The sequence below is a fragment of the Umezawaea beigongshangensis genome (assembly GCF_016464305.1).
Classification (GTDB): domain Bacteria; phylum Actinomycetota; class Actinomycetes; order Mycobacteriales; family Pseudonocardiaceae; genus Umezawaea_A; species Umezawaea_A beigongshangensis.
Window position 1 is genome coordinate 1 of the sequence record NZ_JAEIOJ010000021.1, and the last position, 47,630, is coordinate 47,630.

Below are 47,630 nucleotides of genomic sequence, written 5' to 3' on the forward strand. Positions count from 1 at the left end.
TCTGCCGCGCTCCGCTTGCCTAACCGACGCCCTCCGGGCGTCTACTCGCGCTCGCGAAACCCTTGCTCCGCAAGAGTTTCGCTCACCGTCACCATCCATAGTGGAGACTATACCGAAAAACCCGTTGGTACACAACATAGTTATCACTGTCCTAACAAGACTTGTGATGGTGCATCAAAAAACGAAGATCACAAGCACTTATGTTCGCGCTCCGCGCGACAGCAACGCCTTGCGATACAACAATAACCGGTGCAATTTTACTGCACAATGCGAATACGAGTAATGCTAGACCTGTTGCGACACAACGACAAGTCCGCTCCGCGCACCCCAAACATCACGCCACACAGCATCTGCTACGAGCATGGGCTCTGCGCACCCGCACGAGGCACTCCCCGCCTCCGGCGGACACACCACCCGACCCCACACCCAGCACCAAGCCCACCACGACACGCGCTCAAGCGGTCCTGACCAGGCAAAGTCACGTCCCCCTGCTCGAGGCAACCGAACTCACGCCACAGCACCGGCGTCCACGAGCCGCGACAGAGACGACAACGGACGAGAGCCCCTCAGCACACCCCCACCGGCTCCGCCGGTACACCAACCCCAGAAACCCCGAAACCGCCCCCAGCGGCGCGCTGAGAGGGTCAGCCGGACGGCGGCTGGTGACAGTGGCTGTCGATGGCGGCAGCGATGTCGGACAGCGCCAGCACCCGCTCGACATCACCGGTGGTGATCGAAGCACCCGGCATCCCGAAGAACGCCGAGGTCGTCTCATCCTGCGCGAAGACCGTGCCACCACAACACGCCACCGCACGGACACCCACCTGCGCGCCGGTGCCGCGCCCGGTGAGCACCACCGCCAGCGCACGCGGCCCGCACGCCACCACCAGAGTGGCCAGCAACAGATCCGCCGAGGGACGCACCGCGGACAGCGCACCGGTGTCCAGCAACCAGACCCGGGCGCTGGAAGCCACGACCAGATGATGAGCCTCAGGTGCCACCAACACCGCCGCGGGCAGCTCGTCGCCGGCAGCGCGGCGCGGCCGGCCAGGACCTCCGCCAGGGGACAGGTCGGTTCTGCGGCGATCTTGCCGCCTCTGTTGCTCCACTAGTCGAATCGCCGACCCGATCCGAGCCGTCCCCTCACTCCATCCCACCGTCGGATGAGGTTGGAAAGGGCTCCCCGCTGCAAACGTTCGGTGGTGAGAAAATGTCAGAACTTCGCCCACCACCGAACTGTTCACTTTTACCGAAAACTCTTTTACCACTCCAATTTCGAGGGCGAAACAGGTGTCAACTCATGCGGGAGCGAACGTGACCACCGAGGAATTGATCTTAATTTTTAAGCGTCAACTCAACGACGATAAACCCTCATCATCACTACGACGGAAATGACGCCCACCGCAGCGGCCACCGCAAATGCCCAGGATCGATCAATCCCCAGCAGGTAAGCAATCCAACTTGCGATGAACCCGAGCAGTACCAGAGATATTACTGCCCATGCCTGCGACTTGCCACGACGCACGTCGTTTCCTTTCTCTGTCCCGCGTCACCAGAATGCGACGACACCGAAACCAAAACCCAATCCGACGGCACCCCCGTAGAAAGCGCCTGTTGCGGCACCAGCGAGACAGGTTCCTGCGGTGACGATGGCACATCCGATGATTCCACCGACAACTGCGACGACGGCGATGGTGTCTGCGATGGTTCCGAGATCCGACCTGAATTCCTCGACGCTGTAGGCGCCGGTGGGGTCGCTGCGGTTGATGGGGTCGCCTTGCGCGTAGGCGTAGGGGTTGGTTTCTTGGCCGGTGGGGTCGGGTGCGGTGAAGCGGGCGTGGGTGGTGTTGTAGTAGCGGTGGCAGAGGGTGTAGACGCCGTCCTTGAGCTGGTAGCCGCCGAGCCAGCGGAAGGGGTTGACCTCCGCGGCTGCTCCGGTGGCGGTGGTGGCGCCGTAGGGGATGTCGGGGTGCGATGCGCTCTGCTCACCTGCCCTGCGCGGTCTTGGTCGTATGCGACGGTCTGATCGGTTCCGGCTCGAGGCCGTCGAGTTGTCGTTGCACCCGCCCGGCGTCGGTGCTGCGGCCTTGTTCCCGGTACAGCTGCAGGGCTTCCTGCCATGCCGCGCGGGCGTGCTCGTGCTGTCCGAGGGCGGTGTGGGGATGACCGAGGTTGTCCAGGGTGTTGGCGCTCTCCCAGGCGTCGCCCAGGGCGCGGTAGAGGGCCAGTGCCTGGCGGTAGTGCTCGATGGCCTGGTGGTGCTCGCCGGTGTGCTGAGCGATGAGCCCGAGGGTGTCGAGGGTGTCTGCTTCGCCGTCGGGAGCGTGGTGGTGGCGGTACAGGGCGAGGGCTGCGTGGCAGTGCTCGCGGGCGGTGTCGAACTCGCCCAGGCGCGTGGCGCACCAGCCCACCGCGTTGAGCGAGTCGGCCTCCCACACCGGATGCTCGAGGCTGCGGTGCAGGGCGAGAGCGTGCTGTGCGTGGCCCAAGGCTCGTCGGTTCTCGCCGCGTTGCGACCAGGCGAACGCGAGCGCCTCGTGGGCGTGCGCCTGCTGTGCGGGGTCGTGTCGGCGCGCGGCCAGGTCCAGGGCCCGGGTCAGGTGCTCGGTGGCTTCCTCGTGCAGGCCCAGCCGGGAGCAGGCGTGGCCCAGCAGCCGGTGGGTGCGACTGCCGGCAGCGGGGTCGGGCAGGTGGGCAGCGGCGTCCAGCGCCAGCAGCCACACCGCGAGCGCGTCGCGCAGGTGCGCGCCGCGCTGGTGGAAGGTGTCCAGTGTCCAGGCCAGGTGCCACACGACGTGGTGGCGGCCGCGGGCGACCGCGGCGCGCTGGGCGGCCAGCAGGGTGGCGTGCTCGGCCCGCAGCCACGCCGTCGCCGCCGCGGCGTCGGGCAGCGGGAGCGGATGCACACCGGGCGCGGGCGGCTGCGGGTGCAGGAGTTGGTGGTGGGGTGCCAGCAGGCGGTTGGCTGTATGAGCGGTGTGCAGATGAAAGTCCAGTACCCGTGTCAGGGCCGTCTCCCGCACGCCGTGGGGTAGATCATCGGCGGTGCTGGCGGCGTAGTCGCGGACCAGGTCGTGCATCGCGTAACGACCCGCCGGCTGCCGCTGGAGCAGAGATGCCTCCTCCAGCGCCGACAGTGCTTTGCGGGTGGAGGCCGAGGGCAGGCCGGTGAGGGCGGTCGCGGCGGGCAGGGTGGTGTCAGGGCCGGGGGTGATGCCCAGCAGTGCGAACACGGTGCGCTGGGTGTCGGTGAGGTGGCGCAGCGACCAGGACAGCACGGCGGGCAGGCTCGCGGCGGGGTCGGTGTCGTGCTCGAGCATCTGCAGTCCCAGCTCCCGCAGTTCGCCGGCGGTCTCTGCCAGTGCGATGTCAGGGCGGGTGGCGGCATTGCGGGCGGTGATCGACAGAGCCAGCGGGTGGCCTCCGCACAGCTCGAGCAGTTCCTCGGCGGCGTCGGGCTGGTCGGTGACGCGGTCGGCACCCGGGCGTGCGACCAGGTGAGCGTGGGCCTCGTCGCGGGTGAGGACGTCCAGGGACAGGTGGCGGGCGCCGTGCCGGTCGATCAGGGAGGCCAGCCGGTGGCGGCTGGTGATCAGCACGGTGCAGGTCGGGCTGCCCGGCAGCAGCGGAACGACCTGCTCGCTGGTGGCTGCGTTGTCCAGCACCACCAGCATCCGCCGTCCGGCGAGCAGGCTGCGGTACAGTGCGGCCTGCGCGTGCAGCCCGGTGGGGATGCGGCCGGGGTCGACGCCGAGGGCGTCGAGGAATCCGCGCACCGCCGCCCCCGATGCCACCGGCGCCTCTGCGGGGCTGAATCCGTGCAGGTCCACGAACAGCTGCCCGTCGGGGAAGCGGTCCAGGTGGCGGTGCGCCCACGCCAGCGCCAGCCAGGTCTTGCCGATCCCGCCAGCCCCGCCGATCGCCGAGACCACCACCGTGCCGGAGGTCTCCGCCACACTCTCGTCCAGCAGCGCCAGCTCGGCGGCACGACCGGTCAGCACCGGGGACGCGGGCAGTTGGGCGGGCGTGGCTGTCGCACCCCGCGACCGATCACCCGTTCCCGAGGCGACCTGCAGGAAGCGGTCGCGGTCGGTGTCGGTGAGGCCGAAGGCGTCGGCGAGCAGGCGCACCGTCGCCGCCCTCGGTGCGGCGATCCGCCCGGTCTCGATCTTACCGATGCTGCGCAGGCCGAGGCCGGTCCTGGCCGCGAGTTCTTCCTGGGTCAACGACGAGCGTCGTCGCCACTCGCGCACGAGGTCACCGAACATCGGGATCCCCGCTACGACTGTGACACCACGTCCTGCTGGCCCGGCGCCGTGGGCGTCGTGACCGCGGGGAACGGCACACCGGTGCGGCAAGTGCCAGTGAAGTGCCGGTCGAGGTCCTGGCAACCGTCCAGGCGGTGCGCGACCGTGGACACGTCGCACCCGCCACCACAACGTCGTCGACAGGACGATGGGACCAGGGAAGAACTGCGAAGGTGGTCACTGGATTGATTTCACACCCGCGGATCCGGGCGCCTGTATTCCACCGCACGTGTGTTCCCCCGTCGCACATCCTGTACCCGAGGGTCTTTGTACCGCTTTGCAGCGGGACGGGTCCACGTCTTCGTGTCTTGCGGTGGTCAGGTCGCAGGCCTGGTGACTCGGGTCGGCTCGACGATGGCGGTGACGACGTGTCGACAGATGACGAGCCGTTGGAGTTCATCGCTGTGAGGAACTGTGTGGCGTCACCGGCAGCGACCGCGCCGCTGGGCGGTTCAGCGACGATCAGCCGGTCGCTGCGCACGCGGATCCGGCGCCGGGGCGAACGCATCGACAGCGACCGCCCCCGGCGCCGAGGGCGTCACCTCGCCGGTGTCCGCCGCATCGCAGCGGAGGGCGAGCCCCGAGAACATCGCCCGCTGGCGGTGCACGACTGCGACTCGAACACCGCGCACGCCAGCCCGGCGCAGCAGTCGTTCGGCGTTCACGACCTCCGCCGACGCCGTGCGGAACACCTGCTGGGCCCGGCCGGTGACAACGGCGCTCGCAACCCGCTGCCCGTCCTGGTTCACAGCACGACTCCGGCGTCTCGCCAGTTCCCGTCACCACGGCCGACGGGGGCCGGTGGTCGTTGGACGTGGCGCCGCTGAGCAGGACCAGCGGCGTGCTCACAAGCGGACCGAACACGGCACGGGCTTTGTCCGGAAGTTGTTGTCCGGCGTTTCTCGCTCGGGCGGTTGACAACCCGTGCCCGCTACATCTGGTGTCCGCTCATCACCAGTGCGGAAAATCGCTGCAGCGCACTGCTCACAACGTTGTCACCGTCGAAGCGCACTTGAACCGAAGTCCACGAAAACTGTTGGAGGAGTCTTCATGACATCTGCTACGAGGGCGGCTCGTACCGAGATCGCGATGGGCGTGATGCGCATCGCCTGCGACAGGGGGTTCAGCAGTTCGGGTTGTTGCGCAACTGGTACCACGTGTCGGGACCGACCACGCCGTCGACGGTGATGCCGGAGCAGCGCTGGTACCACCTGACGGCCGCGTCGACCTTCGTACCGAACTCGCCGTCCACCTGCAGTTCGGGCGTGTAGTACCCGATGTTGATCAGGCACTGGATCTCGCGGACAGCGTTACCGACGTCGCCGCGCCGGAAAGTCACCGTGCCGTCGTAGTAGCCACAGCGGTACGCCTGGGCCGCCACCTCCTTGCTCTGGGCGGTCTCGGGGGTCGTGGCGGGTGCGGCGGTCGCTTGCCCGGCGAGTCCCAGGAGTGCGGTGCCCGTCAGGAGCAGAGCTGAAACAACTGTCCTCATGTCGATCCTTCGCTGTAGGTGGATGTCGGTTGACATCCGCTGATTCGGTGCACCGATGCGGTTCTCACTTCTTCTGCGCACCGGTCCGGCAATCGTGGCCGAGGACTCACACGACTTCGTGGTCGTTCGACAACGTTCGAACCCCGCAGGATCACTGCTCTGATCGGGTGTTCGAGCGCACGACGCCGCATCTGCAGTCCGCTGTGCGTGTCCGGCCCGGGGAGGCCGGGTGACTCCGCAGTACGAACGTCGATGTCACAGAGGGGCTTGTGCCGAGCTTGCGCGTCCACTTCACCGGTGCGGATTTGGGACGTACGAGGGTGAAGATGGAGATGGACCCGATGTGGGAAGTGGTCAGCAGTGTCCAGCTGCTCCAGCACGGAGGCGGCCGGGCGTACTTCGACCGGTGGCGAAGACAGGTGCGAGAGGTGGCCGCACGCAGCAACCACGTGCGGGCGGCTGTCGGCGCACTGGCCGAGGTGGCGCCGCACGCGGCCTATTTCCCCGACTTCCTCACTCCAGCGATGGACGTACCCGATCTGGACACCGGTATCGACGTCGTGCTGTCCACCTCACGGGCTCGGCTGGCGGAGGAGATCGGCTGGCTTCGGCGTGCGGCCCGCTCCTCCGCCTGGCTGGACGACATGGGTCGCGGTGACATCGGCGCACTGCGACAACTGCGGTGGGCGTTGCGCGTCTACGCCCGTGAGGTGATCGAAGCGCACCTGCCCGTCGTCGAAGAGGCCCTTCGCGCGGAACGCGCTGAACTCATCCACACCTACCTGCAGCACGGGCCGGACGGCCTGCTGGCCGGCTTCGAACCGCTGATGCGGTGGGAGCCGCCGGTGCTGACCGTCTGGGACTACCCGGTAGAGCGCGACCTGCACCTCGGCGGCCGCGGTCTGCTGCTGGTTCCGTGCTACTTCGCCCTGTGCCACCCCGTGGCCCTGGCGGACCCGGCGATGCGCCCGGTTCTGGTGCTCCCCCTGCGGCCGGAGTCCCGACTCCATCGGGAACGCCGCGGGGACCTGAACGCGCTGCTCGGTCACACCAGAGCCGCCATCCTGCACTCGACAGTGACTGGCAGCACCACCTCGGCGTTGGCACAGCGGAACAACGTCACCCCGGCCACCGTCAGCCACCACATCGGGATCCTGCGCAACACAGGCCTGATCAGCACACACCAACGCGCACACCGCGTCACCCACCTCATCACGCCCCTCGGTCTGCGCCTGCTGAACGAGAACCCGCTCGTCGCCTCCCACCGGATCGACAAGACCGCGACCAAGTGACCCGGAAGCGCTGAGCGCGGACACCCCCGAGCGGTCGCGCACCTGTGCCGAGCAGCCGCCAGCCACGCGCCCGCCGACGCGGCAAGTGCGGCCTCGGCGGGTCGGAGGTGTGCAGTGGAGCGTGGACGTGGCCGAGCAGATCCTGCGCCAGGCGCTGACCGGCGGCTCGGTGTTCCTGCGCGCGCTGATCGACCAGGGCAGCACCGCCACCGCCCCGCGGCTGCTGGAGCCCACCGGCGAGCCGAGGCTCAATCACATGACCCTGCCCCTCAACACCGCCGCCCGCCAGGTCCCGGGCGAGCGTCACAGCCCCGACGGTGAGCGGCTGCGCATCGCCATCCCGCGCCCCGACCCCGCCGCGCGCGCTCCACGCGTGTGCACGACTACACCCTGCCCACCGAGCCGATCGAGATCCTGGACGCCGCACTGCACCGGATCGTCCGCTGACCAGTGGATGTCACGTCCCCCTCCGGGTGGGAGACGAACGGCGGGCACCGACCGAACGTCGGCGTCGACGAGCACGCGGCGGCGCGGGCGGCCGGGACGTCGGAGGGGGGCGAGGGCCACGAGGAGCGGGTGGCCGAGCGGATCGACGCCTCGGCTCGGACGCGGCGGTTGGCCGGCGCGCTGGCCGGACTGGACGCCGGTTACCGGGACGTGCTGCTGCTGACCAGCTGGGCGGGGCTGGACTCCAACGAGGTGGCCCAGGCGCTGGGCATCCCGGTCAGCACGGTCCGTTCCCGCCTGCACCGGGCTCGTACCCGGTTGCGTGCCCACGAGACGAACACCGAGAAGGCGAGGAACGGCGATGAGTGACCACGACTTCGACCACACCTGGACGGAGGACGAGCTGGACTTCGCGCTGGCGGAGTTCAACGCCGGCGTCCGCGCCGACGAGCCGGCGCTGGCGCGCGCACGGGCGGCGCTGATGGACGGCGCCGAGCAGCACGCCGATCGGCACGGGAGGACGAGCGGGGCCGCCCGGTGGGAGGCCGTCCCACCGGGCGTGAGTTCGGTGGAGGAGGCCCGGTCGAGCCGGGCCGGGCCACGAGGACCGCGACCACGCCGGTCGGGGTGGTCGGGGCGGCGGTCGCTGCTCGGAGCGGTGGCGGTGGGTGTGCTGGTGGCGGGCGGGCTGGTCGCGCAGACCGTCTCCTTCGGCGGCTCGCCGCCGTCGGCGTCCGCGGAGGCGGCGGCCACCCTGGACCGGGCGGCGGCCGGGGTGATCGGCGAGGCCGACGAGCCGGTCGGACCCGGCCGGCACCGCTACGTGGCCACCAGGGCCTGGTGGATGGCCTCGTCGACCGCCGGGGACGGCCGGCGGTTCGCCCGGCTGGCGGAGAACCTGCTGCAGACCTGGGTCCCGGCCGACCCGGCCGGGGAGTGGTTGCTGCGCCGGGACGTGACCGGCGACCAGCAGTGGGTGCTCGGCACCGAGCAGGAGGCGCGGGCAGCCGGTGTGGCCACCACCAGCACCTGGCCGCAGGGCGGCTGGCCCGAGGGGGAGCAACGCGCCCGCTGCGGCGACTTCTTCGTCGAACCCGACCAGCAGTGCCACAGGCCCGGTGATTGGCTGCACCCCACGGCCGAGTGGCAGGCGGGTCTGCCCACCGACCCCGACGAGCTGTTGAAGCGCCTGGAGGACGACCTTCCCCCCGACGACGAGGCCCGCACCGAGGTGCGGATGCTGGACCACGCCGCCACCGCGCTGCGCAGCGGCCTGATCGACGGGCACGTGCAGGCCAACCTCTACCGGGCGCTGGCGAAGCTCCCCGGTCTTCAGGTCACCGACCGGCAGGCCGACCTCGACGGCCGCATCGGCACCGCACTGGGCGTGGACGACGGCCACGTGCGCCAGGAGATCATCGTCGACCCGGACACCGGCCGGTTCATCGGCGAACGCAGGGTCGCCACCCGCGCCGTCGACGGTTTCCCGGCGGGGACCGTCACGACCTTCACCTCCGTCCAGACCGGTGTCACCGACACCACCGGCGTCGAGCCCACCCCCTGACGGGCCACCCGGCGGGCAGCCGGGGTCCGTGCGCCACCGCAAGGTGCACGGACCCCGGTCCGCCGCGGCGGACCGCATCACCGCACCACACTCACCGATCGGAGTCGACCGTGCGCCTCATCGCGCTCACAGCCCTGCTCGCCGCCCTGAGCGGGTACCCGACTACCTCTGCGGCCGCCGCGCCGCCGGAGCGGGCCGCCTTCGCGGCCGTCGAACAACCGACCGTGCTGGACCACGCCGGTCTCGGACCGATCAGGATCGGCACGACGTTCACCGAGGCTCGGGCCACCGGCCTGATCGGCGCCCCGCACAGCTCCACCCCCGGCCCGTGCGCCTTCTACGGCCTGAACCTGCCGCTGCGGGGCGCGGTGGTGTTCGACCAGAGCGACAAGGCCGTGTCGATCATCATCACGCGCGGCCCCGGCACCACCGAAGGGCTGAGCAACGGCCACGAACCGTCCCGCGTGCCCGAGTTCTACCCGTCGGCCGTGCCCGACGCCCACGGCTACAAGATCGCGCTCGACACGGGCAACGAGTACTCCGCCTACTCCGTCGACGGCACGGTCATCGCGCGGTCGATCAGCGGTGGCTCCTGCACCGCGTACGGGGTACGCCTCCGACAGCCGGCGACGGAGCCGGCTGTCGAGAGGGCGTCGGCGACGACGTCCACCGGTCCGTACCTGCGCCAGTTGTGACACCGTTCGATCGGACTGACAGAGGAGAGGTGCGCATCGCGTGTTCGACCAGATCCGGCAGGCGGCCGGAGCGGCACTCGGGTTCCTCTCCGACCCGCTCATCGCGGGCGGTGTGTGCGTCGGCTCCGCGGCACTGGGCCTCACCGCACGGCTCGCGGCGCGGCGGTTCGGGTGGCGACCGGTACCGGCTGTGCTGGCGGGGCTCTTCCTCGGCCTGGTGCTGGGTGTGACGTTCTCCCGCACCACCTCCAACCACACCGCTCAGCCCGGCGTGACTCAGGTGGACCAGGGATTCTGCTACGTCGACGGGTTCTCGCTGCACGGCGCCAACGAGCTGCTCAACGCGGTGCTGTTCATGCCGTTGGTGCTCTGCGCGGTCGCGGCCACCCACCGTCCCGTCGCGGTGTTCGGCGCGGCGGCGGCGCTGAGCGCGGTGATCGAGCTGGGACAGCCGCTGCTGAACCGCGGTCTGTGCGAAACACAGGACTTCCTCAACAACACCGCAGGCTCCCTGATCGCCACCGGCGTCGTGGCCGGACTGCTGGCGCTGCGCAAACGCCGCGCCCTGTCCTCGACATCAGCATGACCGGTCCCGCAGTACCGCGGGACCGTGCGCCGATTCGACGACGGCGACGCACCGGCACGCGGTCGGATCGGCCATCACGCTCTCCTTGCGCTGACGAAGTGGTCCGACGCGCTCAACCCGCCGGTGCCCGAGGGACCGTTCGCGTCGGTGGACGAGCAGAAAAAGCGGGCAGAGGAGCCCGAGGACCAGGACTGACCGGAGCCGAGCCCGCGGAGTGAGGTTCCCCCGCCAGGGGGCTGGGTCTGGCGCGTGGGGATGAGTTGCTGGCCGTCAGCCGCGACGGTGACCGCTTCCACTCTCTGCTCTGTGGCGCCGCAGCGCGACGGAGCTGCGGCGCGGGTGGTTCTGCGAGGGGATCTGCTCACACAGCGGATCAGGCCCTGGTGGATGGTGATGAGGTGGTTGTCGTGCAAGCGCTCCTGGCCCGGTGGCACGTTGCCCCGGTGCAGCACAGAGGTCAGTGCGCTCCCGCCGGGGGCGGTCGGTGGGTGAGGAACAACCGCCGCTCGCGCGCGCACCAGTGCGGCCGAGGCGGACCGGGTGGATCGGGGGTGTGCAGCGGCCTCTGGAACTCACCGACGAATCGCGGTTCGATCACACGACCCCGACCATCACAGGTCACGTCCTCTGTCGTGTGAGCGGCACGCCCCGATCTTCGGTACCGCCCGGGATCGAAGATCGTCCGGGAAGCAGCTCATCCTCGGGGACCGCTGACCGGGGGCAGGCCCTGTTCGGGCCTGGCGGCGCGGTTGGCGCGACGGGACAGGTCTGCGAACGCGGCGCGCAGCTCCGGTGGGGAGACCACGTCGATCTCGGTGTCGAAACGGGCCAGCGCCGCAGCGAGCGCGGCCCAGGACCAGGACCCCGTCGTCAGCCTGGTCCGGGTGGCCCCGAGCGGCTCGACGACGCCGTCACCGGCGAACGGCGCCACCTCCGCCACCGGCAGGTCCAGAACCACCTCGCCGCGGCACGGCCAGGTGTTCGCGCTCTCCGAACCCTTGAAGCGGGCCGCCAGGAAGGCGGCCACGTCGCCGCCCGGCACTTCACGGGGGACGAACCGCGGTCCGGTCGGGACACGCGGTGTCATCCGGTCGGCACGGTAGGTCCGCCAGTCGCCGCGGTCGGGGTCCCAGCCGAGGACGTACCAGCGTCCGGCCCGCACCACCAGGTGGTGGGGCTGCACCCGGCGAGGCGGGGGCGGCTCGGCATCGTCGGGGCTTCCCGCGGAGCGGTAGTCGAACCGCAGTTCCTCTCGCGCGCGGACCGCGGCGCTCAGCGCGAGCAGGACCACGGTGTCGACCTGGGGATCGGTGCCGTGCCCGGCCGCGTTGATCTCGAGGGCGTCGACGCGCTGCCGCAGCCGTGTCGGCAGGACCTGCCGCACGGTGGCCAGGGCCCGCGCGGCAGCCTCCTCGATGCCCGCGCCCGTCCCGACGGCGATCCGCAGGGCCACGGCGAGCGCGACCGCCTGCTCCTCGTCGAACAGCAGTGGTGGCATCTGACTGCCCGCTTCGAGCCGGTAGCCGCCATCGGGGCCCTTGACCGCGTGGACGGGATAACCCAACTCGCGCAGCCGGTCGACGTCGCGGCGCACGGTCCGCTCGCTGACGCCCAGCCGCTCGGCGAGCAGGCCGCCCGGCCAGTCGCGGCGGGCCTGCAGCATGGACAGCAGCGACAGCAGCCGGCTGGAGGTCGTTGTCGAGGAAGCGATCGGCATGTCGTCACCGTGCCACAAGTAGCGGACGTTCTCTGACCGGTACTGCTGACATCGTGGTTCTCGTAGCCGGAAGCCTCCGGCACCAGGAACCACTCGTGAAGGACCAGAACACCATGTCGCTCAACGCTGTCGCCCACCTGAACTTCCGCGGTCAGGCCCGCGAAGCCCTGGAGTTCTACCGGTCGGTGTTCGGCGGGCAGCTCACCGTCGCCACCTACGCCGACTTCGGGATGCCCGCCGAGCTGCCCGGCGCCGCCCACGTCGTGTTCGGCCAGGTCGTCGCCGACAACGGTTTCCGCGTCATGGCCTACGACGTGCCCGGCGAGCACACGCCGGCTGTTGCGGGCGCACCCACCACGCGTCGCGAGAACGGCACCACGATCACCGAGGAGCCGTTCTTCCTGTCCGTCCGCGGCGAGAGCATCGAGGAGGTCACCCCCGTGTGGGAGGGCCTCGCCGAGGGCGCGACCGTGATCGAGGCGTTCGGCCCCGCCCCGTGGGCGCCCGCCTTCGGGATGCTCGCCGACCGCTTCGGCGTCACCTGGATCGTCGACGTCGCGGCCGAGCACGCCCGGGCCCGGCCGCACTCCTCCACACCGCAGGAGAATCCCGTGCTCACCCGCCCGCTCGGCCGGACCGGCATCCAGATCAGTGCCTACACCCTGGGCACGATGATGTTCGGCCCGTACGGAAACCCCGATCCCGACGACTGCGTCCGCATCGTCCACCGCGCTCTCGACGGCGGCATCAACGTCATCGACACCGCTGACGTCTACGGCGGCGACGGCGAATCCGAGAAGATCGTCGGGAAGGCCCTGCGCGGTCGCCGCGACGACGTCGTCCTGGCCACGAAGTTCAACGGCCCGATGGGACCCGGCCCCAACCATCGCGGCAGCTCCCGCCGGTGGATCATCTCCGCCGTCGAAGGATCACTGCGCCGTCTGGGCGTCGACCACATCGACCTCTACCAGGTCCACCACCCCGAACCCGGCACCGACGTCGAGGAGACCCTCGGCGCGCTGACCGACCTGCTGCGCGCGGGCAAGGTGCGCGCGATCGGCCACTCCAACCTGCCCGCGTCGGACATCGTCGAAGCCCAGTGGGTGGCCGAACGGCGCGGACTGGCCCGCTTCCGGTCCGAGCAACCGCACTACTCGATCCTCAACCGCGGGATCGAACGCGAGGTCCTGCCCGTCTGCGAGCGCTACGGGCTGGGTGTGCTGGTGTGGAGCCCGCTGGCGATGGGTCTGCTCGCCGGTCGCCTTCGCAAGGGCAACGCGGAAACGGCGACGGCGGGCCGCCTGCACTGGGCACGTCAGCACATGACCGACGAACGCAAGCTCGACGCCGTCGAAGCGCTCGCCCGGATCGCCGACCAGGCCGGACTGTCGCTGCCCCACCTCGCCCTGGCGTTCGTGACCACTCACCCCGCGGTCACCTCGGCGATCATCGGCCCACGCACGCCCGAACAGCTCGAGGACCTGCTCGCGGGAGCCGGCACGCTCCTCGACGACGACCTGCTGGACCGCATCGACGAGATCGTGCCGCCGGGAACCGACGTCGGACCGGTCGACATCGCCCACGTCCCGCCCGCGCTCGCGCAGCCGGCGCTCCGGCGGCGTGCTACCTGAAGTCCGGTACCCGCGACCCCGGCGACGACCCCGCGTCACGACTTCGAACCGGAGGCACGGGAAATCGCTTCGCCGCTCGGAAGACCGTCCCGTGGCGACATCATCGTCGCGGGACGCCACACCCACAGAAGGACGAACCGTGTTCTCCGTCTTCACCCAGATCAACTGGATCGCCGTTGTCGTGTCCACGGTCGTGCTCGCCGGCACGGGCGCCGCGTACTTCGTGTTCGCCGATCCCCAGCAGTACGCCCGCGCCCTCGGCCGCGAGAACGCCCCGGCCCCGCAACGGCGCACCGTCGACGCGGTCGGGCCGCTCGTGTGCACCTTCATCAACGTACTCACCAGCGCGGTGCTGGTCGCCGCGCTGGGCATCACCTCCGTCGGTGACGCGCTCGTGTTCGGTGTGATCGTCGGAATCGGCTACCTCGTCGCGATGACCTTCAACATCGCGATCAACCCCAACTTCCCGCACCCGCTGCGCTACGGCCTCCTCAACGCCCCCTACTTCCTCTTCGGCAGTGTTCTCACCAGCCTCGCCCTGGTCCTGATCTGACATCGCCCCGCGGCGACCAGGCGTTGTCATCAGGCCCGGTGGCGGGAAAGAAGTCGTACGGAGAGGGGCACCTGCCGCGGTGCTGGCCGCGGACCGGCGCAGAACGAGCCGCGGAAGGAGCCCCTCCCCCCGGTGCGGCGGCACCGGGGGGAGGTGAGGTGATCGGTTCTCGGGCGGCTCTGCGTCGGCGCGAGCCGCGAGGTGGTCGGTGGCCGTCGTGCACAGCCCGCGCAGCACCGCTTCGCAGTCGCTGCCAGCGCGACGACCCGCCCCGAGGGGCTCCTCGGCGTGGTGAGCGAAGTGGTGACGGTCCAGGTGATGCGGACTTCGCCGTGAGAGGTGGACCGCTCGTAGTCGCGCACGTTCCCCGATCACTGGAAAGGCCTTCCCCACGTGGGCCCGGCGCTCTCGCCGATCGCTCAGCGCCGACACAGACGAACTGAAAAAAGGGTCGGAACATCAGCTGAGCGCTTGACCCCCGGTCGCCAGCCCCTCCTGACCGGCCGCCCACGAAGCCAGCAGGACCAGACCGTCCGCGGCCGCCGTGCCGGCGGGCGCGGTGTAGACGGTCAGGAGAAGGCCGGGTTCGGCGGCCAGTTCCATCGACTCGACGTCCACGTGCTGCAGAACTACGAGGTCACCGCCGGACAAGAAGCCTCGGTGCATGGTCAACGCCGCTCACGCGGCCCAGCGCGCACCGGGCGAGCGGGCCAGCGCCGCGCTCCCACTGCACTCGTCCAGGCCGTCCCACTCCTCGTCCTCGCTGGTCGAGCCCCACCGAACGGGCTCGCTGTGGCCCGGGTTTCACGAGCGGCGACCGCAGCGCCAGGAGCCGGAGCACGATCCGTGGTGGTCCTGTGTGCTGGGCTCAGCATGGAGATCCGCGCTGTCGACCGGGTTCGCTCAGCTGTCGATGTCCTCGGCGGGTGAGTCGCCCTGCTCCTCAGGTGCGTCCGTCCGCAGGGAGCAGTCACCGGCCTGGTGGGCGTCAAGGCCGCTGAGGATCTTCCGGGTGATGGCGTCGACGGCCGACTGCCCGTCCTGACCCAGGAGCTCGAAGAAAAGTGACTGGACAGCTCGGATGTGCGCGGGGGCGGCCGCGGCGATGAGAGCGAAGCCCTCTTCGGTCAGGACGGCGTCGGGGTAGCGGGTGTGTGCCGAGGTCACGCGGCTGATCAGGCCGCGCTTACCGGTCCGGGCCAGCTGGTGGGACAGGCGGCTCGGCTCCCAGCCGGTGCTCTCGGCGAGGGTGGCTACCGGCAAACGGTGTCCGGGGGCTTCGGAGAGGCGCGCGAGCAGCTCGTACTCGGGTACCGACATGCCGCACTCGCGCTGGAGATGCTGGCGCAGGTGGCGGTCGAGTTCTCGGACCATCCGCAGGTAGCCCCGCCACGTGTCCTGCTGGGTGTCGTCGAGCGAGGTGTCAGCCGTCATGGTGATCAGTCTACAAGCGGGATTGACACGTCAAGCAGATCTTGTCTACCGTCTAGCTTGACACATCAATCTAGAGAAGTGGGCCAACGATGGGCGAGAAGCGCATCATCACCGTGCTGGGTGCGACGGGAAGTCAGGGCGGCAGCGTCGTGCGCGCGATCGCGGCTGATCCCACCGGTGGGTTCGTCGCCCGCGCGGTGACCCGGAACAAGGGGAAGGCCGAGGAACTCCTCGCCTCGGGGGTCGAGGTCGTCGAGGCTGACCTGGACGACGAGGCAAGCCTGCGTCGTGCTTTCGACGGCGCCCACGGTGCGTTCGTGGTGACGAACTGGTGGGAGCCGCCGACCGCGGATTCGGTCTGGACCTCCCGGACCGAACGTGAACGAGGACAGGCCGGGAACGCAGCCCGCGCGGCCGCCGCGACCGGCCTGCGGCACGTCATCTGGTCCACGCTGGCCGACACTCGGCCCTACCTGCCGGACGCTCCCCGCCAGGAAGCCGACTACACCGTGCCGCACGCCGACGGCAAGGCCGAGGCGAACGCGTTCTTCCTCGACGCGGGCGTCCCCACCACCTTCGTCACCGCACCGATGTACTACGAGTCCCTGTTCACCTTCAACGCCCCGCGGCGCGCTGAAGACGGCACCATCGTGCTGGCGATGCCGATCGGCTCCGCCCAGGTGGTCAGTGGCACCGTCGAAGACGTCGGTCGCACCGTGTACGCGATCTTCGGCAGGGGCGACACCCTCGTTGGCCGCACGGTGCCCATCGCGAGTGACCTGTGCGCCGGAGAGGACTTCGCCGCCGGAATTGCCGAGGCGCTCGGCGAACCCGTGCGCTACGTCCCCGTCGACCCGGCCGCACTGGCCCACTCGGGCATGCCCGACTCCGGCGAACTGGCCAACATGTTCCAGTACTTCATCAATGCCGAGAAGGACCTGACGCAGATCGACTTCGACTGGCTGCGGGACCTCAACCCGGGCCTACAGCCGTTCAGCACCTGGGCGTCCGCCAACCGGGACCGCTTCCGGGCACTGAGCCTGTGACATCCGAGGAATATCCGTGAAGAGCCCCGGTGCGGATCTCTACGCACAGCGGGAGCACGCCCGTCGTCGGCTGCGACCGCGGCGCGCGGTGACTGCTGGTAGCAGTCACGTGGGGCCAGGAGACACCACCTCCTGACCGGCCGACGCGGTGAGCGTCTCCACCAGTCCCACGAGATGGTCCTGTGGGGTGGTGGACGCGTTCAGAGCAGAGCGATGGACAAGCACACGGAGCCCCTGGTGGCGGGCGCTGATCTCGACGACCGCGATCCCACCAGGGGCTTCTGCGCCTTCCCGCCACCGCCACGTGCACCCCTGTTGCCCCTGGGCAACTGTTGCTCGGGAGGTGGGAAAGGGCTGCGTGTTGAGCAGCGCCTCCTCCCCCGCGGCCAAGAGCACGTGGCCGTGCACCACGGGCACCGGCCCGGCCCGCACCGTTCGACCTGCCCCGCACCTGCGCGGGGTCCGGCAGCGTCGACACCGTCCGCGACGAAGTCCTCGACCACGCCCGAAGACCGTCGAAGTCGGCGTGGAGCTGCACCGGTGAGGCGGCGGATTCCACGGACTCGACGTCATGGCCCCCGACACGGCCATCGCTCGGGCGGCCGTCGCCCTCGGACACGACTTCCTCGAACGCCCGCTCGCGTGAACCGGGCACCCGGCGATCCGGACCGCGAGGTGGTGCTGCAGCACCACGGGCAGCCGGGCGCGTACTGCTGCCCGTCGGCGGGCCGGGCGACAGTGGCCGCGAATCACCAGCCGGTTGAGACACTGCTCGAACAGGTACCGGGTGGCGCCGTGCGGTTCGACGCCGTGAAACCCGCGCGGGCCGCGGCGGTGGCGGTGGCGAAGTCGGAGGCCACGCGGACCACCTCGTCGGTGCGCAGGGCATGCGGCGTCGGAGGTCGAACTGACCGGCGCCGCGCCGCGCCGCGTCGTGGTCTGCGATGTGCGCCGCGAGGAGCCTCCGCGTGCTGGTCGCAGGAGAATGCGGCCATGAGCAACGGGGGAAGACGTGCCGCGGTGGCGGCGCTGATCGGGCTTGCGGGAAGCCCCGATCACCGCGACAGGGCCGACGCGGGCCGCGGCCTGGCCAGTTTCGCCGAGATGCCGGAGGCCCGGGAGCCGCTGCTGGGACTCGTGCTCGATGCCGGTGACACGTTCGTCACCCGCATGACGGCGCAGGCGTTGCTCAGACGTCAGGACTCGGCCGGGCTTGCCGTGGTGGCCTCTGCTCTGGCCACCGCTGACCTCGACCAGGTCGACTGGATCCACACCGCGGTGCTCGACGTGTTCGGGGTGATCGACCGAGAGCGGGACGCCGCTGTGCGGAAGTGCGAGGCGCTGGAACGCGATGCCGATGAGCGGACGCGCCACGGCGCGAGCCAGTTGACCGCCGTGCTCACCGAGATCACCCCGCTCCTGCACGCCACGCGGAACCACTGATCATCCGACGAGGTGCCGGTGATCGTGCCGCACTGCCAGGCGACGCAGCCGCCGGAGGTACCGGCCGCAGAACCGGCACCACGACGACGGGTGCCGCGCCGTCCCTCCGCTGTGGCAGAACCGAGCGGTGCGGTGCCGACCACCGCTGATCGCGGTGTGACCCGGGGTTGCAGCGGGCCCTGCGGGCCGGCGATGCGATCCGGACGACTCGTTCGGGAGGGGTACCTGGTGGGTCGGAACCAGACAGGGCCCACCAGCCCCTTTCACACGGCGGAGTCGGCGACGAGTCCAACGCCCACCCGGCCGACTCGATCGAGGTCGTGCGCGAGTTCGGGTGACCGGGTGGGCGGCGTGCTCGACTCGAGACCGCCGCTCCGGAGAAGGCACGTCCTCGCGGGTGCGGCCCTGCAGCGCGACGGGATCGGCAGCGGTTCACCGATGGGCGACCGTGGCCGGGCACCCGCTGAGCAGGGGGCGCACGTGCCGGTGCAGAGGTTCGAGGAGGTCGGGGTGTTCGGCGGCGCGGTGGATCAGGGCGGCGGCGCCGGTGGGGCGCACTGCGCACATCACCGCACCACTCCGTCGAGGTGGGCGTGTTCACCGCGGCGGAATCGGCGGCGTTCCTGCAGGCCCGGCTGGCCCTGGACCCGACGCTGGCCTCCGGTGCGGAGGAGTTGGCCGCCGATCTGGGGCACTTGCCCCTGGCCCTGGCGCAGGCGGCCGCCTACCTCACCGACCGCGAGCTGTCCTGCGCGGCTTACCGTCGCCGCTTCGCCGATCGGCGGCGCACTCTGGCAGAGCTGAGCACCGCTTCGCAGTCGCTGCCAGCGCGATGACCCGCCCCGAGGGACTCGTCGGCGTGGTGAGCGAAGTGGTGACGGTCCAGGTGATGCGGACGTCGCCGTGAGAGGTGGACCGCTCGTAGTCGCGCACGTTCCCCGATCACTGGAAAGGCCTTCCCCACGTGGGCCCGGCGCTCTCGCCGATCGCTCAGCGCCGACACAGACGAACTGAAAAAAGGGTCGGAACATCAGCTGAGCGCTTGACCCCCGGTCGCCAGCCCCTCCTGACCGGCCGCCCACGAAGCCAGCAGGACCAGACCGTCCGCGGCCGCCGTGCCGGCGGGCGCGGTGTAGACGGTCAGGAGAAGGCCGGGTTCGGCGGCCAGTTCCATCGACTCGACGTCCAGGTCGAGCTGGCCCACTACCGGATGGTGCACACGCTTGCGTCCGGACCGGTGGAGCCGAACGTCCTGAGATGCCCACCGCTGCCGAAACAGTTCACTGCGTGTTGACAACTCACCGACCAGGGCGATCAGCTCCTCGTCGTGCGGATTGCGACCGGCTTCCATGCGCAGCTTCGCGGCCACATCGCAGGCGATCCTGTCATAGTCGACGAAGAACGTTTTCGCCGCCTCGGGATCTAGATACACGAACCGCGCGGTGTTCGCAGGCCGTCGCGTGTCGGCCAGCACCGGTGAATACAGCGCGCGGGCAAGTTGATTCGTGGCCAGCACGTCATAACGGCCGTTGCAGATCCACGCCGGTGCGTCGGTGATGGCGTCGAGCACCTGCTGAAGCGCCGGACGCACCGTCACGGCGGGGCGCAGGCGGCGTGGAGCGCCGGGCGCCCTGGACTGCCGCGCGAGGTGGAACAGGTGATCGCGCTCGGCCTCGTCGAGTTGCAAGGCGGAGGCCAGCGCGTCGAGCACCCCGTCGGAGGCACCGGTGAGGCTGCCGCGCTCCATACGCACGTAGTAGTCGACCGACACCCCTGCTAGTAGAGCCACCTCTTCGCGACGCAGACCTGTGACCCGGCGGTTGCCGCCGTAGGCGGGCAGTCCGGCCCGCTCGGGCGTGATCCGCGCGCGACGCGAGCTCAGGAATTCCTTGATCTCAGTGCGCAGGTCGATCGTGGCCACCCCTTCACCATAGGTCCTGTTCGCAGGCGAAGGGAGTTACTGCTGGCATCCCCCGTCGAGACCCGACTCGGAGCAGTTCACGAGGGCCTCTCGGCCGCTGGCAAAGCCTCGCGCCGACGCTCAGGTACCCGATGCGGTCGTGGCGGTGCCGCCGTCGACCGGGACGACGGCGCCCGTCAGGTACGACCCGGCCCGGCTAGCGAGGAAGACGGCGACACCCGCCATGTCGTCGTCGCGGCCGAGCCTGCGCAGAGGGGCCTTCGCCGCGATCGTGTCGCCGATGGCGTCGATCGTGGCCGCCATCATCTGCGACGGGAACACTCCCGGGGCTACCGCGTTCACCGTGATGTGCTGTGGACCCAGTTCCCTGGCAAGCACCCTGGTGAGTTGATGGAGTGCCGCTTTGCTGCTGGCGTAGGAGTAGTTGGGCGCCTCGGCGACGTGGATGGCGGCGATACTGCCGATGTTGATGATCCGCGCGGGATCATCGGCGGCGCCCGCCCTGCGCAGTGCGGGCAGCAGCGCCTGCACCAGCCAGAACGGCGACTTGAGGTTGAGGTCGATCACTGCGTCCCACGCCTCGGCCGGAAACGTCTCCAGCGGCTCGCGCCACATCGCTCCCGCGTTGTTGACGAGGACGTCCAGGCGTTCAGAGTCGGCCTTGACCAGATCAGCCAGGCGCCGGCACTCGTCGTACCTGGACAGATCAGCGGGGATTGCTCGAACGTCGCCGAATTCGGACAGCAGACGCTGCGCCTCCGCGCACGCGTCTGCCTTGCGTGAGCTGACGACGACGCGGGCGCCCGCCTGCAGAAGGCCGCGCGCGATCATCATCCCAATGCCCCTGGTGCCGCCAGTGACAAGTGCGTACTTCCCACTCAGATCGAAAAGATCCGCGTGAGTGGTGAACCGGTTGTCCGCCATTGGTCTTCGTCCATTCTACCGTGGAGAGCACGTGCCGACACAGTCGCGCGTCCGGTGCAGCCGAATCACACTGATGGGGGGTGAAGCTGCCGCTCGTGTTCGTGAAGTGTTGTCAGCGCTTTTGTTCAGGTTCCCGGGACGGATTCTCGGGCGGCCGCCGGGCGCGCCTCACGTGGATCCTCATCTTCCTCCGTGCAACCGGGAGCCGACTCGAAAAGGGTGACAGGCGTCCTGGACGTCTGGGAGACCCTGGTGGTACAGGTACTGCGAGAGCCTCCCTCCAGCGAACCTCTTCCATCGCGGTCGGCGGCGGTTCTCCACGTGGGATCGCCGACACCCCGGGTCGAGACGTCTGCACGGCCGAGTCGCTCCCGTGGCACCTGCGTCGATCCGAACCGGAGACCCCCACCGCGCCGTCGCCGAACTCGTCCCCTCCTCGACGACGTCGAACGACTCCTCGGCCCGACACACACCCACAGCCGAACCGTCCGCTCCAGCCCGGAGCACTGGAAGAAACGTCTGCCCCGACCTCCGAAGCCGCCACCGTCCAGCGGTGCCCCGCACCAGACGCATTCGTCCTGGGCGCAGCGGCCTTTCCCGACCGGGCTGGCCGTACTCGGTCGACGAGGAGACGCAGGCGTTCCTGACCGGCCCGGCCCACCCCGGCGGCTCCTGACCCGGACCCGGTTGTCGGTGCCCGCCCCTGTCCTGCCCGATCATGAACGACAGGCAACTGGTGCTGCAGCCGCGCGGCGGCCCGACGCACAACGGCCCGGTCAACTTCGACCACTCCGTCCGCCGCGACGAACTCATCGCCGATTGGCTCCTCGGTTGCAACCGCGCCGGTGAGCTCCCAGCGCCACCGAGCAGGTCGTACCCGCCTGCGCGCCGGTGCCGCGCCCGGTGAGCACCACCGCCAGCGCACGCGGCCCGCACGTCACCGCCAGGGTGGCCAGCAGCAGATCCGCCGACGGACGCGCCGGAGACAGCGCACCGGAGTCCGGCAACCCGATCCGGGTGCTGGGAGCCACGATCAGGTGATGGGCCTCGGGTGCCACCAGCACCGTCCCCGCGGCCAGCTCGTCGTCGTCGGCGGCGGCGCGCACCCGCAGCGCGGTGCGGCCGGCCAGGATCTCGCCAGATGGCTGGTCCGGTCCGGGCTCTGGTGCAACGCCACCAGCACCGCTGCGGGCAGATCCGCTCGTAGCGGCGCCAACACCCGGGTCAGGGCATCCAGGCCGCCGCCGGAGGCCACCAGCGCCACCACCGGAAAGTGCAACGCAAACGCACGATCCCCGCTCACCGCGGACGCTCCTGGCCCGGTGGCGGCTGACCGGTTCGGTTCAGCGCGGCAGCCAGCGCGCTCCCGCCGCTGCGGCTGGCCGGTGCGGTGTGCCACCGCACCCGCCAGCTCCGGTGTGCCCGACGTCCTGCACAGCAACTCGATCCCCGGCAAATCCCGAAGATCTCCGCACCAGCACCGTCACACCGGTGCACGACCAGGACTCCGCCGGGAAACCGCGCACCCCACCCCACGACCGCCTCGTCGGGCCGGTGCACCACGCAGGTGCCGCGCTGGAGCGTGGGCGGCGGGCAGACAAGCGCCGCAGTGACACCGGCCAGCGCAGCGCCGGACGCCACGACGCCGAGCATTCGAGCCCCTCGTGGTGAACACGCCCTCGCTGAGGCAGACGCTGAACAGCCCGCCGCAGCCAGAACGCCTGCGGAGACGGCCGGCCCGGCGAAGGCGGGTCTCGGCGGTGGGCTCCGGAGACCGGACCGCGTGTTCGGCGGGTGCCTCGCCCGGAGCGGACCGCCCCATATGACCCTACGACCACGCCGACCGCAGTCGCTCTCCCCACCTCCCCGTGCGCGTGGTCACGGAGGCGCTTCACACTTCACGCCATCCCTGTTCCAGCAGGTCGAAGACGACGTCAAGAGCGGCACGCGGATCGGGTTCCGCGCCGGCGAGGTCCGGGATCGTCAGGACGTAGCGGGCAAGGGCCCGGATGTCCATCTCGCTCGCAGACCTACCGCACTCGGCGGCGATGGCCTCCGAGAGCACGTCCTGACCGCGAAGCCACAGCTTGAGCTGGTAGCCGCGCAAGGCGGGGGTGTTGACGACCAGCTCAGTCCTGCGGCGGAACTCCACCGAGGGGTCGCTGCGGAACGGCCCGCGGCCCGCGAGGAACTCCCGCAGCGCTCGCAGGATCGTCTGCCCCGCTGGGCGATCACGAACGGCGGCGACCAGAGCGGCCGCGCGTTGGGTGCCGTCGTCGAAGATCAGGGATTCCTTGCCGTCCGGGAAGTGACTGAACACGGTGCCCAGAGCCGTGTCGGCGGCCGCGGCGATCTCGGCCACGGTCACGTTGTCGTATCCGCGCTCCAGGAAGAGCGTCATCGCCGCCTCTGCGAGCGCTTGACGCGTCTGTGCCTTCTTGCGTTCCCTGCGCCCCACCGTCTCCACGAGACGAAGCATAGGTCGCCTGAACCGATCATAAACTTGAAATCATTCTAAGTTTGATATGATTCTAGTCGATGGTCGCCGCGGCGACGAGGCGCTGAGACAGGAGTGGCACATGAGGACTGCGATCACCAACGCGCGCGTGTTCGACGGCGAGCGGGTGCTCGACGCCGACACCGTCGTGATCGACGGCGGCGTCATCATCTCGGTCGGTGCCGTTGCTCCACCGGGAAGCGAGATCGTCGACGCCAGAGGCAGCACCCTGCTGCCGGGACTGTTCGACGCTCATGTGCACACCAGCGAGGAGGCACTGGCTCTGGCGTTGCGGTTCGGGGTCACCACGGAACTGGAGATGCAGGGTGCCCACACCAAGCCCAACCGGACGCACATCACCGCTGACGACGGTGTCGCCGACGTCCGATCAGCGGGGTTCGGGATCACGCCACCCGGCGGCCATCCCAGCGAACTGTTCCCCGAGGACTTCCGTCCCGGCGGCGGACGCCGCCCCGTCGGCGAGATCGTCCAACCCTTCTCGACCACACCGGAACAAGCAGCCGGCTTCATCCCACGACTGGTCGAGACCGGGTCCGACTACATCAAGTTCATGATCGACGACGGCAGCGTCGAGGGTCACCCCGGCCTTCCGACGCTCGACCGGGCAACCGTGACCGCAGGCGTCGCGGAGGCCCACAGGCACGGCATGCTCACCGTCGCCCACACCCTCACCGTCGAGGCGACCAGGATGGCGATCGACGCGGGCATCGACGGGCTGGTCCACCTGTTCGTGGACCAGCCGCACACCGACGAACTCGTTGACCTCATCGCGGCCTCCGGTGTCTTCGTCGTGCCCTGCGTGGTGCTCAACGCGTCCATGATGGGCATCACCGGCGACGCCCTCGCCGACGACGTGCGCGTGTCCTCACGTCTCGACGCCGCCTGGAACGAGACCCTCCGCAGCAGCTTCAACCGCTATCCGCAAGGCAAGCTCGACGACGTGCTCCGCTCCGTCGGAGCACTGCACCACGCGGGCGTCGACCTCCTCGTCGGCACAGACGCCTCCATGCCGCTGCCGTTCCTGGGAGGTCTGGCCCACGGCGCCAGCGTCCACCAAGAACTGCAGCACCTCGTTCAGGCGGGCCTGTCCCCCACCGACGCGCTGGCAGCAGCCACGTCGGCTCCCGCACGCCGCTTCGGCCTCCACGACCGCGGCCGCATCGCCGAGGGCAAGCGCGCCGACCTCCTCCTGGTGGACGGTGACCCGACGACGACGATCTCCGACACCCTCAACACCCGTGAGGTCTGGCGCCGCGGAACTCGCCTCGGCACGGCCTGAACCGCCCCCGGCCTGGTGAGGGGCTCCGACGAGCCCTGGGTTCCGCGGAGCCGGGTCGCCGGACCGTCGTGCCGATGTCATCGAGGATGAGGCCGGCACGCGCGGGAGTCATCCGCCGGAGTTCCGTCGCGAAGTCCTCGCGGTACCGGCGGGACGAGAAGGGGAAGTCTCCCCGGACGCAGATGCCGGTCAGACTCCGCAACCCGCACCACCACCGGGTGAGCACCTCTCCCACCCCGCACGGCCACCCCCCACCCGGGCGGACCCCGCAGGGCGGCGATCGGGCAGGCGGGCAGTGCGCCACTCGCCTCCCCGCCCGACCGCCTGGAGGCCGCACCGGAGGGAGAAGCACCTGCCCGGGGAGAGACTCCGGCACGAGCGGACACGGGCGGTGTCGGACGAAGTCAGGCACCGCCGTTGCTGTTACCCGGTCAGCCGAGCGGCAGCTTCGGGTAACGGGTGGTGAGTGCTTGCAGCTGTTCGGCGAGCGAGCCGGCGGACTTGTCGGAACGTGCCGGTTGCCCGTCGGCCGGCACCTCCGGTCGTGGTGCGCCCGCGCAGGTGGATTCCCCGGGCGGCAGGGTGCCGCGGATGAGGTACTCGTCGACCTGTGCGGTGACGCAGGGGTTGGCGACGTAGAGGCCGTGGCTGCCGTCGTCCACCACGGTGATCAAGTGAGCGCGGAGCTTCCTCGCCATCGCCGGGCCGCCCTCGTAGTGCGTCGCGGGGTCGAACTCGGCCTGCAGCACCAGGCCGGGCCGGCCGCCCCGGCGCTTGACGTCCACGGGTCGCTCCGGCGGGGTGAAGCTGCGGAACGTGCACGGGGTGGGCGCCGCGGACATCGCTCCTTCGCCGTGGGGGTACTTCTCGCGGAAGATCTTCATCTGCTGGTAGTAGTGGTTGAGATCCGTGGGCCAGTCCCGTTCGCAGGTCACCGCTTCGTACACGCCGATGGCGGTCTTCGGCTCGGCGGTCCGCGCCACGACCTCGAGCGCCGCGGCGGCGTCGGGTGAGAGCTCGCCGTTCTCCAGCGCTTCCCGGAACCGGACGAGGAGCTCGGCGAGGACGTCCCAGCTCGGCCTGCTCGGGGCGTGCACGCCGACGATCCACCGATCCAGCACGTCACCGTCGACCGAGGTGACCTCCGGCGGGCCGCCGTCCAGGGGAACCGGCGTGCGCTCCAGTTGTCCGTGCAGCTTCTCCAGCGTGGCCCGGACCTCGTCCGCCGTCCTGCCGAGTCCGTAGGTGCCGTCGCGCTGTGCGGCCCAGGCCGTCCACGCGTCGACGCTGGCCCCGATCGCCATCGCCTGCCTCCTGCTGGCTTCGTAGTAGGACCAGTCGGGGTGCATGGAGGAGTCGAGCACGCTGCGGTCGAGCTTGCCCGGGAACAGGCTCCCGTAGACGGCGCCGAGGTAGGTGCCGTACGACACGCCGTAGTAGTTGATCCTCCGCTCGCCCATCGCGGCACGAATGACGTCCACGTCCCGTGCGGTGTTGGCGGTGCTGATGTGCTTGCGCAGGTCACCGCCTGCGCGCTGACACATCTGTTCCTGCTGGCGCACCTGTTCAGCGATCACCGCCAGCTGCGCGTCGGTCGGTCGGCTCGGCCGGTCAGGAGCCCGGTCGGGGACCTCGCACCGCAGTTCGTCCTTGCTGAACCGCGTGCCTCTGGGGTTGAAACCGATGACGTCGAAGCTCTCCGCCACGGCGGACAGCCCGGCGAACCCCTTGGGGAAGAACACGCCCGAGACGCCGGGACCTCCTGGATTCGTCAGCAGGACGCCCTGTCGTTCCGCCGGGTTCTTGGCCTTGACCCTGGTCGCGGTGATCTCGAGCGTGCGGCCGCCCGGATCGCGGTAGTCCACGGGCACCAGGACCGTGCCACAGTCCATCCCGGACCACTGCTCCTTCCAGAAGTCGGCGGGGAAACCGGTTGGCACCGGTGGGTCGCACGGGGCCCACGTGATCCGCTGGTCGTAGAACCGGCTCAGGCCGGCACCTGCCTGCTCGCCCCCTGCCACGGGGGTGATGAAGCCCAGCAGTGCCCCCGTGACCACCACGGTGCCCAGCACCCTGATGGATCGATGTCGCTTCCGCATAGCCGCGTCTCCGTCCTGGTCGATCTTCTGCGAACCGGGCGAAGCTATCGACGGTGAGATATCGGCCAGATAAGCGTCCGCGCGAACGTGAACGGAGAGCGTCCGGCCCGGACAGCGGTCCGCACGCCGGCAAGGCCGACAACGCAGTGAGCCGTTCTCATCGTGACGGCGCAGGTCACGTCGTGGACTGAGCGGTGGAGAGCGTGGTGGGCGAGGCTCCTGGCAGGACAGCGGTCGACCACCATCCAGTGCCCCCGACCGGGAGCCTCGCCGTGCTGGCCCACCCCGCCGCGATCCCGCTGCCCGACCACACCCCCGTCCGCCCGGGCGACCTGATCCGCGCCGAGCGCGTGCGACGCCGATCCCGGCGACGATCCCGGTGGCGGTGCCCGGAGCCCGGCCGTCAGGCGCTGCTGCTGCCCACCTGCGCGACGACCAGTGGCGCGTGCCGTCCCGACCCCGACCACCACCCACCCACCCGCACGCGGCCAGAGGTCCCGCCACCGGAGGTCACCACAGCGCGGCACACCGCGACGGCCGGGGGGGCCACGACGCCGAGCACCGCGCTGCTCAGCGTGGCCAGCGCGGAGGCCCGCCTGGGCACCGGTGCCGCGGCCGGTGAGCGCCACCGCCAGCGCCGAGGGGGCCGGTACCGGCGGGGTGCTGCGGGCGGTGCCGGTGGCGGTGCCGAACACCCGCAGGCCGCTGTTCGCCGACGCGCACACCCACCGCATCTGGCATGCTGCTGCGTCGTGACACCACGACGCAGAAAGGACGATGCCGCGTAGACGGCCGTCCCAGCTCCACGCCCGCGCCCGCCGACCCAGCTGGCAGCACCACACCCCCGCACCACCAGGACTGCCACGAGGCTCCAGCCACCTCGCCGCGGCGATCACCCGACTGGAACACCAGCGCCTGTACCCCGGCGCCGTGACCGCCGCCCTGCGCGCCTGGTCCCGCACCGCACGCAGCCCGCGCCGCGCCCGCTCCGGCGGGTGCGGCTGCCCGCTGTGCCACCCCGGACACCCCAGCGACGAACGAGGCGTCCTCGAACTCGCCCTGCACGCCCTCCCCGCACGAGCCGCCCGCGAACTGCGCACCGTCCTCGACCCCCTCGACGAGCACTACCGCACACGCAGCCACCCCGACCCCCACGTGTCCGCCGACCACCCCTGGTGGGCCCGACGAACCTGGCGATGACACCCACCCACACACCAGCCGTCCTGCCCCAGGGGCTGCTTCACGACCCGGTCCAGCAGGCCGGTACGGCCTGCTGGACCGGCCTGCAGGACCGGGTCGAGGGCCACCGAGTGCTGCTTCTCTCCGCTGACGACCAGCGCCGCACCGCGGTCGGCCACCACCGTGCGGTACACAACAGCCCGTCACGGCCGGGCCCCGCTGACCACGACCCGGCCAGCAACGGACAGCAGGTGGGCACCTCGAGGTGTGTACCGGTGAACAGCACGCCACGGCTGGGGTGATGAACAGCGACGCAGACGTCCGCACGACGCGTTGCCGGCGCGGTGGGAGCCGGTGCCGCTGCACATCCTGTTCCGCGCGGTCCTGCCGCCCCTCCCCCCGCGGTGGTTGCTGCCGCGGTTGCAGATCCCGGCCGACATCCAGCCGGTGACCACGCGGAACTCGCAGGCGGAGGGACGGCTGGTCCTGGTCACGAGATCATCAGCCGCACCGATGGACCGGATGACGCGCATCACCCGTGGTCGGGGTGGTCGGTGCGGGGCCGCCCGGAGAACTGGGACAGCGTTCGAGGACCACGACGCGGTGGCTGCGTCCACCCGGGACCGCGGCCAGCAGTTGGCCCACGGGTCCGTACCCGAGGATCGCGGCACCACCCGTCCCTGCTTCGTCCTTGTTCACCGCGCTCTCGTCGTCGATCACGGACTTCGAGGCGAGCGCGCCGAAGACGCGTCACCTCCGACGGTTTTTCCGGAGGTCATGAAGAAATGGCCGGGAGAACGCTCCTCGGCCATTCCGAAACGAGTCGGGGGATCTTCTGCTCAGTGACCGAGGTTGACCTGCGCGCGGTGGTGTTCGTGCTTTTCGATCAAGTCGACGAAACCGAGGGCGTAGTCCGGTGCGGAGATCGCACCGCCTTCGGGGTCGACCGCGACGTCGTCGCCGAGTCGGTACCGGCCGAGCCGCTCGCCGGGCATCTTGGCGCCGAACCTGAGCGCCGGGCTCACGAACACCCAGTCGAGCGACGCGGGCGCGGCGGGGAGGTCTTCGAGAACGATCGCCGCCCCGGCGCGGATCTCGTCGTGCAGTTCCGCGGGGATGTGGCTGAGGTCGGTGATGAAGCGGTCCGCTCCAGGTGCCGGACGCAGCGTCGAAGCACCGCCGACGACGAACAGGGGCACGCCCGCGGCGCCGGCCAGACGCATGATGGTGCGGTAGGCGTCGCGGAAGACGGCGGCCAGCGGTCCGCGCGGAGCGATCGCGCCCACGACGACGTCCGCGCCTCGCACGGGCGCCAGGAGCGTCGCTTCGTCGGTGACGTCACCGACGACGTGGACCACGTTCGGAATTCGTTTTTCGGGGAGCGAGCGGCTCAGCGCGGTGACCTGGTGACCGCGAGCGGCGGCCTCCGCGACAATGGCCGAGCCGGCATAACCGGTGCCACCGATGACAGTAATGCGAGACAACAGTTGCCTTCCTTCGAAAGCCGGAGCGTCGGACGACACTTCGGTTATCGTAGGAGGGCGACTCTCCCACAGGAAGAAGGCACTTCGTGGTAACCCACCAGGCCGGGCCGGTGCTGCACGGCAGCCCCTACCGCGCGGACTGCCCGACTCGCCGGATCATGGATCGTGTCGGAGACCGGTGGACGGTGCTTGTCGTCGTCGCGCTCTCCGACGGCAGCGCCCGATTCTCAGAGCTGAACCGGCGCATCGAGGGCATTTCGAAGAAGATGCTCACCCAGACCCTCCGCGGACTCGAACGCGACGGCCTCGTGCACCGCACCGTCCACTCCGAAGTCCCGGTCCGCGTCGAGTACACGCTCACCGAAGCGGGTGACAGCCTGCGCGAGCCCCTGCACGCGTTGCAGCGGTGGTCGATCGCACACGGCGATGTCGTCTCGGCGGCGCAGGAGGCGTACGACCGCATCGAACGCGATCAGCAGCACCGCCCGCACACCCGGTCGTCGCCGGGCTCACCGGCGCGCTGGGCGAGGTGACGCCGATCCGCCCCACCGGAGAGCACGTGGCGGTCGAACGCGGCTGGGCAGACCACCACCAGCAGCAGCACCTGCCTGGCCGCGGGGTGCTGGCCGGGGGGTGCTGGTCGCGGGGTGCTGGTCGCGGTGCGGCGACCTCGGCTTCGGTGAGCACCGCGCGGCCTCGCCCGACAGCACCTGCTCGACGAACGCCCGGAGGTCCCGGCGGCGCCGGGTGCCGTGGACGGCCGGCACGACCACGCCGCCGACCGCCGACCAGGCCGGCACCGACGGCATCATCGACCCCGCGCTGTGCGGGTGGACGCGCGAACAGAGCACAGAGGACGACCCACCTGCGCCTGGCCGGCCCCGCCATCGCACAACAACGACCGGCCAGCGATCCGGGACGACCCGGCCGTACCGCGACCGATCACCGAGACGGGTCTGCGACCTGCTCGTGCCACCGCGGCGCAGGCACACCCGGAAGGGCCGGTCGTGCGGTGGGCGCAGCAGGCGGCTCGGGAGACCTTCAACAGCGTGCACGCCCTGCTGACATTGCCGCCGCCCGATTTCTCCGCCTCGACGAACGGACAGAGGTTCACCGGGTCTCGTTCGCGAAGAAAGCCGTGGCACGCTTGAGGATCTTCACGTCCTCGGCCAGTCGGCGGTTCTCCCGCCGAAGCCGGACCAGCTCCTCGCGCTCGTCGGTGGTCAGCCCGTCGGTGCGCGTCCCGGCTTCGCGCTCGGCCTGCACGACCCACTGCCGCACCGCGGTCTCGGTCAGGTCGACGTCCCTGGTGACCTGACCGACCGGTCGCCCCGCCGGCACAGCTCCACGATCTCGGCCTTGAACTCCGGGGTGAACGACCGCCCAGGCCACCGCTTCCTCCTCCCCGTGGGCTCCATGACGGGACGTCCTTCCGGAGACCCGCGTCCCCTGATCTCAGATGTCCGTCAACACCGGTCAGGCCCACTGCGACTTCTCCCACTCCGCCGACCTGATCAGGGGGCTCGACGATGATCACCACCGACGACTGCGGAACCCGTGGCCGGGTCGAGCCGTCGAAACCGGTCGCGCACGGGTGTGTAGCGAGTCGGTGTTCCTCAGAGGACGGGTGATCCAGTGTCCGGCACGTCGCCGTCGCCGTACCCGCACCGGGACCGGGTCACGGGCCGCAGTCCTGGCCCGCCCACCCGGCTGGACCGGTGCACGGTGGGCCGGGGTGGTCCCCGCCTCCGCCTCCGCGGCGCGAGAGCTGGGTGGTGCGGGCGGTCCTGGCTCTGGTCGCCGTGCTGACGGCCGGGGGTGTCACCGCCTGGTCGGCCCTGGGAGGCGGGGGTGAAGGAGCTTCTGGTGGTGGCCCCAGCGGCGGTGTGACCGAGGACGCCGGGTGTTCGGGCGACTACTGCCTCGGCGAGTACCAGTACGTGAACGCCTGCGGCCTCCTCGACCCGTCGAGCGTCGCCACCCGGATCGGACCGATCGGCAACGACGGCCTGCTGGTGCAGGAGTCCTTCACGGACCCCCTGCCGGCGGCCGACCCGGCATCGCCACCGACGTGGCCCTTCTCGGCGCGGTCGCGCTGCGACACCAGGACGATCGACTACGAGAAGGCGGTGCTCCGCACCCTGTCGCTGGAGCTGGAGCAGTACGCCGAGGACGGTGTGCTGGAGCAGACCCCCGCCGAGCAGGGCCGGTCGTTGCCGGGCGTCGAGAACGCCGCCGTCCAGGACGAGCACGGCGGCGTGGAGGTGTACGGCCGGGTCCGCAACACGCGCTTCAGACTCAACCTCTTCTGGAGCAACAAGAAGCCCGCGATTGCCGAACCCACGCTCGTCGCACTGGTCGACACCGTCGTCAAGGGAGTGCCCAACGGGCCGAGCTCGGCCGCGGACCTCGGCGAACTGGGCGGCGGCGACCGGGGGGGCGGCGACCCGGGGGGGCGGTGACCGACGCCTGCGCCGTGTTCACCGGAGCAGACTTCCAGCAAGCGGTGGGCCACGTCGTCGACCCGACCAACGTCGACCGCACCTACAGCACGACGCCGGTGGGTCCGATCACCAGGATGTGCAGGCGGAGCACCGCCACGCTCGACCACGAGCGGCCCGCCCCCGAGGGCACCACCTACATGCACGGGGCGATGGCGCCCAAGGTCACGGTCACCCTGCACCCCGACACAGCGGTGGCGCGAGCGGCGATGGCGAAGAACCACCGCCACGTCGCCGACGCGGTCGACATCCCCGGCCTTGGTGACGGAGCCGTGTCCGGGATCGTCACCTCCGCCTTTACCCTGGAGTTCACACACGGATTGCACCAGGTCCAGATCGACTGCGGCCTCACCAACCGCAACGCGGACTCGACGCCCGCCGACATGCGCGCCCGCCCGGAACCCCTGGCCGCCCCCGTCGCGGCCCGCATGCCCTGACCACCTGCGGGATGCCAGAAGCCAGCCACACGGACCGACCCGCGACGAGACCACTGCGAGTTCCCACCCGTCGATCAAGCCACCGAGAACCGGCCAGCGGCCTGTCGAGCTGCAGCCCAGCTGCATGACCAGCTGATCCGGTCGTGCTGGCCGATCGTGCTCCCACTTCCCGGCCACGCCCCCGAGTTCACCCCGACCGAGGGCCTGCTGGCCCATCTCACGGCCGACCACCCCCGCCACCCCGCCCGCGACGACGCCAAACTCATCAAGGCCGCCCACCGGGGACCGCGTCACGTCCGGCGTCACCCCGCACCGCTCACCGCCTTCCTCACCGGCACCGGCCCGCAGTCGGCCCGACACCGTCAACGCCGTGATCGACGGTCCTCAGACCGCGATGGGGCGAGACGGTCGGCCGATCAGCTCCTCCAGGTCGCCGCGGACCTCGGAGAACAGCCCGTTGCGGATCGCGACGAAGTAGTCGACCAGCCTGAAGGGCGAACCCGCCGCGTCCACGTCCTCGTCGCCGACGTCGCGGAACCGGTCCCCGGCGAGTTCCGGGAACGACCAACTGGTCGAACCGGTGAGCTCGTAGACCCGGTTCTCGTGCCCCTCGGTGGTCAGCGCGACCGCCGCAGCGAGGGCCAGATCATCACGAGGGGCACTCGCGACACGACCGTCCTTGGTCGAGACCGCGACGATCTCGCCGGAGAACAGCCCGACAAAGTTCTCGTGGTACAAGCCGTTGCGCAGAAAGGTGAACGGCACACCGGTGGCGCGGACGGCTTCCTCGGTCGCCCTGTGCACCTCCGCGACGTAGATCGGGGACGTGTCCGCATCAGTCACACTCGTGTAAAAAATGTGCCCCACACCGTGCTGCACCGCCGCGGCGACAGCATTTTTGTGCATCTGGATGCGAGTACCCGAATCAGGCGCCAACGCCGACACGATCAGCAGCTTGTCCACGCCACGGAAGTCGAGCGTCTCAGGACGCGCGAAATCACCTCGGCGGACCTCGACACCGTCCAGGTCGAACCTCTTCGGGTCACGCACAGAAACGATGACCTGCTCGTTCGTACGGTCGAGAACGTGGCGGACCACTGCACCGCCCAGTTGACCGGTCGCACCGGTGATGAGGATCGTCATGCACCCAGCTTGCTGGTCAACACCCCCCGCGGACAGTGGCCACTTCGCAGTGATCTGGTCACATGACGGTGACCGCACAGATCACAAGCCCGCACCACACGCGTGTTGTGCAACAAATCACAACCACGACGAACTCATTCCGCGCACCCACCGCAGGGGCTCGCGAAACCAGTGGCTCCGGCCCGCGACCGGTGGTCACGCTGAACACCTGCCAGGACAGGAAGAAACAGTGGCGGAGGAGGCAGTGGCGGAGGAGCCCGGACTCGACACGTCCGCGCATCCGCCCCATGATCCTCCGGATACACCACACCAGCCCGACCCGGCACGAAACCACCACAAGATCCCGTTGAACCACCCCCGCACCCACCACGGCAACAACCCGGTGACCGCCACCGACACATCCCGGAACCGATCAGCCCGCTCACCACAGACGCTCCAGCAACGGCAGCGCCTCCCCGGACCGGTACAGCGTGGCAGCCAGCGCGCCCGTGCCGGAGCAACCCGCGAGTGCGGCGCACCCACCCCGGTCCCCGAACGCTGCGCCCGGCCAGCGCACCACGAACGTCCCACCCGCGCACCCACGTGCTCGACCGTCCCCCACCCACGAGCACCACCAACAGACAACGAGCACGAGAGCGGACAGCGGCGCGGGCCGCTGCCCGCTCCCAGCAGCCCCGGAATCTGCCGTCGGCAAAGCGCTGAGGGCAGATTCCGGAGGTGCTGGTGGCCCGGCGGGGGTCGTGGACGAGGTCACCACGCTCGCACCGGGACGCCAGGTGGGCACGGTGGGCCAGCGCAGCAGCCCCGGCCCACCCGACGACGCGCACGGGCGGCGGTCCGCGTCGACGGCGAGCCGCCCGTCCCAGGGGGCTTCGTGCGGGGCGGTCAGACCAGGACGCCTCCTGACGAAGCGGTCGTGATCGACCGCGTCCAGTTCCAGCACCGGCACGACACCGCGATCTGCGCCGCACTGCGACCCACTCCCGCAGGTGCTGGACGCAGTGCGCCGTCACGGCTTCGGTGTCGGCGGTGTCAGCAGGCGCAGTGTTCGCCGCGCCAGGCTTCGCGTCCTTCTCTGACCGCGACAGCGGCAACGGCCAGGGCGACGACCGGGTCTGCCCAGGACCAGCCGAACAGCGAGTTGAGCACCAGGCCGACCAGCAGCACACCGGACAGGTAGGTGCACAGCAGGGTCTGCCTGGAGGCCGCGACCGCGCTGGCCGACCCCAGCTCGCGCCCGGTGCGGCGCTGTGCCGCCGACAGCACCGGCATGACCAGCAGCGACACGGCCGCGAGCACGATGCCGACTGCTGAGTGCCCGGCCTCGGTGGCACCCAGCAGGGAGCGCACCGACACGTGGAGCACCGCGTGCCCCTGCGCGCTGCCTCGTGGCCCACAAGGGCATCCGGCCGGTGCGGCCGGTACTCGACGACACCTCCACCCGAGGACCGACGCTCCGGCCCCGGAAGGCCGGAGCGCCAGCGGCGGGCCACCGGGTCTGGACCAGCTGAAAAACCCGCCTCACCTCACTCGCGACTCAGCGATCGTGCCGGAGATCGGGGAGCCCGCAGGGTTCGAGTCGTCTCGACGACGTCGGGTTCAGACCAACGACGACACGCCGAGACTCGTGCTGTTGGCGAACCCCGCCGAGTTCACCGGACTGCTCTGGGGCAAGGTCCGGCCGAAGCACACCGACCACGAGTTCGCTCCAACTCCCGATGACTGGCACAACCAGTCACCCTGGTAGGTGCCGGACGAGGTGTACAGGTCCATCCCCGCTTCCACGGAGTAGAGGCTGGACCGGTTGTTGCGCACGATCACCGCTGCCTGCACGGCTCCCCCACCTGGTGCCCTGACCGCGCAGACCTGCGCGACCACGTTGGTCGCGACCGTCCTGCTGCTGGCACAGTGCCACGTGCTGGTGCTGGAGGTGATCGGGTTCGTGTTTCCGTAAGCACGCCAGGAACCGCTCTCCGTGGCCGCGCCGGGTCCAGCGGTTGCCAGTCCCAGCCCGAGAGCCGCGGTGATGACGGCTGCTGCCCCTGCGACGACCTGTGTGACTCGCATGATGATCCTCTCCGAATCTTCCGATTTTCGCGTGTCGTACGGGCGGTTCTGCCGACGAGGACGTTCGCGTCGAGATCACGATCCGAAGGTCGTCGGTCGCCCGTATGCCGGCGAAGCAGGTGTCCTCACCGTGCGGGTTCTCGACGGTCGTCACCCGATCTCGGCACCCCTGGCGCCCTGCAAACCCCAACACTCTCGTCGCGACCCGCCACGAGCGAGCGTGACAGTGCGGGCGGGGCGTGCCCGTGCGCTTCGACCACGGTCGAACGTCGTCGTGCCGTTGCTCCCATCGAGTGTCGCGCCGCCGCTTCGCGTATCCACGAGCGGTCCTCCTCACACAACGGAGTGCGGGCGTCGATCAGGGCGCTGTGAACGGATGACGATTCGAGGGGACGCCGTGCCGACCTTGCGCATCCACTTCACCAGCGCCGATCTCGAGCGCACGAGGGTGAAGACGGAGACCGACCTGCTGTGGGAGGTGGTGAACAGCGTTCACCTGCTCCAGCACGACGAGGGCGGAGCGCACTTCGACTGGTGGCGTCGGCACGTGCGCGACCTCGCCACGCACAATCGGAAGGTCCTCGCCGCGGTCCGGGCACTGGCTGCGGTCGCACCGTTCGCGAACTACTTCCCCGACTTCCTCACCCCCGACGTCGAGGTGCCCGACTTCGACACCGGTGCGGACGTCGTGCTGTCGACTCCGCCGGCGCGATTGCTGCAGGAGATCACCCGGCTGCGGGAGACGACCGGCTCGACCGCGTGGCTCGACGACCTGGCGTCCGGGAACCTGCGGGCGCTGACGTGGCTGCGCACCGTGCTGCGCACCTACGTCGGGGAGGTGATCGAGCCCCACCGGCACACCGTCGAGAGGGCCCTCGGCGGCCAACGCGCCCACCTGCTGAACACCTACCTGCGGTACGGATCCGACGGCCTGCTGGCCGACCTCGAGCCGCAGATGCACTGGCGGCCGCCAGTGCTCATGGTCGACTACGCCGTCGACCGCGAACTGCACCTCCACGGCCGCGGCCTGCTGCTGGCCCTGCTACTTCGGCCTGCACCGCCCGGTGGCCCTGGCCGATCCGGCGCTGCGCCCGGTCCTGACCTTCCCCGTCCGCCCCGAGTTCCGCTTCGCCGCCCACCACGCCACCGGCGCAAACCTGGGCGCGCTGCTGGGCCTGTCCAGAGCCGCCGTCCTGCGCTGCACGCTGACCGGCGGCACCACCGCGGCACTGGCCGAGCTGAACAACCTCTCCGCAGCCACGATCAGCCACCACACCGGCGTGCTGCGCAACGCCGGCCTGATCACCACACACCGCCACGCCAACACCGCCAACCACCTCATCACCCCGCTGGGTCTGCGCCTGCTCGACCAGTGCCACACCACCCCCACACACCCCACGAACACGCCACCCGTCCCCTGACCGGCGTTTCCGGAGCTCACAGGTCGTGTTCCTCGACCACGCCGCACCAGCAGGATCGCGGACAGCGCCTTGATCACAACCCTGGTCAAAGGTCGAAGCGCACCCGGTACATCGACGAGCAGCCACTCGGCCAGACCGGGTTGAAGGCCACCAAGTGCTGCCCCCGCCACCCACGACCACCGCAGCGGTGCGATCGGCGGCGGTCAGCGCCCGCTGGTTCGCCTCCGGCGCCAGCACCACCCGACCCGAGCCCTGCAACCGGCGCAGCGCCAGGTCCGACTCCCCGCGCGGCACGTCGACCAGCTCACGACGCAGATCGGTCAACGAGACCCACTCGCCCTCGACGCGCAGCGGCGGCCCGTCCCGACCGCCCGCGCGTGCACGCCGGTTTCGGTGATCGGCGCCGGGTGCCGCGCTGGACAGGAGCGTTCGAACAGCACGGTGAGCGCCGACGACGTCCGCGCTGTGCTCGTCCTGTCAGGTGCGCCAGTACCGCCTCGGCGTGGCGAGGGCGGTCAGCGCAGGGTGCGCAGAGCCAGGCCGGACAGCCGTGCGGGATCGGCGGCCAAGGCCAGGATCGTCACCTCGCCGGCGCCGAGCCAGACCAGGCTGCCGCCGTCGACCGTGGACAGGCCGCTCGCCCTGCACCGTCTGACACCCGCAGCCGACGTCCGCCAGCACACCGACCCGCAGCAGTGTCGACCCCCGGCCCCGCACGGCCAGCCGGCCCGTCCCACCCACGCGCTGAGCCGGGCGTGGCGCTGCTCCACATCCAGGCCCTCCGATCCGGTGCACGACGGGGGCGGGGAGGCTCTGGAGGTCGTGCGCACGTGGCCCGACACCGACGAGGAGTCCACCGTCGACGACATCGCCGAGCACGCCGACGACCGCCAGCGCCCGACGGGGATCGACAGCACCGATCCCGCTCCCCATGCGGGTCCTCAGCCGCACCAGAACAGCCCGGCCCCACGGCACGGGTCCAAGACGTGGATGCGCGTGGCGCTGTCCACGATCACGGAGAAGTCGACTGCGGCGGTGACGGACACCCCGTGCGCCGCGGCCAGCAGCTCCGGGTCACCCGCGAGGCCGTCGCGCCGGTCGGTGAGGCGACGCCGACCGGTACCGTTTCGGAGACGCACCGCGTCTCAGCGCTGCGCGGTCGGCAACGACGACCGCAACCTCCGGACGGCCCGCAGAATCCCCTCACGGTTCTTCGCCGACTTCAGCCAGGCCGGGAGCCGCGCCACCACGCTCATCACGCCGGGACTCGCCCTGCGCTCGCGAAGCCGGGCGGCGACGTAGGACTCCAGGAGATCGAGATGTTCGGCGTTGTACGCCCACAAGAGCTTGCCGCAGCAGTCCGCCTGAAGCCACAGAGGAAGCCGGAAGCAGGGATCCACCGGCACGCCGAACACGGGCTGCGACAGAAACCCGTCCTTGGACAGGCCGCAGACACGACACCGCAGACGCCACCGCGCCAGCAGACGACGGTCACCGCGGCCGGCCTGGTACTCCGGCGCTCCTGCACCGTCGAGCACGATCGCGCACTCACCGCACACCGGGCACCGCACCAGCACCTCGTTCGCGAACCGTTCCACCCACACCAACGGATCCCGAAACCGGTCACCACCACTCCCACGACCGCTCACCAGCCCATCCTGCCCGAACACCAGGCCCTCGTCAGGCGACTAACCGCTCCTCGGAGAACCGGGGGCCTGCGACCACGTCGAGCAACGTCGACATCGGCTCCACCGCGCGTCCTGCCCCACCCTCTGGCAGGGAGGTCAGTGCCGTGGAGTACGTGATCGCGGCCGTCGCGCAGGCGGTCCTGCAACGGTGGCGAGTCGGTGTGGCGGGCGTGGAGCAGGTCGAGTTCCGCTGTGGACGTGGCACCGAGGTCGTCGGTGACTCGGACGCGGCGATCGTCGGCTTCCAGATGGCCCACGACAGGTACGGCGGCGTTCCGGAGATCGGACGAGCACAGGTGCTGCGAAACCACAGAAACGACGGGTACCCGCGGCACATCGTGACCACACCACCCTTCCCCGCCGGACCGGAGATCGACGACGAAGCCGAGTTGCGCACCCGGTTGCAGTTGCTGTTCGAGACCTGTTTCGACGCCGTGCAGCGGCACAACGAAAACGCCGGGGCGCAACGGATGACGTCACTGTTCCTGCACGTCGAGGGAGTGGGCCTGGACCGCTACGGCCAGGTTGCAGCCAGCGCCTTCCACCATGCCGTACAGCGGACGTCCAGGATCGAACAATCATCGACTCGGCAGCAGTGACACCTACCGACGCCAGTGCCGCGGGCGGTGCGACCGGGCCGTCCGCAGGCGACTGCGGATCTGCTCGACGCCGCGTTCTGGAGCACGCTCGGGCTGGCCACGGTGTTCGCCGGGCTACTGGACGGGTCGGGCTCGCTGCCGGATCGGACTGCACGTGCTCGGTGCCGCCACCAACGCTGACGTTGATCTTTCGCTGATCACTGCCGGGAGCCCTCACGGCTGGAGTTTCCGCAGCACCTCCGGGATGCGGCGGATGATCTCCTGCTCGGCGTCGTCGAGGTCCTCGCGGATCGCGCGGGCTATCCCGGCGGCCCGCGCGCGGCGAGCGCTCGCCAGTGCGTCGCCGCCGGACGTGGTCAGAGTCAGCATGACCCGGCGACGGTCGGTGTCATGCCGGCTGAGGGTGACCAGTGCCTGATCGGCCAGCAGGCCGACGGTGCGGGCCATCGACTGGTGCTTGACCTGCTCGAGCTGGGCCAGGTCGGCGATCGACAGTGGCCCCGAGCGGGCGAGGTGGCCGAGTACCGCGGCCTGCCCGGACGGCATTTCGTCGTGGACGCGCGCGCGGCGCACGAAGTCGCCGACCGCGGCGCGCAGCTCTTCGGCGAGATCCAGGTCACTCATGCCGACAAATGTACAGCATTGCTGTACGTTTCCTCGAAGTACAGCAATGCTGTACATCCGAGCTGAGGAGCACGAGATGACCTACGACCCGTACGCCCTGGCCTTTCCCGCCCCGGCGTTCACCGTCACCAGCACGGACTTCATCGACGGCGAGGCCCTGCCCGACTCCGCCCACCAGCCGCGCAACGAGTCACCCCAGCTGTCCTGGGGCCTGCTGCCCGAAGGCACGCGGAGCCTGGTGGTGACCGCGTTCGACGCCGACGCCCCGATCCCCGGCGGGCTGTGGCACTGGGCGGTCAAGGACATCCCGGTCACCCCGAGCGGGCTTCCGCACGGCGGCGGCACCGGCACCGCACTGGTCAACGACCTCGGCAGCACCGGCTACGCCGGGGTCAACCCGCCGCCCGGCACCGGCACCCACCGGTTGTTCATCTGCGTCACCGCGCTCGCCGTCGAATCGCTGGAAGTGCCCGAGGGCGCGAGCCTGGCACTGCTGAACATCACGCTGATCCCGCACACCCTGGGCCGGGCGATCATCGTCGGGACCAGCACGCCGCGCTGACGCACAGCTTCGAACCGCAAAGCCCCTCGAAGCAGGAGAACACCCGCGTGAACACCGTTCTGACCCGTCGAGCCCTCGCGACCGCCGCCCTGGCCGGTCTCGTCGCCGTCGGCGCGCCCACCGCCGCCTCCGCCGCCCAAGGAACCACGACGCTGCCGGCCCGCAGGTTGCCGCGCACTTCGACCTGGCCGCCGGGCAGCTGCCGGAGAACATCGTCCTCGACCGCAACGGCAGCGTCGACGTCACCTTCGCCGTCAGCCGGCAGGTCGCCCGAGTCGGCGCCGACGACCGGATCACCGTCCTGGCCACCCCTCCCGCCCCCGCGAAGACCCCGGTGCTCGGGTTCCCCCTGGCGACCGGGCTGGTGCGGGACGGCCGGACGTTCTACGTCACCTACGCCACCGGCTCCACCGAGACCGGCATCTGGACGTTCACCGAGGGCCACCAGCCCCGGCGCCTCGCCGCTCTGCCCGCCGACGGACTGCCCAACGGCCTGGCGCAGGACCCAGCGACCGGTCTGCTCTACGTGACCGACCCGGTCAAGGGACGCATCTACACGGTCTCGCCCCGCGGAAAGGTCCACACCGTCAGCTCCGACCCCGCGCTGGCCGCCGACGGCCTGCTCGGCGTCAACGGCATCAAGATCCACGACCGGGCGGTGTACGTCTCGAACCTCGACCACGGCACGATCCTGCGCCTGCCGACGGGCCCGGACCACCACCTCGGCCCGGCCCGCGTGGTCGCCTCCGGCCTGACCGGCGTCGACGACTTCGCGTTCACCGGCCGCGGCGACGAGATCGTGGCCGCGCTCAACACCGTCAGCCAGGTCGTCCGCATCACCCAGCGCCGCACCGAAGTCCTGCTCACCGCCGCCGACAGCCTGTCCAACCCCACCTCGATCGCCGTCCGCGGCCGCACCCTCCTGGTGCCCAGCGCGGCCTACAACACCCAGAAAGACCCGAACCTGCTGATCACCACCCTGCGCGGCTGACGACACCCACGACGACCGCTGCCCCACTCACGCCCGTACGAGCGGGGCAGCGGTCGTCGTTGCGTCAAGGGTGCAGCCACTCGCAGACCCTGGACAAGCTCAGCACCGAAACCGACGCTCAGGTCACCGTGTCCACCGCCCACGCCGCCAAGGGCCGCGAGTGGTCCACCGTCCGCATCGCTGAGGACTTCCCCGAACCGGTGAACCCAAAGGCACCACCCCCGGGGGGAGACCCGCTCCCCGGCCAGATCGACCACGCCGAAGCTCGCTCGACCTACGTCGCGGCCACCCGCGCCCGCCACCGACTCGACCTCGGCGGACTGTCCTGGATCAACCAGCACCCCGACGGCAACCCCGCGCCCACCCCGTCACCAGCGGCTGACCGCGATAGCAGCAGACCGCACGCCACACCCCGTCCTACCAGGTCAGGCTACGTCCCGGGCATCGCGTCGCCCCCCTTCTCTACCTCGAGGCGGAGCGTGCGCGGTGGTGGGGTGCGGTGAGTCCCAGGGGCGCTTTAGGTGTGCAGTGCGCCTTGCTCCAGCGCGATGTGCAGGAGGTCGTCAACGCGCAGGGCAGTGGTGCCGGTGGTGTGGAACAGCCGCATGACGGCCTGGTTGTTCCACTCCTGGCTACCGGGTCCCTCCAGCGAGCGCAGCAGCCGCCGGGGTTCGGGGTTCATGTGGATCAGGCCGTCTCCGTAGCGCATGGCCTCGCCGATCTCCCAGTCCCGGTAGGCGCGGACGGGTGGTGGTTCTCCTCGTCTCCAGCGAGCCGTTGCGGCGAACAGCACGCTGTTCTTCGCGCGTTCGTAGTCCTTGCGGACATCGCTGAGGCCTTGGCGCAGGATCTGATCGGTGCAGACGCGGCCGAACACGCCGAAGCACTGGTTGAACGAAGACAGGTCACTCTGGGACAGGAACGGACGCAGCAACGAGGCCAGGTAGCGCTGCTGGTCTCGCGTCGCCGACGGGAACGCGGAGCGGGCGCCGCCCTCGCACAACACCCGCATCCGGAACGAGAAGGTGTACCCCGCTGCGGAGAACAGCGGATGCTCCCGCACCTCGGCGGCCTGCGCCCGAAACGCCTCCACCCGCTCCCCCGCACTCGCCGGGGAGCTCGACGCTGATCTCCTGCCCATACGAGCGCACCGTACGCTCCACCACCGACACCACCCCACCATTTCTCAGGCCAGCGCAGCCACACCCCTCACGGCGACGAGGGAGCCGAACCGCGAGCGCCAGCGCGGCATCGAACTGAACCGTTGGCACGAGCACAACGACGACACCAGGCCCCGCAGCAGAAGGCCATGCCCCCTTGACGATCCTCGGCGTGCGCGGTCGGCGGTGGTCGTGCCCACCGCAGCGCTGTGGTGGCGTGGGCGATGCGGCTGTTCCTGCGACGGGTGCGGTACGGGCACGAGCACCTCAGATCGGTGTCGGTGCTGAGCAGGTAGAGCATGGTGTTGAATAAGGTTACGTCGTTGACGGCCTGTTCCACGTAGGTCAAGACGCGTGCGACTTCCCGGCTCAGCGGCTTCTCGCTCGGTGCCGGCCGGGTCGCGTGTGGAGAGTTCGAACATGGTCAGCCCCGCCTGGGCCTCGGGTGCCCGCGTGGCCATGAGCAGCCAGGTTCCCGACGCGCGGCTGGGGCGTTTTTCTGCCATGACCGCAGCCAGGCGTGCAGCACCTCGAGATCGTGGGCGATCATCCGGAAAGACCCAGGGCGTCACCCACGTGCGGGCCGGTCACCCGATGTGAAGGGCCGGCACTGAGGTTGGGGGCACGCTCCCGACCGGTGTGAGGGGCACCGCGGGTGGTGTGGCGGTGTTCCCGCCCCCGGCGCCCTCGCGCGCAGCACCACCGGCGGGAACACCTCCACACCACCCGCCCTGAACCGACCACCGGATCCCCTCGGACCTGCTCGCTCATGCACGGTGCCGGTGAACCTCACCTGAACGTGATTTGCCGCCCCAGCACCGCGATGCCGATGACAGCCACACCCGGACAGGGGAAGAACAACCCCGCTCCCCTGCCCGGAACCCCGGCGACCCATGACGAGCACGACAGCAGACACGGCCCGCTACACCGGGTCGAGGGCGAGCAGGTGCTGCTCCTCGCCACCGACCACCAGTGCGGCGGCGTGATCCGCGGCGGCCAGCGTCCGCTGGTGGGCCTCCGGCACCAACACGGCCCGGTCGCCGGTCTCCAGCCGGCGCAGCGCCGCGTCCAGCTCGGCACGCGGAGTGTGCCCAGCCACTCCCACGACGTTGACCACCAGCGGAGTGCTGCGTGGTACTGCCTGTGTGCACCCGCCACTGCGCCTGGGCCCAGGCCCGGCCAGTACAACGCGATCTGCGGGCCGGGCGAGTTCCTCATCGGATCGCAGAGGTACGGCGCGTTCAGCACGACCCTCTACGGCCGGTCCGGGGACGTGATCGAGCAGTGGCCCAGTCACACCATGGCGCTGGTGGACCGGCACGGTCACGCCCGCGGCCCGGAGTTGGAGAACGTCGTGCCGTCCCGGTCGCGTTTCCGCGGTCTGGGTCCCGGCGGAGTGCTGCGCGACGGTCCGGCGCTGTCGGGCTATCGCACCACCTACCCGGCGCTGGACCGCGACGGCACCGCGGTCTTCTGGCGGGACGGCCGGCTGCTGGCCGTGGACGCCGACTTCCGGATGCGCGAGTTGTTCGCCGCGCACGACGAGCGGGCGGTGATGAGCAGGGTCCTCCTGCTCGAGGAGGGGCAGGTCGTCTTCGCTCTGGACGACGAGTTGCTCCTCTTCGGCGACACCGGCTTGCAACCGCTGGACAGCGGTGTCCGGCCGTGCGGCGACGGCAACCTCCGCGGCAACCCCGTCACGCACTGCTGAGGTGGAGCTCGCGGACCGGCGCAGCACCCGGATCGGAAGCCGGCTTCGACGAACGACACTCGGTGGTCGAGCTTCGAGCCGGACGGTGTGAACGCAGCACGACGGTGGTGATGTCGTCGACGAGCACGGCCGCCTGTGGGTGGAGGCCGGTGCTGCCGGTGACGTCGTGCAACGCCGCGCGCTGTGTCCTTCGGGGTTTTGTGAGGACCCCAGGGCGTGGCGCCGCTCGCTGTAAATCGGGTTTACAGCGAGCCTCAATCCGGGCCCACAGAACTGGTCGCCGAGCAGCACCGCGAGTGCCTGAGCGACGACTGCGCCGAGCCGTTCGCCCTACCGGGGCGCACGCGGCGCTTCTGATGTGATGCCGCGGTCGGCACCACCTGATGCGCGGGCCGCAGGTGCAGTGCCGCCAGTGGTGCGAGCAGGTGGCTGCGGCGGTCACGCCGCTACCCCGAACGGTTCGTAGTGGGTGGCGGGAAGGTCGAGGACCCGCTCGCGCCACCGCAGGGCGTAGGTCAGGCAGTTGACGCAGTTGCGGGGTGCGTGGTGCAGTCGGGCAGGCGTGGGGAGCGGCGGGCGTCGTAGCTCCACGCCAGGGGGTCGGCGGTCTGCAGGTGCGGGCCGTAGCGGCGCAACCCGCGGGTCTTGACGCCGAAGCGTGCACGGGCAGCTCCGGGTGGATCGCGGCGCGGACCGCGGTGATGACGGCGCCGATCTCGTCGGTGGCCTGGCGTCGATTGTCGCGGCAGTGGCCGTGTCCCGTTGTGAGCGTGTCACGTTGCGACCAGCCAGTGGAGCCCATCGGAGCCGTGTGCGTCCACGTTAGACGATCGGACTTGCGGTCGGTGGATGGGTGATGTCGTGTCGCGGTACTCCTTTGGAACAGATCTTCGTTCAGCCGCATGGTCCGGTGATCCTCGACTTCCTGGCGGTGGGGAGGGTGCGGACGTTGTTCGGAGAGTCGGCGCGTTGTCGAAGCCGGAGGATCTCTTCGTGCTGCGCGGCGAGTTGTGACATCGCGCGCTCCTTGAACTCGGTGAGCTCGGTGATCCGTGCATCGCGTTCCTGGACGCGTTCACGGAGCTTGGCGTTCTCGTCTTTCAGCCTGGTGATCTGGAGTTCGCGTGGGTCTGAGACGGTGCCCGCCTCGCGGAGATCGGCCAGCCGACGCTGAAACTCCTCGGCCAGGTGCTGATAGGGCCCTGGCCGCTGGTTGCCCTGCGGGTCGGTGCGTGCGTAGAAGCCCGTTCTGGCGACGCCGGCTTCTCGTGCGAGAGTTTTGAGGTCGCAACCGCCGCGGGCTGGAAGCTGCCCCAGCAGTAGGCGGTCCATCGCAGCACGGATGCTGGCCTCGTTGCGGCGGCGCTGTTCGGTGGTCAGCGGCATGATGTGCTCTCCTGCATTGCGGTCTGCGGGAACGTGGCGGAGTTCTGGGCCAGTTGGCGGCCGATGATCGGTCTCTCTGCGTCGGCCGTCCACGAGGTCGTGATCATGGAATATCGTGCCGGTCATGACCACGGATGACTGGTTGGCCGACACCCGAACCTCTTATGACACGGTCGCGGTCAGCTATGCCGACCAAGTGCGCGGCGCCCTCGCCGGACACCAGTACCTGCGCGCGGCTCTGGCGTTGTTCGCCGACAGCGTGCGGATCGCTGGCGGCGGGCCGGTCGCGGACGTCGGCTGCGGCCCCGGTGAAGTCACCGCCCATCTGCATGAGCTCGGTGTCGACGCCTTCGGTGTCGACCTCTCCCCTGGGATGATCGACGTGGCCCGGCGCGATCACCCCGGCCTGCGGTTCGAGGTGGGCTCGATGACGGACCTGGACCTCCCCGTCGCTTCGGTGGCCGGCCTGCTCGCCTGGCAGTCGTTGATCCACATCCCTGACGACGAGGTGCCGACTGTGTTCGGGCACTTCCACCGAGCATTGCGTCCCGGCGGACCGCTGCAGCTCCTGTTTCACGTCGGCGACGAGTCGCGGTTGAAGACGGAGGGCTATGGCGGTCACCCGATGAAGGTCCATGTCCACCGCCGTCAGCCTGACCAGGTGGCATCCTGGCTGCGCGATGCCGGATTCGTGGTCGAGGCTCAGATGCTGCTCGACCCGGATGCGAAAGCTCAGCAAGCGATTCTTTTCGCACGCAGTAAGACCTCCTAACACAATGGGGTGATGCTGCACCTGCGCTGTTGAGCAGGATGATCGTCGGGCCGATGAGTGGGTGTGTCGAAGCCATGGCTGGTCGATGACGGGTTGTGGGAGCTGGTCGAGCCGTTGCTGCCGGTGCCGCCGCGCCGGTTCCGCAACCCCGGTCGTCGTCGATTACCGGACCGGCTGTGCTTGCAGGGCGTCCTCTATGTGCTGCACACCGGCATCGGCTGGGAACATCTGCCTCAGGAACTCGGCTTCGGCTCGGGGATGACCTGTTGGCGCCGGTTGCGGGACTGGAACGAGGCAGGCGTGTGGCAGCGGCTGCACCGGTTGCTCCTGGCCGAGTTGCGGGCGGCGAACAGGATCGACTGGTCCCGCGCGGTGGTCGACTCCTCCCACGTCCGGGCGCTAAAAGGGGGCCGCAGACCGGACCGAGCCCGGTTGACCGCGGTCGACCGGGCTCCAAGCACCACCTGATCACCGACGGCGCGGGCATCCTACTCGCCGTGATTCTCACCGGCGGCAACGTCCACGACGTCACCCAACTCCTGCCGCTGCTCGACGCCGTCCCGCCGGTGCGCGGCAAACGCGGACGACCACGCCGCCGACCCGACACCCTCTTCGCCGACCGCGCCTACGACAGCGAGCCACACCGCGAAGCGCTGCGACAGCGAGGAATCACACCGTTCATCGCCCGCCGCGGCACACCACACGGCTCCGGCCTGGGCACCGTGCGCTGGGTCGTCGAACGCAGCAACTCCTGGCTGCACCAGTTCCGCCGCCTGCGCACCCGCTGGGAACGCCGCGCCGACATCCACGAAGCCTTCCTCGCCCTCGCCTGCGCCCTGATCTGCTACCGACGCCTCAACTCATTCTGATAGGCGCTCTAACAGCTGGTTTCAGAATGACTCGATCGGCAGATGCGGGATCAGTTGCTGCAGGTGCAGGGTGGGATGATGGTCGAGG

Annotated in this window: 52 protein-coding genes and 4 pseudogenes; 27 read left to right on the forward strand and 29 right to left on the reverse strand. The window is 70.1% G+C overall.

From position 1 onward, the window contains the following. Nucleotides 1–644 precede the first annotated feature (644 nt). From IMZ35_RS32020 to IMZ35_RS28955, 6 genes are all read right to left on the reverse strand, one after another. On the reverse strand, nucleotides 645–1,268 hold the full coding sequence (locus IMZ35_RS32020; RefSeq protein WP_307868985.1) for a chemotaxis protein CheB: 624 nt from the start codon (nucleotides 1,266–1,268) through the stop codon (nucleotides 645–647). Between the two features lie 86 nt (nucleotides 1,269–1,354). Further along, entirely contained in the window at nucleotides 1,355–1,525 is a 171-nt protein-coding gene (locus IMZ35_RS28935; protein WP_199444390.1) for a hypothetical protein, read from the reverse strand. Between the two features lie 24 nt (nucleotides 1,526–1,549). Continuing rightward, the gene (locus IMZ35_RS32180) at nucleotides 1,550–2,014 is read right to left on the reverse strand and encodes an RHS repeat-associated core domain-containing protein (protein WP_199444433.1); all 465 of its coding nucleotides are present in this window, start codon (nucleotides 2,012–2,014) and stop codon (nucleotides 1,550–1,552) included. Then, nucleotides 1,986–4,268 (reverse strand): ATP-binding protein, encoded by a 2,283-nt coding sequence (locus tag IMZ35_RS28945; protein WP_229373601.1) that lies wholly within the window; start codon nucleotides 4,266–4,268, stop codon nucleotides 1,986–1,988. The genes IMZ35_RS32180 and IMZ35_RS28945 overlap by 29 nt, the downstream gene beginning before the upstream one ends. A 491-nt stretch (nucleotides 4,269–4,759) precedes the next feature. After that, nucleotides 4,760–5,056 (reverse strand): hypothetical protein, encoded by a 297-nt coding sequence (locus IMZ35_RS28950; protein ID WP_199444391.1) that lies wholly within the window; start codon nucleotides 5,054–5,056, stop codon nucleotides 4,760–4,762. A gap of 374 nt (nucleotides 5,057–5,430) precedes the next feature. Next, nucleotides 5,431–5,799 carry a peptidoglycan-binding domain-containing protein gene (locus tag IMZ35_RS28955; protein ID WP_199444392.1) on the reverse strand — a complete coding sequence of 123 codons (369 nt, stop codon included), beginning with the start codon at nucleotides 5,797–5,799 and terminating at the stop codon, nucleotides 5,431–5,433. A gap of 320 nt (nucleotides 5,800–6,119) precedes the next feature. On the opposite strand from IMZ35_RS28955, the gene IMZ35_RS28960 reads away from it, so the two are divergent. The 6 genes from IMZ35_RS28960 (at nucleotide 6,120) to IMZ35_RS28985 (ending at nucleotide 10,578) form a co-directional block, all read left to right on the forward strand. Beyond that, nucleotides 6,120–7,091, forward strand: coding sequence for an ArsR/SmtB family transcription factor (locus IMZ35_RS28960; protein ID WP_199444393.1), 972 nt, complete (start codon nucleotides 6,120–6,122; stop codon nucleotides 7,089–7,091). 450 nt (nucleotides 7,092–7,541) lie between these two features. Next, nucleotides 7,542–7,907, forward strand: coding sequence for an RNA polymerase sigma factor (locus IMZ35_RS28965; RefSeq protein ID WP_199444394.1), 366 nt, complete (start codon nucleotides 7,542–7,544; stop codon nucleotides 7,905–7,907). Next, complete coding sequence (locus tag IMZ35_RS28970; protein ID WP_199444395.1) at nucleotides 7,900–9,102, forward strand: CU044_5270 family protein; 1,203 nt, start codon at nucleotides 7,900–7,902, stop codon at nucleotides 9,100–9,102. Before IMZ35_RS28965 ends, IMZ35_RS28970 begins: the two co-directional genes overlap by 8 nt. A gap of 110 nt (nucleotides 9,103–9,212) precedes the next feature. Beyond that, nucleotides 9,213–9,797, forward strand: a complete 585-nt coding sequence (locus IMZ35_RS28975; RefSeq protein WP_199444396.1) for a hypothetical protein — start codon at nucleotides 9,213–9,215, stop codon at nucleotides 9,795–9,797. A gap of 40 nt (nucleotides 9,798–9,837) precedes the next feature. Beyond that, nucleotides 9,838–10,383, forward strand: a complete 546-nt coding sequence (locus IMZ35_RS28980) for a VanZ family protein (protein WP_199444397.1) — start codon at nucleotides 9,838–9,840, stop codon at nucleotides 10,381–10,383. Between the two features lie 24 nt (nucleotides 10,384–10,407). Next, a complete protein-coding gene (locus IMZ35_RS28985) occupies nucleotides 10,408–10,578 on the forward strand; it encodes a hypothetical protein (RefSeq protein ID WP_199444398.1) in 171 nt (56 codons plus the stop codon). 499 nt (nucleotides 10,579–11,077) lie between these two features. Here the strand turns inward: IMZ35_RS28985 and IMZ35_RS28990 are convergent, their stop codons facing one another. Then, nucleotides 11,078–12,100 (reverse strand): helix-turn-helix transcriptional regulator, encoded by a 1,023-nt coding sequence (locus IMZ35_RS28990; protein ID WP_199444399.1) that lies wholly within the window; start codon nucleotides 12,098–12,100, stop codon nucleotides 11,078–11,080. A gap of 113 nt (nucleotides 12,101–12,213) precedes the next feature. Here IMZ35_RS28990 and IMZ35_RS28995 point away from each other — a divergent pair. From IMZ35_RS28995 to IMZ35_RS29005, 3 genes and pseudogenes are all read left to right on the forward strand, one after another. Continuing rightward, nucleotides 12,214–12,669: pseudogene (locus tag IMZ35_RS28995) on the forward strand (VOC family protein); the annotation flags it as partial. A gap of 42 nt (nucleotides 12,670–12,711) precedes the next feature. Next, nucleotides 12,712–13,731, forward strand: coding sequence for an aldo/keto reductase (locus tag IMZ35_RS29000; RefSeq protein ID WP_199444435.1), 1,020 nt, complete (start codon nucleotides 12,712–12,714; stop codon nucleotides 13,729–13,731). 139 nt (nucleotides 13,732–13,870) lie between these two features. Further along, a complete protein-coding gene (locus IMZ35_RS29005; protein ID WP_199444400.1) occupies nucleotides 13,871–14,284 on the forward strand; it encodes a DUF1761 family protein in 414 nt (137 codons plus the stop codon). Between the two features lie 459 nt (nucleotides 14,285–14,743). On the opposite strand, the pseudogene IMZ35_RS29010 reads toward IMZ35_RS29005, so the two are convergent. Beyond that, nucleotides 14,744–14,902, reverse strand: a pseudogene (locus IMZ35_RS29010) (transcriptional regulator); the annotation flags it as partial. 285 nt (nucleotides 14,903–15,187) lie between these two features. Beyond that, on the reverse strand, nucleotides 15,188–15,718 hold the full coding sequence (locus IMZ35_RS29015; protein WP_199444401.1) for a MarR family winged helix-turn-helix transcriptional regulator: 531 nt from the start codon (nucleotides 15,716–15,718) through the stop codon (nucleotides 15,188–15,190). An 89-nt stretch (nucleotides 15,719–15,807) separates the two neighbouring features. Between IMZ35_RS29015 and IMZ35_RS29020 the strand changes: the two genes are divergently transcribed. After that, on the forward strand, nucleotides 15,808–16,764 hold the full coding sequence (locus tag IMZ35_RS29020; RefSeq protein ID WP_199444402.1) for an NmrA/HSCARG family protein: 957 nt from the start codon (nucleotides 15,808–15,810) through the stop codon (nucleotides 16,762–16,764). A gap of 1,020 nt (nucleotides 16,765–17,784) precedes the next feature. Continuing rightward, nucleotides 17,785–18,207, forward strand: coding sequence for a hypothetical protein (locus IMZ35_RS29025; RefSeq protein ID WP_199444403.1), 423 nt, complete (start codon nucleotides 17,785–17,787; stop codon nucleotides 18,205–18,207). Between the two features lie 432 nt (nucleotides 18,208–18,639). On the opposite strand, the gene IMZ35_RS31585 is transcribed toward IMZ35_RS29025, so the two are convergent. Beyond that, nucleotides 18,640–18,774 (reverse strand): hypothetical protein, encoded by a 135-nt coding sequence (locus IMZ35_RS31585; RefSeq protein ID WP_267877304.1) that lies wholly within the window; start codon nucleotides 18,772–18,774, stop codon nucleotides 18,640–18,642. Nucleotides 18,775–18,800: 26 nt separating this feature from the next. Between IMZ35_RS31585 and IMZ35_RS29030 the strand changes: the two genes are divergently transcribed. Continuing rightward, on the forward strand, nucleotides 18,801–19,043 hold the full coding sequence (locus tag IMZ35_RS29030; protein WP_199444404.1) for a hypothetical protein: 243 nt from the start codon (nucleotides 18,801–18,803) through the stop codon (nucleotides 19,041–19,043). 194 nt (nucleotides 19,044–19,237) lie between these two features. On the opposite strand, the gene IMZ35_RS29035 is transcribed toward IMZ35_RS29030, so the two are convergent. After that, nucleotides 19,238–20,128, reverse strand: coding sequence for a helix-turn-helix transcriptional regulator (locus tag IMZ35_RS29035; RefSeq protein ID WP_199444405.1), 891 nt, complete (start codon nucleotides 20,126–20,128; stop codon nucleotides 19,238–19,240). Between the two features lie 120 nt (nucleotides 20,129–20,248). Continuing rightward, nucleotides 20,249–21,052 (reverse strand): SDR family oxidoreductase, encoded by an 804-nt coding sequence (locus IMZ35_RS29040; protein ID WP_199444406.1) that lies wholly within the window; start codon nucleotides 21,050–21,052, stop codon nucleotides 20,249–20,251. A gap of 553 nt (nucleotides 21,053–21,605) precedes the next feature. Here IMZ35_RS29040 and IMZ35_RS31590 point away from each other — a divergent pair. Further along, nucleotides 21,606–21,728 carry a hypothetical protein gene (locus IMZ35_RS31590; RefSeq protein ID WP_267877305.1) on the forward strand — a complete coding sequence of 41 codons (123 nt, stop codon included), beginning with the start codon at nucleotides 21,606–21,608 and terminating at the stop codon, nucleotides 21,726–21,728. Nucleotides 21,729–21,861: 133 nt separating this feature from the next. Here the strand turns inward: IMZ35_RS31590 and IMZ35_RS32185 are convergent. Beyond that, nucleotides 21,862–22,451, reverse strand: a pseudogene (locus IMZ35_RS32185) (chemotaxis protein CheB). A gap of 492 nt (nucleotides 22,452–22,943) precedes the next feature. Beyond that, complete coding sequence (locus IMZ35_RS29050) at nucleotides 22,944–23,519, reverse strand: TetR/AcrR family transcriptional regulator (RefSeq protein WP_307868993.1); 576 nt, start codon at nucleotides 23,517–23,519, stop codon at nucleotides 22,944–22,946. A gap of 112 nt (nucleotides 23,520–23,631) precedes the next feature. On the opposite strand from IMZ35_RS29050, the gene IMZ35_RS29055 reads away from it, so the two are divergent. Further along, nucleotides 23,632–24,849: an amidohydrolase family protein gene (locus tag IMZ35_RS29055; RefSeq protein ID WP_199444408.1), complete on the forward strand. Its 1,218-nt coding sequence runs from the start codon at nucleotides 23,632–23,634 to the stop codon at nucleotides 24,847–24,849. Nucleotides 24,850–25,280: 431 nt separating this feature from the next. Here the strand turns inward: IMZ35_RS29055 and IMZ35_RS29060 are convergent, their stop codons facing one another. Then, complete coding sequence (locus IMZ35_RS29060; RefSeq protein WP_199444409.1) at nucleotides 25,281–26,948, reverse strand: alpha/beta hydrolase; 1,668 nt, start codon at nucleotides 26,946–26,948, stop codon at nucleotides 25,281–25,283. Between the two features lie 618 nt (nucleotides 26,949–27,566). Here IMZ35_RS29060 and IMZ35_RS29065 point away from each other — a divergent pair. Both IMZ35_RS29065 and IMZ35_RS29070 read left to right on the forward strand, forming a co-directional pair. Beyond that, the gene (locus IMZ35_RS29065) at nucleotides 27,567–27,704 is read left to right on the forward strand and encodes a hypothetical protein (protein ID WP_199444410.1); all 138 of its coding nucleotides are present in this window, start codon (nucleotides 27,567–27,569) and stop codon (nucleotides 27,702–27,704) included. A 21-nt stretch (nucleotides 27,705–27,725) separates the two neighbouring features. Beyond that, nucleotides 27,726–28,148, forward strand: coding sequence for a hypothetical protein (locus IMZ35_RS29070; protein WP_199444411.1), 423 nt, complete (start codon nucleotides 27,726–27,728; stop codon nucleotides 28,146–28,148). Between the two features lie 818 nt (nucleotides 28,149–28,966). Here the strand turns inward: IMZ35_RS29070 and IMZ35_RS29075 are convergent. Beyond that, entirely contained in the window at nucleotides 28,967–29,650 is a 684-nt protein-coding gene (locus IMZ35_RS29075) for an NAD(P)-dependent oxidoreductase (protein WP_199444412.1), read from the reverse strand. 74 nt (nucleotides 29,651–29,724) lie between these two features. On the opposite strand from IMZ35_RS29075, the gene IMZ35_RS29080 reads away from it, so the two are divergent. Beyond that, a complete protein-coding gene (locus tag IMZ35_RS29080; RefSeq protein WP_438816917.1) occupies nucleotides 29,725–30,144 on the forward strand; it encodes a winged helix-turn-helix transcriptional regulator in 420 nt (139 codons plus the stop codon). 577 nt (nucleotides 30,145–30,721) lie between these two features. On the opposite strand, the gene IMZ35_RS29085 is transcribed toward IMZ35_RS29080, so the two are convergent. Then, nucleotides 30,722–30,952 (reverse strand): transposase, encoded by a 231-nt coding sequence (locus tag IMZ35_RS29085; RefSeq protein ID WP_199444413.1) that lies wholly within the window; start codon nucleotides 30,950–30,952, stop codon nucleotides 30,722–30,724. Nucleotides 30,953–31,386: 434 nt separating this feature from the next. Here IMZ35_RS29085 and IMZ35_RS29090 point away from each other — a divergent pair, with 434 nt between their 5' ends. Together IMZ35_RS29090 and IMZ35_RS29095 are read left to right on the forward strand one after the other, a co-directional pair. Continuing rightward, the gene (locus IMZ35_RS29090; RefSeq protein WP_199444414.1) at nucleotides 31,387–32,073 is read left to right on the forward strand and encodes a hypothetical protein; all 687 of its coding nucleotides are present in this window, start codon (nucleotides 31,387–31,389) and stop codon (nucleotides 32,071–32,073) included. A gap of 14 nt (nucleotides 32,074–32,087) precedes the next feature. Then, nucleotides 32,088–32,549 carry a hypothetical protein gene (locus tag IMZ35_RS29095; RefSeq protein ID WP_199444415.1) on the forward strand — a complete coding sequence of 154 codons (462 nt, stop codon included), beginning with the start codon at nucleotides 32,088–32,090 and terminating at the stop codon, nucleotides 32,547–32,549. A gap of 384 nt (nucleotides 32,550–32,933) precedes the next feature. Here IMZ35_RS29095 and IMZ35_RS29100 read toward each other — a convergent pair whose 3' ends face one another. From IMZ35_RS29100 to IMZ35_RS29115, 4 genes and pseudogenes are all read right to left on the reverse strand, one after another. Next, nucleotides 32,934–33,692: an NmrA family NAD(P)-binding protein gene (locus tag IMZ35_RS29100; RefSeq protein ID WP_199444416.1), complete on the reverse strand. Its 759-nt coding sequence runs from the start codon at nucleotides 33,690–33,692 to the stop codon at nucleotides 32,934–32,936. 1,032 nt (nucleotides 33,693–34,724) lie between these two features. Continuing rightward, nucleotides 34,725–35,045: pseudogene (locus tag IMZ35_RS29105) on the reverse strand (cation efflux transmembrane domain-containing protein); the annotation flags it as partial. Between the two features lie 246 nt (nucleotides 35,046–35,291). Further along, nucleotides 35,292–35,525 carry a hypothetical protein gene (locus tag IMZ35_RS31210; protein WP_229373602.1) on the reverse strand — a complete coding sequence of 78 codons (234 nt, stop codon included), beginning with the start codon at nucleotides 35,523–35,525 and terminating at the stop codon, nucleotides 35,292–35,294. A gap of 592 nt (nucleotides 35,526–36,117) precedes the next feature. Beyond that, nucleotides 36,118–36,777, reverse strand: coding sequence for a hypothetical protein (locus IMZ35_RS29115; protein WP_199444418.1), 660 nt, complete (start codon nucleotides 36,775–36,777; stop codon nucleotides 36,118–36,120). Nucleotides 36,778–36,823: 46 nt separating this feature from the next. Here IMZ35_RS29115 and IMZ35_RS29120 point away from each other — a divergent pair, with 46 nt between their 5' ends. Further along, nucleotides 36,824–37,180, forward strand: a complete 357-nt coding sequence (locus IMZ35_RS29120; protein ID WP_199444419.1) for an ArsR/SmtB family transcription factor — start codon at nucleotides 36,824–36,826, stop codon at nucleotides 37,178–37,180. Between the two features lie 515 nt (nucleotides 37,181–37,695). Here IMZ35_RS29120 and IMZ35_RS29125 read toward each other — a convergent pair. From IMZ35_RS29125 to IMZ35_RS29135, 3 genes are read right to left on the reverse strand one after another with little or no spacing between them, the layout of a single operon-like run. Next, nucleotides 37,696–38,097 (reverse strand): hypothetical protein, encoded by a 402-nt coding sequence (locus IMZ35_RS29125; protein WP_199444420.1) that lies wholly within the window; start codon nucleotides 38,095–38,097, stop codon nucleotides 37,696–37,698. Between the two features lie 24 nt (nucleotides 38,098–38,121). Continuing rightward, entirely contained in the window at nucleotides 38,122–38,319 is a 198-nt protein-coding gene (locus IMZ35_RS29130; protein ID WP_199444421.1) for a hypothetical protein, read from the reverse strand. 6 nt (nucleotides 38,320–38,325) lie between these two features. Further along, the gene (locus IMZ35_RS29135; RefSeq protein ID WP_307868998.1) at nucleotides 38,326–38,850 is read right to left on the reverse strand and encodes a TFIIB-type zinc ribbon-containing protein; all 525 of its coding nucleotides are present in this window, start codon (nucleotides 38,848–38,850) and stop codon (nucleotides 38,326–38,328) included. A gap of 122 nt (nucleotides 38,851–38,972) precedes the next feature. On the opposite strand from IMZ35_RS29135, the gene IMZ35_RS29140 reads away from it, so the two are divergent. Then, entirely contained in the window at nucleotides 38,973–39,467 is a 495-nt protein-coding gene (locus IMZ35_RS29140; protein WP_199444422.1) for a hypothetical protein, read from the forward strand. A 213-nt stretch (nucleotides 39,468–39,680) separates the two neighbouring features. On the opposite strand, the gene IMZ35_RS29145 is transcribed toward IMZ35_RS29140, so the two are convergent. After that, entirely contained in the window at nucleotides 39,681–40,091 is a 411-nt protein-coding gene (locus tag IMZ35_RS29145; protein WP_199444423.1) for a MarR family winged helix-turn-helix transcriptional regulator, read from the reverse strand. Between the two features lie 76 nt (nucleotides 40,092–40,167). Here IMZ35_RS29145 and IMZ35_RS29150 point away from each other — a divergent pair, with 76 nt between their 5' ends. The 3 genes from IMZ35_RS29150 (at nucleotide 40,168) to IMZ35_RS29160 (ending at nucleotide 42,147) form a co-directional block, all read left to right on the forward strand. Further along, nucleotides 40,168–40,653, forward strand: coding sequence for a YbhB/YbcL family Raf kinase inhibitor-like protein (locus IMZ35_RS29150; RefSeq protein WP_199444424.1), 486 nt, complete (start codon nucleotides 40,168–40,170; stop codon nucleotides 40,651–40,653). 334 nt (nucleotides 40,654–40,987) lie between these two features. Next, nucleotides 40,988–41,644 carry an SMP-30/gluconolactonase/LRE family protein gene (locus tag IMZ35_RS29155; protein WP_199444425.1) on the forward strand — a complete coding sequence of 219 codons (657 nt, stop codon included), beginning with the start codon at nucleotides 40,988–40,990 and terminating at the stop codon, nucleotides 41,642–41,644. Nucleotides 41,645–41,703: 59 nt separating this feature from the next. Continuing rightward, nucleotides 41,704–42,147: a 3'-5' exonuclease gene (locus tag IMZ35_RS29160; RefSeq protein WP_229373603.1), complete on the forward strand. Its 444-nt coding sequence runs from the start codon at nucleotides 41,704–41,706 to the stop codon at nucleotides 42,145–42,147. Between the two features lie 14 nt (nucleotides 42,148–42,161). Here IMZ35_RS29160 and IMZ35_RS29165 read toward each other — a convergent pair whose 3' ends face one another. Then, nucleotides 42,162–42,737: a hypothetical protein gene (locus tag IMZ35_RS29165; protein WP_199444426.1), complete on the reverse strand. Its 576-nt coding sequence runs from the start codon at nucleotides 42,735–42,737 to the stop codon at nucleotides 42,162–42,164. Between the two features lie 989 nt (nucleotides 42,738–43,726). Then, nucleotides 43,727–43,903 (reverse strand): hypothetical protein, encoded by a 177-nt coding sequence (locus tag IMZ35_RS29170; RefSeq protein ID WP_199444427.1) that lies wholly within the window; start codon nucleotides 43,901–43,903, stop codon nucleotides 43,727–43,729. A 174-nt stretch (nucleotides 43,904–44,077) separates the two neighbouring features. Here IMZ35_RS29170 and IMZ35_RS29175 point away from each other — a divergent pair, with 174 nt between their 5' ends. Then, complete coding sequence (locus IMZ35_RS29175; protein WP_199444428.1) at nucleotides 44,078–44,515, forward strand: hypothetical protein; 438 nt, start codon at nucleotides 44,078–44,080, stop codon at nucleotides 44,513–44,515. Nucleotides 44,516–45,030: 515 nt separating this feature from the next. Here IMZ35_RS29175 and IMZ35_RS32365 read toward each other — a convergent pair. Both IMZ35_RS32365 and IMZ35_RS29180 read right to left on the reverse strand, forming a co-directional pair. Continuing rightward, complete coding sequence (locus IMZ35_RS32365) at nucleotides 45,031–45,264, reverse strand: deazapurine DNA modification protein DpdA family protein (RefSeq protein WP_438816918.1); 234 nt, start codon at nucleotides 45,262–45,264, stop codon at nucleotides 45,031–45,033. A gap of 145 nt (nucleotides 45,265–45,409) precedes the next feature. Next, nucleotides 45,410–45,901 (reverse strand): hypothetical protein, encoded by a 492-nt coding sequence (locus tag IMZ35_RS29180; protein ID WP_199444429.1) that lies wholly within the window; start codon nucleotides 45,899–45,901, stop codon nucleotides 45,410–45,412. 124 nt (nucleotides 45,902–46,025) lie between these two features. Here IMZ35_RS29180 and IMZ35_RS29185 point away from each other — a divergent pair, with 124 nt between their 5' ends. After that, nucleotides 46,026–46,673, forward strand: a complete 648-nt coding sequence (locus IMZ35_RS29185; RefSeq protein WP_199444430.1) for a class I SAM-dependent DNA methyltransferase — start codon at nucleotides 46,026–46,028, stop codon at nucleotides 46,671–46,673. Nucleotides 46,674–46,736: 63 nt separating this feature from the next. Next, nucleotides 46,737–47,542, forward strand: a protein-coding gene (locus IMZ35_RS29190; RefSeq protein ID WP_438816916.1) for an IS5 family transposase whose coding sequence is annotated in 2 segments (ribosomal slippage) — nucleotides 46,737–47,064 and nucleotides 47,064–47,542 — 807 coding nt in all. Because the reading frame shifts where the segments join, the coding sequence is not laid out codon by codon here. The last annotated feature ends 88 nt before the right edge of the window (nucleotides 47,543–47,630 follow it).

Excerpts from the sequence above, each read along its gene's own strand:
- IMZ35_RS28945 (WP_229373601.1), bottom strand. The coding sequence starts at position 4,268 with ATGTTCGGTGACCTCGTGCGCGAGTGGCGACGACGCTCGTCGTTGACC.
- IMZ35_RS28955 (WP_199444392.1), bottom strand. The coding sequence starts at position 5,799 with ATGAGGACAGTTGTTTCAGCTCTGCTCCTGACGGGCACCGCACTCCTG.
- IMZ35_RS28970 (WP_199444395.1), top strand. The coding sequence starts at position 7,900 with ATGAGTGACCACGACTTCGACCACACCTGGACGGAGGACGAGCTGGAC.
- IMZ35_RS28990 (WP_199444399.1), bottom strand. The coding sequence starts at position 12,100 with ATGCCGATCGCTTCCTCGACAACGACCTCCAGCCGGCTGCTGTCGCTG.
- IMZ35_RS29015 (WP_199444401.1), bottom strand. The coding sequence starts at position 15,718 with ATGACGGCTGACACCTCGCTCGACGACACCCAGCAGGACACGTGGCGG.
- IMZ35_RS29020 (WP_199444402.1), top strand. The coding sequence starts at position 15,808 with ATGGGCGAGAAGCGCATCATCACCGTGCTGGGTGCGACGGGAAGTCAG.
- IMZ35_RS31585 (WP_267877304.1), bottom strand. The coding sequence starts at position 18,774 with ATGTGCGCAGTGCGCCCCACCGGCGCCGCCGCCCTGATCCACCGCGCC.
- IMZ35_RS29040 (WP_199444406.1), bottom strand. The coding sequence starts at position 21,052 with ATGGCGGACAACCGGTTCACCACTCACGCGGATCTTTTCGATCTGAGT.
- IMZ35_RS29055 (WP_199444408.1), top strand. The coding sequence starts at position 23,632 with ATGAGGACTGCGATCACCAACGCGCGCGTGTTCGACGGCGAGCGGGTG.
- IMZ35_RS29060 (WP_199444409.1), bottom strand. The coding sequence starts at position 26,948 with ATGCGGAAGCGACATCGATCCATCAGGGTGCTGGGCACCGTGGTGGTC.
- IMZ35_RS29070 (WP_199444411.1), top strand. The coding sequence starts at position 27,726 with ATGCCGCGTAGACGGCCGTCCCAGCTCCACGCCCGCGCCCGCCGACCC.
- IMZ35_RS29100 (WP_199444416.1), bottom strand. The coding sequence starts at position 33,692 with ATGACGATCCTCATCACCGGTGCGACCGGTCAACTGGGCGGTGCAGTG.
- IMZ35_RS29145 (WP_199444423.1), bottom strand. The coding sequence starts at position 40,091 with ATGAGTGACCTGGATCTCGCCGAAGAGCTGCGCGCCGCGGTCGGCGAC.
- IMZ35_RS29150 (WP_199444424.1), top strand. The coding sequence starts at position 40,168 with ATGACCTACGACCCGTACGCCCTGGCCTTTCCCGCCCCGGCGTTCACC.
- IMZ35_RS29180 (WP_199444429.1), bottom strand. The coding sequence starts at position 45,901 with ATGCCGCTGACCACCGAACAGCGCCGCCGCAACGAGGCCAGCATCCGT.
- IMZ35_RS29185 (WP_199444430.1), top strand. The coding sequence starts at position 46,026 with ATGACCACGGATGACTGGTTGGCCGACACCCGAACCTCTTATGACACG.